Origin of the sequence: Streptomyces sp. XM4193, from assembly GCF_023072595.1 — a bacterium.
GTDB lineage: Bacteria > Actinomycetota > Actinomycetes > Streptomycetales > Streptomycetaceae > Streptomyces.
In genome coordinates this window covers 688,939-746,609 of the sequence record NZ_JALLGK010000001.1, presented here as the reverse complement: position 1 = coordinate 746,609, position 57,671 = coordinate 688,939, and the positions used below count along the sequence as shown (strand labels likewise).

The window sequence follows — 57,671 nt, the reverse complement described above, 5'->3', positions numbered from 1 at the left end:
GGTCCGCGTGGCGGCTTCACACCGTCACGAGTTCGGATCCCGCCGCCACAGCCTCGCCGTGCTGTTGACAGTAGCCCCGCCCGCACGCGCGGCCGGACCTCAGCCGGCGTCCCGCCACGGCGCCCTACTCGCCGGGCTCGGCGACGGTGAGGACCTGGCCGACCGTGGAAAGAACGGTCTGCCCGAGGTCGGTCGGGGCGATCAGGATGCCGAAGAGCAGGGCCGCGAACACCACCCCGTACTGGTCGGCCTTCTTGCGCGGCGCCACCCTTCGGCGAAGCAGGATGACGAGGACGACGGCCAACAGGACGGCCAGGTTGAGGTTCAGGGTCATCGAACGGTCCTCCATCGGACGGCGGAGAGCAACGCGACCACAGGCCAGGAGAGTTGACTCGCGCACCGACCACAGCCCCGGCCGATCACCGGCGGCCGGCCGACCGCACGACGGGTGGCGCCGCCGGGCGCGGAGGCGTTCGTACGGTGTTCCATCCCTCAAGTCCCCCTCGAATTCCGACAGTTGCCACAGAGCACGACCACCCCGCATGAGAGCACACGACGCCGACAGTCGGTGATCAGTCGATCACCGAAAGCACTGGTTCCGGCCATTCCCCGCTCTGTCGGCGGCTCCGGCAGACCGGCCCGGTCGGCAACTTCCGGGCCCACCGGTCCAGTTCCAGCCGTTCTCCCGAACCGTCAACCCGCCGTACGACAGCCGGAACGGCGCGCCCACGGTCAGCCGAGGCGTACGACGGAATGCGCGTTCCGCAGCACCTACGCCACCGGGCCAGGTGGGGTTGTCGGGGCGGGTGGGGTGAGGAGGTCGGCGAGGAGGGCGCCGGCGCGGAGGAGGGTGAGGGAGCGGTGGGCGATGGCGTCCAGTCGGGCGTCGAGTGCGGCGAGCGGGTCGCGCACGTCGTGGAGGTCGCGAATCGCGGTGAGGGCGCGGCGTACGTCCGGGACGCGGTAGCCAGCGGCGCGCAGGGCCGCGGTGATACGGGCCTCCCGGATCGCGGGCAGGTGGTAGCGGCGGACGCTGCCGGCACGGGTGGCGATCCGTTGCGGCGCCACCAGTCCGGCCGACTCCCAGAAGCGGAGTGTGGACGGCCTGACTCCGAGCGCCTGCGACAGCTCCGTGATGGTCATGGAGTCGTCCCCGCCGTCAGCGGAGTCGTCCGCAGGGTCGGTGTCGTGCATGGGGTCGTCCGCAGGGTCGGTGCCGTGCATGGGGTCGTCCGCGGGGCCGGTGTGGTGCGTGGGGCCGGTGTCGTGCGCTGGTTCGGCGTTGATGGTCTCCAGGGCGCGGCGGGCCGCGAGAGCCTGCTCGCGTTCCTCGTTGAGCCCGGCGTGGAAGGCGCAGATCAACGCGGCGCCCCGGTCGTGGGGCAGGTCGCGGAGCCGGCGCATCGCCGTTCGGGCCGCGACGGGGCCGACCGCCAGGGCGAGCGCACGGTACGCGTGGAGGGTTTGGAGGTGTACGGCGGCGAAGTGCCGGTAGCCGTTCTCCGCGCGGGGCGCGGCGGGGAGAACGCCGCACGCCTCCAGGTTTCGCACCTGCTGCACCGAGTAGCCGGAGGCGGCGGCCACGGCCGACGTGTTCATCCACTTCTCCGGCGCGGCCGACTCCGCGTCCGATCGGTTCATCCCAACCCTCCACCGGCACTTCAAGCACACGCTTGAACCATGAGCATGGACCGAATCCTCGAAAGTGTCCGCACGTTTCCCGGAGTTCTGGAGCTCGCCCCCGTGGCGGGCGACGGGTATCCCGAGATCGCAGTGGGCGACCACTTCTTCTACTGGGCGCCGGACGGCCGCGTCCCACAGCGCGAACAGCCGTACGCGACCGTCGTCACCAAGAACCTTCCCGGTGACACCACCAACGACCTCGACCGCGCCGACCGGCGACGGCTGAACATCCGCGTCGGCGCCGAGCTGTTCACCGAGCTGACCGGCGAGAGCCCGCGCACCGACGCGGCGCCCGCGCACTTCACCGCCACCGATGTCGTCTTCGCACACCCGGTGTACCGGGCGCAGGGGTGGGTGTCGATCGTCAATCCCGGGGCGCGCACGTACGAGTCGGCGCTGGCCCTGCTGCGCACGGCGCACGATGCCGCGCGGCGTCGGGCGGAACGCAGGGGAACGGGCCGGTAGTTCGCACGACGACGCGGGCCAGGCGTACGCGTACGGGCCCGCACGCGTACGGTCGCACGCGGGCGCGTCCCGCCGCCGCTCACCGGTCGCGAGTTCAGACGCTTTCGCTGCGGCGCGTGTGGTCACGGTGGGCGTCGCGGTCGAAGATGCCGAGGATCTCGCACGGTTGCCCACCCTCGGCTCCGATGGCATGCGGCAGCATGGTGGCGAACTCGGCGGCCTGGTTGGTCTCGACCCGAAGGCGCCGGTTCCCCAGCAGCAGTACGGCGGTGCCGGAGAGGACGACCAGCCACTCCCGTCCGGGGTGGGCGTACATGCGCGCCGGGTTCTCGGCGGGCGGCTCGGTCAGTCGGCGGCGCACCACGGTGACGCCGGGGTCGCTGCGCACCGGCCAGAGCATCGCCCCGTGCGCGGCGTCGACGACGGGGCTGATGACCACGTCGTCCGAGGCGCTCTCGACGAGTTGGTCCAGGGTGGTGTCCAGCGCGCGGGCCAGGGTGACCAGGCTGTCCAACGCCAGCCGCCGACCGCCGTTCTCGATGCGGCTGAGGGTGGACTGGCTCAGGTGGGCTCGTCGTGCCAGTTCCTCCAGCGACCAGCCCCGTGCCAGCCGCAGGGCACGGACCCGTTTGCGTACGAGGCCGTCGAGATCGCCGTCTTCTTGCGTCATACGCAAAATGTTATGCGTGCATCGCAAACCTGCCTAGCGTGCAAGAAGAAGAGGGATGCCGAGCAGGCGGTGACGGCGACGACGCGAGACGGACCGCACCGCACCACCCGACCGGCTCCCGCACCCGCAGCGACCCGCACCGATCGGCCACCGGTCCGAGATCCCGCACCCGGCCGCCGGAGCCACTCCGCAGGAGGCGAAGCAGATGAGCAGCACAGACACCGGGAACAACACCGGCACCGCGAAACACCCCGGCACCGATCGTGCCGCCGCCTTGGACGACACGGGCGACCCGATCGACCCGAGCGGCGCGTTCGACCCGAGCGACGCGTTCGACCCGAGCGACGCAGCCGACCCGGGAAACGCAGCCGACCCGGGCGACGCGATCCCGGACGGAACGCTCGACGCGGTGGTGATCGGCGGCGGTGCCGCGGGGCTGAACGGCGCGCTGATGCTCGCCCGTTCGCGCCGCTCGGTTCTCGTACTGGACAGCGGTGCTCCGCGCAACGCTCCCGCGGCAGGCGTCCACGGGCTCTTCGCGCTGGACGGCACACCACCGGCCGAACTCCTGCGCCGCGGCAGGGCTGAGGTGCGTCGGTACGGCGGGTTGGTGGCACACGGCACCGTCGTCTCCGCCGTACCGGTGGGACCTGCAGCGGCGGAGCGGGCCACCGCCGCAACACCACGTTCGGAGGTGCTTCCGGCGGACGATCCGCTGTTCACCGTGACGCTGGCCGACGGTCGCGCCCTCACCGCGCGCCGTCTGCTCGTGGCCACCGGCGTACGGGACGGGTTGCCGGAGATCCCGGGCCTGGCGGAGCACTGGGGGCGCGGGGTGGTGCACTGCCCCTACTGCCACGGCTGGGAGGTGCGGGACGCGCCCATCGGCATCCTCGCCGTCGGCCCCGCCTCGGCCCACCACGCGCTGCTGTTCCGCCAACTGACCGACGATCTCGTCTACTTCACCCGCGGCACCGAGCTGGACGAGGACACCCGCGCACGCTTCGCCGCCCGCGGCATCCGCATCGTCGACACCCCGGTGACCGAGGTCGTACGCGCCGCGGACGGCAGCGCCGGGTCCGGCAGGACCGCGGACGGCAGTGACGCGGGCAGTGGCGAACCGGCCGACAGCCGCGCGGACGGCAGCGGCGCGGGCAGCGGTGTCGCCGGAGTGCGGTTGGCCGGCGGTGAGTTCGCGGCCCGGCGGGTGCTGGCTGTCGCGAGCACGATGGTCGCCCGGACCGACGGGCTGGACGCGCTCGGTCTCCCGATGGAGGAGCTGCCGGGCGGGATGGGCCGCAGGGTCGTCACCGGGCTCGCCGGTACGACCGGGGTGCCGGGCGTGTGGGCGGCGGGGAACGTCGCCGACCCCACCGCCCAGGTCGGCCAGTCCGCCGCCGCGGGGGCTCTGGCCGGCGCCCACATCAACGCCCACCTCGCCACCGCCGAGACCGAGGCCGCGTTCGTCCGGTCGGTCACCGCCCCGACCGGCTGAGGAGGTCGGCCACCCGCCGCACCGGGCCGGAACGGCCACCGCCGGGCCGACGGCCGACAGCCCCGGCCCGGCGGACGGGAACGTCGGAAGAAGAGGCGGCGGGCGGGAACCGGCCTGCGACGGACGACAGGCTGCCGGCCGAGGGCAACCGGACGCCGGGCTCGGGGCCCGGCGCCCGGCCGGGGCCGGAGCGTCGGGGCGCACGCCGTGCGTGGCGCGGCTGCGTCAACTGCCCTGCGGAGCCGCGGGAACGGTGGGCGTGCCGGCGAACAGGTCGAAGTACATGCCGAGGGCCATGAAGAGCCCGAGCGCACCGAGAACGACGCCGGCCAGCGCGACGGACTTGACCCACGAGCGGGTGTCGGCGCGCGAGGCGATCGCGGCCAGGAGCACTCCGCCGAGGATCACCGCGAGCAGCGCGAAGACGCCGTTGACGAGAGCGGCCAGATGCCAGGGCGAGCTGTACAGGACGTCGATCTGCTGTTCCGCGCTGCCCTGGCCGCCGCTCTCGATCTGGCCCACCAGCTCCTCGCGGGATCGGAGCATCTCGCTGACCGGGCTGCCCACCAGTGCGGTCAGGCCGAGTCCGGCGCTGACGACGGCGGCAGCACCGGAGCCGAAGCCGGCGCTCGGGGCGCCGGACCGGTCCACGGCGTCGTCGGAGTCGTGCTCCTCGCCGTCGGAGTCGTGCTCCTCGTCGTCGGAGTCGTCGGACGCGTCGTCCTCGGGCCGGTCGTCGGAGTCGTCACGCGTCTCGGAGTCGTGCGCCCGGGAGGTCGCGGACCCGCTGCCTTCCGGCTGCGCGTCGGTCTCCGCGTCGGTGCGCGAGGTACGGGTGGCGGTGGCGGCAGCCGCGGTGGCACCCCCCGCGCCGGCGGACTTCTTGTCGACGTCGACGCTCTTCGCACCGGTGTCGGTGCCGTCGACGGGCTCGGTGGGCTCGGTGGGCTCGGTCGCCCTGGCCTCGTCGAGCTTGGCGTCCGCGGCCTTGGCATCGGCGACCGGGTCGGTGGCTGCCTGCTCCCCGTCGGCGGCCTTCGGGTCGTGGGTGTCGCGGTTCTTCGCGTTGTCGGTAGCCATACGGCGCCACCCTACGGCCCGTACCTAAGGCGGCCGTAAGCCCCGGCGCGCCCCGGGACCCGGGGGCGGATCGCCGGCTGCCCGGCCGCGGGGTCAGCGCCCCAGCTGCTTCTGCTCCTTGGTCAGGTACAGGCCCTGCTCGACCTGCTGCTCGGGCGCTCCCATCGCGCGCTGCCACCAGCGCCGGGGCTTGGCCTGGTGGGCGCGCGGCCGGTAGACCGCCCACACGGAGCCCATGAACGCGTAGCCGCTGATGTTGACGACGGGGGCGTACGGATCGTCGATGCGCGGACGGTCCCCGTCCAAGTCGTACGAGCCCATGATCGCCGTACCGTCGATCCGGACGACCACGTCGTCCGGGAGCACCACCTCCACCGAACCGCAGTAGGTGTCCGCCTTGATGGTCGTCTCCCGGGAGAGGAAACGCGCCTCGCGCAGATCGAGGGTGACCGAGCCGCAGAAGCTGGTCGCGGGGTAGCGGGCGGGTACGACCCAGTTGCCGCTGCGCACCACCGAGGACATCGAGGTGTTCGCGTGCAGGCTGGTCGGTCGGGCGGTGACCAGGCGCTCGGCGCCGTGCGGCGGTCGGTTCGGGTCCGGCGGGCCGAAACCCGGCCGGGGGCCGGCGGGCGGACCGAAACCGGCGGCCGGCACCGGCCCCGAGGACGGCGGCCCGAACCCGGCGTGCGGGGAGGGGAGATCGGCGAGCAACGGCTCCAGCTCGCCCTGCGTCTTGGCGGCGAACAGCACGTCCAGACGATCCGCGTGCTCGTCCGGCGTCAGCCGCCCCTCGGCGACGGCGGCGCCCAACTCCGTGGCGATGGCGTCCCGTTCGGCGTCCGAAAGCCGCACATGGCTCAGCTCGGGCGGAAACCTTCCCCCCACGGGGTGGTGGTTCCGCGACCCGTCCGGCGCACTGCCTGCGCTGTACTCACCCATGCTCGGATTATCTTCCCGAAGAAGCGCCGGGCACACCAGGGTTGTCCCTGAGATCGACCCTGAACGTGCCTGACCCCGTCCCGGAGGCCGCCCCTCGACGGGCTCGTGAACCGCCAACCGGCCTGTCCCGCACGGCTCGTACGGCTCATACGGGACCGACATCGCCCCCGGACAACGGGCCGCCGCCACCCGCACACCCCGACGCGCGCACCGCGCCCGCAGCCGACGGGTCCCGACACACGACGACCCCGGTGCACGACGCGACCCGGACGCACGACGGCCCGCTCACGCACGACGACCTCGGACGCACGACCACCCCGGACGCACGACGGCCCCCGGACGCACGACGGGGCGCCACCCGGCGAGTCTCCTCGCCGGGTGGCGCCTCACCCCGCCTGCTGTTCGCCGGGGAACCGGGTGCGCCAGGGGGCGGTGCGCCCCGGTTCCGGGCCCCTGCGGGCCGCGGCGGCGCGATCAGGAGTGGCGGCCCTTGCCGCCCTTGCCCTCGCCCGGCATCTCCTTCCCGTCCTTGCGCCCGGGGTCGTACTCCACCTGCTCCTTGCGGACGTCGGCGGAGATCTCCTGCTGCTCGGTGACCTTCTCCGTCTCCAGACGGACCCGTTCGACGGCGACGGCCTCCTTGCGCACGGTCGGACGCTCCTCGTGGAGCGTGACCTCCAGTTCCTCCTCCTCGATGCGCCCCACGCCCCGACCGCGGTCGGACTCGGAGATGGGCTCGCGGACGAGCCGTACCTCCTCGTGGCTGACCGGGATGGTGGTCGTCACGTGTTCGGTGACGATGTACTTCCTCAGTCGGGCCCGTCCGATCTCGCGTTCCTCGGTGTTGGTGCTGACGCGAAGCTGCTCCTCGGAGAGGGTCATGTAGCCGTCGCCCATGCCGGCCCGGGTGTCCTCGGACGAAGGACCGCGGAGGTCGGCGTCGGTGGCGTCCATGCGGGACTGGCCGGCCATGGTGGTGTCGTCCGCCATGCCCTTCCGGTCGCCCCTGCCGGACCTGGTGCCCATGCCGCCGGCCGCGGCGGCCGTACCGGTACCGGCCATGCCGGCGTTGCGACCGTCCATGTCGCCGCGCCCACCGGTCCCTTCGGCGTTCCGGCCGCCGGAGGCCGTCAGGCCGTAGTGCCGGTAGAGCTCTCCCTCCTGGGAGGGGTCCAGGTGCTGGTCCGCGTCCATGCGCGGAGCCTCCTTCACCCGCTCGCTGTCGTAGGGGATGTGCAGGTCCGCACCCTCACGACGAGCACCGGCCAGCGGGATGAAGCTTTCCTTCGTGCCGAAGAGCCCGGTCTTGACCGTCACCCATGCGGGTTCGTCCGATACGTCGTCGATGTAGACCTGCGCGACGGAGCCGAGCTTCGAGCCGTCGGTCGCGTACACGTTCAGCCCGCTGATCTCGTCAGAAGTCAGCCGGCCTGCGCTGTCATCGGAAGCCATAGATGTGCCCTCCACGTCACGCGCGCCGCGGGGAACCTTCCCCGACGAAGAGACACGCCACTTCCCATTGCGCACCGTGACATCCAAACCCGCAAACCGGGAGGAATCACCCGGCTGCTGTCACAGCGGGTGACGCGACGGCAGAGCGGATGCGGGTACTACGCCGAAACAGGCCTGTGCGCTGGCGATACGCGCCGGCGCCGGCAGCCGGCAGCACGCGGCGGTCCGTCCGCGACGAGTCCGGGCAACGTGCCGGCGAACCCGCGCGCCGGGCCGTCCGGGCCGCCGTACGCGCAGACGTACGCGCAGACGTACGCGCAGACGTACGCGCCGGGCCGGTACCCGCGAGCCCGTGCGCGCGTACGGGGCTGGGCCCGCACCCGCGCGGCGACGGCGGGGGCGACGCACGTCCGCCCCGGCGGGTCCGCGGGGCACGGTGCGGACACGGTGCCGAGACCCGCCGGGGCGGTGCGCGACGGGCTGCGCGCGACGGGGCAGCGGGGACGGTCGCCGCGGGGCGGGCTGCGGACGTACCGCGGCGTGTTCGTCGGCCGCGGTGGTTCGGGCGCGGTGGAGTCGCGCGCTCGTGGGTGCGCGCGGCGGGCTGCGGCGCGGTGGGTTCAGGCGCGCTGCGCCGTGGAGATGCCGGCGGCCCGCCGGGTGCCGGAACCGACCGTGCTGCGCGGGCCGGCGGCCGGTCGCGCCTGGTTCGCCGGTGCGGCGGAGTCGGCCCTGCCCTTGGACGAGGAGCGCGAGGAGCCGCGGAGGGAGGCGCCGGCGGGCGGCAGTGCGAGTCGGCAGACCTTCTTCCAGACCGAACCGAGCTGCTTGGGGAACGAGCCCGTGGTGTAGGGCAGTCCGTACTTCTCGCAGACGGCGCGGACCTTCGGGGCGATCTCCTGGTAGCGGTTGCTCGGCAGGTCCGGGAAGAGGTGGTGCTCGATCTGGTGGGAGAGGTTGCCGGTCATCAGGTGCAGGGCGGGGCTGCCGCTGATGTTGGCCGAGCCGAGCATCTGCCGCAGGTACCACTGTCCACGGGTCTCGCCCTCGATGGAGTGCTTCGTAAAGGTCTCGACGCCCTCGGGGAAGTGCCCGCACATGATCACCGAGTGGGTCCACACATTGCGGACGAGGTTGGCGGTCAGGTTCGCGGTGAGCGTGGTGCGCGCGTTGCGGCCGGAGAGCACCGGGTGGACCACGTAGTCCTTGGTGGCCTGGCGGCGGATCTTGTGCAGGACCGACTTGGCCTTGGCCCGGAACTCGGCCTTCTCGGTGCGGCCGGCGAGGTAGCGGCCGATCTCCAGGTCGTAGGCGGCGATCGAGTACTCGAAGACCATCGCGTTGAGCACGTTCCAGACCGGCTGGCCGAGGTGGAAGGTGCTCCACTTCTGGTCCTCGTCGACGCGCATGATGCCGTAGCCGAGGTCGTTGTCGCGGCCGATGACGTTGGTGTACGTGTGGTGCAGCTCGTTGTGGGAGTGCTTCCACAGGTCGGCGGGCGAGGCGTTGTCCCACTCCCAGGTGGTGGAGTGGATCGCGGGGTCGCGCATCCAGTCCCACTGCCCGTGCATGATGTTGTGGCCGATCTCCATGTTCTCCAGGATCTTGGCCACGGACAGGCCGGCCGTACCGATCCACCACACCGAGCGGCGTCCGCTGAACAGCAGCAGCCCGCGGCTTGCCACCTCCAGGGCGCGCTGGGCGGCGATCACCTTCCGGATGTACGCGGCGTCGCGCTCGCCCCGGGTGGCGAGCACCTCCGCGCGGATGGCGTCGAGTTCGACGCCGAGCTGCTCGATGTCCTCGTCGGTCAGGTGGGCGACGGGGTTGTGCTCTTTGTTCTGCAGGGCGGTCATGGTGTGGGCCTCACGGTGTCGGCGGGCGGTGGGCTGGGAGGTACGGGGCGCGGTGGCCGCGCACCGGCTCGGCTGCTGCGGCTGCGGGCGCGCGCACGGGAGATCGGGACGCGTACGGGTGCGGCGCGGTCAACGGTCCAGCTCGCAGGCGCCGGCCGCGGCCGACACACACGTCTGCACCAGTACGTCGTCGCCGGGGACGGCGGTCACGACGCTGCCGTCGCGCAGATCACGGACGCTGCCCTGGCGCAGCGGGGTGACGCAGCCGTAGCAGATGCCCATGCGGCAGCCGGAGGGCATCAACACCCCTGCCTCCTCGCCGACTTCGAGCAGCGGGGTGTTGCCGGGCGCCTCCGCGTCCACCCCGGAGCGGGTGAAGCTCACGGTGCCGCCCTCGCCCGTGGTCAGGACCGTGGGGCGGAAGCGCTCGGTGTGCAGCCGGTCGGTCGCGCCCCTGCTCTCCCAGAGCTCGGCGGCGGTGTCCAGCAGTCCGGTCGGTCCGCAGGCCCAGGTCTCCCGCTCGTCGAGGTCGGGCACGAGCGCGAGCAGGTCGTCGGCGGTGAGCATGCCCTCGGTGTCGGTGTGCCGCTCCAGCAGCCGGATACGGCCGTCCGCGGCCATCCGGCGCAGCTCCGGGCCGAAGATCACCTCGTCCCGGGTGGGCGCGGAGTGCACCACGACGGCGTCGCGCAGCGCGTGGCCGTGGTTGCGGAGCATGCCCATCACCGGGGTGACGCCGCTGCCCGCGGTGAGGAAGAGAGATCTGGCCGGCAGCGGGTCGGGGAGGACGAAGTCGCCGCAGGGCTGGTCGAGTTGGACGATCGCGCCGGGCTGGGTCCGATGCACCAGATGGTTGCTGACGACACCGTCCGGCATCGCCTTGACGGTGATGGTGAAGGGCGCGGGCCCGCGGCGGGCGTCGTGCGGCGCGGCGAGGGAGGTGAGCGAGTACGCACGCCACAGCCGTACGCCCTCGACGTCGATCCCCAGTCGGACGTACTGGCCCGGGGTGTGGCCGCGCCAGTCGCGTCCGGGCCGGATCAGCAGCGAGGCGGAGTCCGCGGTCTCCTTGCGGACGTCCAGGACGCGCCCGCGCAGCCGGGCGCCCGCGCGCAGCGGGTTGACCAGGTCCAGGTAGTCGTCCGGGAGCAGCGGGGTCGTCACCGTCTCGGCGAGCGACAGGGCGCGGCCCCTGAGCCAGCCGGCCACAGCGGCGGGGCTCTGCCCCCGGCTCGGGGAACGTCCTTCGGTACGTGACATGCCTCCAGGTTCATGCACCCTGGGGCGTAAAGTCCTGTCTCTGGTACGTGAATCGATGACATCATTTTGTGGCACGCGAACAATCCGGGGGAGCGCATGGCGGCAGCAGACGGCTTCGACGGCACACCGGAGCAGTACGACGCCGCGTCGGCGGACGCACCCGTCCCCCTGCCCGCACCGGCCCCCTTCCCCGTGGAGGAGGCGGACGGCCCGCCGGCCGCGGCGCTCGGCGACGAGGGGCTGCGACTCAGCCCCGAGCTGACCGAGGTGCTCCGCGCCCACCTGCCCGAGGTCTCGCGCCGGGCGGTCGACGCGATCATCGTCGGCGTGCCCGGCTACGCCAACGACCTCAGCGGCAAGATGGGCGCGAACATCGACAACGCCGTGCGCCTCGCCCTCGGCGCCTTCCTCGACCTCGCCTCGCAGCCGCTCAGCGGCGATCCGGCCACCCCGCTGAGCCCGGTGGTCGACGCCGCGTACGGGCTGGGGCGCGGCGAGGCCCGCAGCGGTCGAAGCATGGAGGCGCTGCTCGCCGCCTACCGGGTGGGCGCCCGCGTCTCCTGGCGCGAACTGTCCAGCGCCGCGGTGGCCGGGGGAATCCCGGCGCCGATGCTGGCGCGCTTCGCGGAGCTGGTCTTCGCCTACATCGACGAGCTGTCGGCGGCGAGCATGGCCGGGCACGCGGCGCAGTTGGCACAGCTCGGCCGGGCCCGGCAGCGTTCGCGCGAACTGCTGGCCTCCGCCCTGCTGACCGGGGCGACGCAGCAGCAGCTGCTGTCCGCCGCGGAGTCCGCCGCCTGGGATCCGCCGCGCACCCTGACCGCCGTCCTCCTCCCCCGCGCCCAGGCGTCGGGGGCGCTGACCGCACTGGACGCCCGTACGCTCTCGGCCGCCGACGACATCGCGGAGTTGGCCGCCGACGGGCTGGCCGTACTGCTCGTCCCGGACGCGGAGGGGGCCGGACGGCGCGCACTGCTGCGCGCGCTGGGCAACTGCGACGCGGTGGCCGGCCCCGCCAGGGAGTGGACCCGCGCCGCGGCCTCCTACGAACGGGCCCGGCGCGTACGGCAGTTGACGCCGCCCCCGGAGACGTCGGACCGCAAGGCGCCCGCACCGGACCGCAGCACCCCGGTGGACAGCGAGGACCATCTGGCCGAGCTGGTGCTCAACGCCGACCCCGAGGCGCTGCACGATCTGCGCAGCCGCACCCTGGCGCCGCTGGCCGCGCTGCGTCCGGCCGCGGCCGACCGGCTGCACGAGACCCTGCGGGCCTGGTTGCTGCACCAGGGCCGGCGGGAGGAGATCGCCGCGGCCCTGTGCGTGCATCCGCAGACGGTGCGCTACCGGATGGGCCAGCTGCGGGAGTTGTACGGGGACGCGCTCGGCGACCCGAACAGACTGCTGGAGCTCACGCTGACCGTGGGCGGGCGCCACCACGGTCCACTGCCCTGGCACACCACCCCACCGGGCGACTGACTCCGCCCCCACACCGGAGCGGGGCGCGCGAACAGCGGGCGCCGGACGGGGAGTTGAGCGCACCGACGGACTCGGGCGGACGCGGGGCGGCGGGCGCGGAGCCGCGATGCGCGGCGGCGGGCGCGGGCGCCGGATGCGGGGCGGCCGAGGGCGGCGGAGGCCGGGCTACCGCGGGCACGCCGACGGCCCTGGTGTCCGGGGGTGTTCACCAGGGCCGCGGGCGGTGTGCGCAGGTGCGCCGCGTGGGGGTACGGCACACCTGCCGTACTGGCATGCCCCTGCGCCGAGTGGTGCGGGGGCGGCGGGAGTTCGAAGCTCCCCGGGCGGAACGGGCCCGGCGCGGGTCACGCGCCGGACCGTGCGTCCGCTGTCAGATGTTCTGGCCCTTGCCGCGCAGCCAGGAGAGCGGGTCGACCGCGTCGCCGCCGCCGGGCCTCACCTCCATGTGGAGGTGCGGGCCGGAGGAGTTGCCGGTCGAGCCGACCCGGCCGATGGTGTCGCCGGTGGTGACCTGGCCGCTGGTCTTGGTCATCGAGGAGAGGTGGCAGTACCAGATCTCGGTGCCGTCGTCGAGCTCCAGCACGATGCGGTAGCCGTACGAACCGGCCCAGCCCGCTTCCTTGATGGTGCCCGTGTGGACGGCCTTGACCGGGGTGCCGCTGGGGGCGGCGAAGTCCTGGCCGGTGTGGTTGCTGGACCACATCGAGCCGGAGTCGCCGAACCCGGAGGTCAGCTGGAAGCCCGCGAGCGGCAGGGTGTAGCTGGCGGCGAGCTTGCGCAGCCGCTCCTCCTCCGCCTTGCGCTTGCGCTCCTCCTCGGCCTTGCGCTTGCGCTCGGCCTCGGCCTTGCGTTCCGCGTCGGCGGCCTTGGACGCCTTCTCCGCGGCGGCGGAGGCGGCGGCGTTCGCGGCCTCCTCGCGCACCTGCGCGTCGGCGGCGGCCTGCTGCTGGTCGGCCTGCTGGAGGATGCGGGCGCGCAGTGCCTCGCCCGCGTCCGTCTGACCGGCGGCGCTGTCCTCGCTGCTGAGGCCGGCCTGGGTCAGCGGGGCGGCGAGCGTCTCGGTGTCGGGCTCCTTGTCGGCGACCATGCCGCCGATCCCGGGCAACTCGGAGGCGTCCGGGAGCTTCTCAGCGAGAGACCCCAGGTCCGGTACGGACACTGGGGCCTTGGGCTTGTCCTGGGCGGTGGCCATACCGCCCGCGCCGATGGCGGCGACCATGCCGACGCCGAGAACGGCGCCGCTGCGGCCCATTCCGCCGCGCTGCTTGGCGACGCGGTGCCGACCGCGCACGGGGCGTATGGACTCGGCGGTGGGGTTCCACTCGTCCCACGAGTCACCGGCTTCGGGGCCGAAGGCTTCGTACTGCTGGGCGGCGGTACGCGATGCCTCGGGGGCAGACCTGCTGGACGCCACTTGGGCGCTCTCCTTTCCTTCCTTCTCGCCTACCGGGTTAGCTGACGGGTTCGGAGCAGGAAGGTCTCCTACGGGCGGCTTCCGCCTGGAAGCTGCCCGATTCACCCCAAGTAGGTGGTTCCCCGGTTCCCTTGTGTGTGTCGGTGGTGCTTGTGACGGTGTGACACACGGCCGGGATTCGGCCAAGGCGCACGGCGCCGCCTGGGTGACGGCAGTGGTGACCGCGCTGCGTTATCGAACGTTAATAGCTCCGGGCCGCGGATTCCAAGCCCTGCCGGGAACAACACCCGTACTGGTGCCGGACTTTAGATATGCGACCGGGAGCATTCGGGCATTTGACTGAGTAAAAGTTTGTTGGTACATGCGTTGATCTTGATCAAGCCGTGACGCACGACCGGATCGACCGCTACGGAAAGTGACGACTGGCGGCGCCGAAACGCCCAACTCCCCTGCTTTCAGCGGCGGATGATGCCCTGTGAGGTCGCGGCGGCGACCGCGGAGGTGCGCGAGTCCACACCCAACTTGGTGTAGATATGTGCCAGATGCGACTTCACGGTCGCCTGGCTGAGAAAGAGGCGTTTGCTGATCTGCTCGTTGGACAGCCCCTCGGCGACCAGGCTCAGCACCTCGGTCTCCCGCCGGGACAGCGCGGCTTCCCGCTGCCTCATCCGGCCGACCAGCCGGGAGGCCACCGCGGGCGCCAGCGCGGTGCGGCCCGCAGCCGCCGAGCGCACCGCCGCCGCCAGCTCCTCGGGCGGGGCGTCCTTGAGGAGGTAGCCGGTCGCGCCGGCCTCGATCGCGTTCAGGATGTCGGCGTCCGTGTCGTACGTGGTGAGCACCAGTACGCGCGGGCCGCCGGGCACCGAGACGATCCGTTCGGTGGCCTCCGGGCCGAGCATCCGATCGCCGAACTGCAGGTCCATCAGCACGACATCGGGCACCAGCTCGCCGGCCAGCCGTACGGCCTCCTCGGCGGAGGGCGCCTCCGCGACCACCCGGAAGTCCGGCTCCGTCTCCAGCACCGCCCGCAGCCCGGCCCGTACGACCGGGTGGTCGTCGGCCAGCAGCAGCCGTACGGGCGGCGCCTCGGCCCCCGCCGCACGGCCGGTCGTCCGCTCATCCATCCGAGGCCTCCCCCTCCTGCGGCTCCCGCCGCTCACGTCGCACCCGTTCCGCGCGGCGCCGCTGTCCCCGTTCCGCCCGGTGCGCCCCCTGCTGTCCGGCGAACTCCCGGCCCTCGGACGCCGGGCCCTGAGGTGCGTCCGGAGCCGGCGCGGCCGACGTCGGCCTCTCCCGTGCCGGCTCCTCCGGCGTCGCGGGTCGGGGGGCGAGGGCGGGCAGGGTTGCGGCGACGGCCGTGCCGGCTCCGGGAGCGGACTCGACCACCAGCTCGCCGCCGGACGCCCGTGCCCTGGCACGCATCGCCGCGAGGCCGAACCCGCCGCCGTCCGGCGAGGTGCCGGGCCGGGGCAGTGCGTCGGGACGGAAGCCGCGGCCGTCGTCCACCACGTCGAGCACCACCTCGGGGCGGTCCGGGTCGGGCATCCAGCTGAGCGTCATCCGCACCTGCCGCGCCTTTGCGTGCCGCAGCGCGTTGCCGAGCGCGGACTGGGCGATGCGCAGCACGGCCGCCTCCGACGCGGTGGCCAGCGGCAGCGGCGTGCCCGAGGTGGAGAAGCCCACGGCCGGCTCGCCGGTGGCGTCGGCGCGTGCGCACAGCCGCTCCAGCGCGGCGGTCAGCGAGCTGCCCTCCAGATCGGGCGGGCTCAGCTCGTGCACGAAGCGGCGGGCCTCGGTGAGGTTCTGCACCGCGGTGACGCGGGCGTGCTGTACGTGGCCCGCGGCGGCACCGGGGTCGGCGGGCAGCGCGCGCTCGGCGGCCCGCAGCAACAGCTGGATGCTGGACAGGCCCTGGGCGAGCGTGTCGTGGATCTCCCGGGCCAGCCGCTCGCGCTCGGCGGCCACACCCGCGGCCCGTTCCGCCGCCGCCAACTCCCCGCGGGTGGCGGTGAGTTCCTCGATCAGACGCTGCCGTTGCTCGCTCTCGCGGTGCAGCGCCCGGTAGCCGAACACGAAGGCGACGGCGACGGCCGCGCCGAGCACCGGGCCCACGACCGTTCCCACGCTCAGGGTGTGGGTGTGCCAGCCGAATCCGGCGACGGCGGCGGCCGTGGTCGCGGCGACGGCCGGCAGGGCGAACCTCGGCGCGAGCAGATGCAGTTGGAGGAAGAACAGCGGAAAGGCCAGCCACACGCCGTCCTGGGCGAAGGCCAGCAGCACGAGCCAGGCGGCCGTCACCGCCGCGGGCCACCACAGGACCGCGGCCCGCGAACCGCCGCGGCGCCCCGCGAGCGGACCGAGTGCGTAGAGCCCGCCGGTCGTGACCGCCGCCAGCACCACCAGCCAGGGGTCCGCCCGGGTCGACGAGGTGTCGGTGAGCGCCCGTGCGGCGGTGAGGGCCAGGAGCAGCGCGACCAGCAGATGCAGGCAGCCGCGCAGCGCTCGCGGTACGGGCGCGCGGCGCGCCGGCCCGGGGGCCGCGGCGGGGGCTGGGGTGGGGTGCTGAGCGTTCACGGAACGTCCAGCGTAGAGCGGGGTCCCGGGCCGCGCATCGATCGAAAGGTGTAACGGCTCGTGGTCCCTCCGGTCGGCCGAGCTGCGCCTTTCGGCCCCGGCGCCCTGCACCTTCGCGCGCCCCGGGACCGTACCGCCGCCCGATGCCCGGGAGGGCCCGGGAGGCCGAGGGTGGGCACGTCGACATCCGGTGCGCCGGGGAAGGAGGAGACGTGTTCGTCGCCAGGAGGGACCTGCTGCACGCCAGGGGGCGCTTCGCGCTCATGGGCAGCGTCATCGTGCTGATCGCGCTGCTGGTCGGGCTGCTGTCCGGGCTGACCGCCGGCCTCGGGCGGGAGAACACCTCCGCCGTCACCGGGCTGTCCGCGGACCGGATCAGTTTCGCGGCCCCCGCCGACGGCGAAAACCTCTCCTTCACCGACTCGACGGTTCCCGAAAGCACGTGGCGCTCCTGGGCGGAGGTCGCCGGCGTGGAGAGTGCGGAGCCGCTCGGGGTGGCGATGACCAGGGCGCGGTCCGGCGATACGGCCCGTTCGCTGGCGGCCTTCGGGGTGAACGAGGGCTCCTCGCTCGCTCCCCCGGGACGGCTGGACGAGGGGCACGCGGTCCTCTCCGTCCGCGCCGCCGAGGAGCTGGGCGGGCTGCGGGAGGGGGACACCTTCTCGCTGGGCGAGCGCGAGCTGCGCGTCGGCGCGGTGGAGGGGGACGCGATGTACAGCCACACCCCGGTGGTGTGGACCCCGCTGCCGGTGTGGCAGAGCCTGGGCGGTCCGCCCGCCGCGGGCGACGGCGCGTCGCGGGAGGCGCACGCCGGTGTGGTGGCGCTGCGCGGCGGGGACGACGCCGCCGTACGGGACGCAGACCGGCGGGTGGGCACCCGCACGGTGCCGCTGGAGGACTCCCTGGAGGCGATCGGCTCCTACCGGGCGGAGAACAGTTCGCTCCAGCTGATGCGCGGCTTCCTCTTCGCCATCTCCGCGCTGGTCATCGGCGCGTTCTTCACCGTCTGGACCATCCAGCGCAGCGCGGACGTGGCTGTGCTGAAGGCGCTCGGGGCGTCCACCGCGTACGTGCTGCGCGACGCGCTCGGACAGGCGGCGCTGCTGCTGGTGGGCGGCGTGGGCCTGGGCACCGGGCTGGCGGCGCTGGCCGGCGCGGCGGTGGAGGGCAGCGTTCCGTTCGTCCTCGACCCGGCGACCGTCCTGGTGCCCTCGACCGTGATGACCGTACTGGGGCTGCTGGGTGCGGCGTTGGCGATCCGCCGCGTCGTCTCCGTGGACCCGCTGATCGCTCTGGGGAGCGCCCGATGAGCCTGGAACTGAACGACGTCACGCTGACCTACCCGGACGGCGCGGGCCAGCTGACCGCGCTGGACTCGGTGGACCTGCGCGTCCCGGCGGGGCGGATCACCGCGGTCGTGGGACCGTCCGGATCGGGGAAGTCCAGTCTGCTGGCCGTCGCCGCGACCCTCGTCGCCCCGGACAGCGGACGGGTGCGGGTCGCGGGCGCGGACACCACCGGGTGGAGCCGCCGTGCGCTCGCCGAGCTGCGCCGCACACGCATCGGCATCGTCTTCCAACAGCCCAATCTGCTGCCGGCGTTGACCGTCGACGAGCAGTTGCGGGTGATGGCGCACCTGAACGGCGGCACCGGACGCGGGGTGCGGGAGCGCGCGTCGGAGCTGCTGGAGGCGGTGGGCCTCACCGCGCAGGCGGACCGCAGACCGCACCAGTTGTCCGGCGGTCAGCGTCAACGGGTCAACATCGCCCGGGCGTTGATGAACGCGCCGGACGTGCTGCTGGTCGACGAGCCGACCAGCGCGCTGGACCACGAACGCGGCGCGGCGGTCGTCGCACTGCTGACCCGGCTCACCCGCGAGCGCGGTACGGCGACGGTGCTCGTCACCCACGACCGGTCCCAACTCGCCGATGCGGACGAGGTGGTGGAGGTGCGCGACGGCCGTCTCTCGACGACCCGCGCGGCCGGACTCGAGGCCGACGTCGAGGCCGACGTCGAGGCCGGGACAGCGGCCGGGGCCGGGACATCGGCCGGGGCCGGTCCAGCGGCGCGGTAGCCGCCGCTCCGGCCGGGACGCGCGAAGCTCAGCCCCGCGGCCGGGCGTCCGCCCCGGAACGTCCCGGTGCACCGGTGATCGCGCCGTCGCCCGTCCCGGCGCCGTCGCCCGTCCCGGCGCCGTCGCCCGCGCCCGTCCCGGTGCCGTGCCAGGAGCGCCAGAGCGAGGCGTACTTGCCTTCGGCGGCCAACAGCGCCCGGTGAGCGCCCAGTTCGACGACCTCGCCCGCCTCCATCACCGCCACCCGGTCCGCGTCGTGCGCGGTCTGGAGGCGGTGCGCGATCGCGATGACGGTACGGCCGGTCAGCACCGCCGCGAAGGAACGCTCGGTCTGACGGGCGGTGGTCGGGTCCAGCATGGCCGTCGCCTCGTCCAGGATGACGGTGTGCGGATCGGCCAACACCACGCGGGCCAGGGCGAGTTGCTGCGCCTGCGCCGCGTCGGGCAGCATCCCGCCGGGGCCGAGCGCGGTGTCCAGGCCGTCCGCGAGCTCCTCGGCCCAGCCCGCGTCCACCGCGCGCAGCGCCCTCAGCAGCGCCGTGTCGTCCGCGTCGGGAGCGGCGAGCGCGAGGTTGAAGCGCAGGGTCTCCCGGAAGACGTGGTACTCCTGGGTGACCAGGACGATGCGCCGCCGCCGTTCGGCCGGTTCCAGCTCCGTCACCGGTACGCCGCCGATCGTCACCGAGCCCGCCTCCGGTTCGGCGAGTCCGGCCAGCAGCCGCGCCAGGGTGGACTTGCCGGAGCCGGAGGGGCCGACGACGGCGAGCCGTTCGCCCGGCCGCACGGTCAGCTCCACCCCGCGCAGCACCTCGCGCCCCGGGTGGTAGGCGAACCGCAGTCCGCGGACCTCCAGCAGATCCGAGTCCGGCAGCCGCGACCGCCCGCTCTCCGCCGCGTTGGCGCCCGACTCCCCTCCCCCGTCCGGGAGTTGCTCGACGCCCTTGATGCGCGCCAGCGAGGCCGAGCCGCTCTGCATCGACTCCAGCTGCATCAGGATCGTGTCGAGCGGTTCGACCACGCGCACCGCGTACAGGCAGGCGGCGACGACCGCGCCGAGGCTCGTCCAGCCGTCCAGCACCAGTGCGCCGCCGACCAGCAGCATCGCCGCCATCGGCACGGCGTGCGCGAGGTCGGCGACCGGGAAGAAGACGGAGCGCAGATTGAGCGTGTGGGTGCGCGCCCGGTACGCCTCCCGCACACAGTCGTCGCTGTCCTGCCGGCGCCGGGCGCCCAGGTCCAGCGCCTCGGCCGTACGGGCGCCCTCCGCGGTGGCCGCCAGGCTCTCGGCGACCTCGGAGTTGGCCGCGCCCTCGGCGAGGTAGGCGGCCCGGGCGCGGCGCAGGTACCAGCGGGTGACCGCGACGACCAGCGGCAGGCCGAGTGCTCCGCAGAGCCCCAGCAGCGGGTGCAGGAAGAAGAGCAGTACGAACAGGACGGTCACCTCGGTCACGGCGAGGAAGACCTCGGGCAGCGCGTCCCGCAGCGTCTGGCCGACCTGGGCCACGTCGGTGGTGCTGCGGGTGGTCAGGTCGCCGGTGCCCGCGCGCTCGACCACGGGCGCCGGCAGCCGCAGAGTGCGGTCGACGAACTCCTCGCGCAGCCGGGCGACGGTGCGCTCGCCGAACCGGTAGCCGGAGCGGAACGCCCAGCGGGTGAGCAGGAGTTGGGCGAGCGCGCAGCCGAGCAGCGCCAGCGCCAGCCGGTCCACGGTGGTGGTGCCGCCGCCGGAGTCGACGGTGTCGATCAGCGTGCCGAGCAGCATGGGCAGCGCCAGCCCGGCTCCGGCCGCGAGCGCGTTGAACACGAGTACGGCGGCGACGGCGCGGCGGTCGCCGCGCACCAGCGCGCGCAGTGCGGCGCGCACTGCCGCGCGGTCGGCGACCGGCAGCCGGTCCAGCCGGTTTCTGGTCGGAGAACTCAACTGCCCGCCCCTTCCATCTCGTTGCCGTCGCTGCCGCCGCTGCCGTCGCTGCCGCCGAACGGGCCGCGCTCGCCCGGGAGTTGCCGCTCGCCGGAGGGTCGCGGTTCCTCGTCCGGCCCCCGTTCGCCGCCCGATCCCCGTTCCTCGTCCGGCCCCCGTTCGCCGAACTGCACCCGTCCGCCCGGCGGTTGACGTTCGCCGGGCTGCGCCGCACCGGCCCGGGTCCCGCCGCCGGGCTGGGCCTTCCGTCCGCCGGAAGTGTCCTCGTCGGCGGTGCCGCGCAGGACCAGCGCACGGTAGTCGGCGCGGCGCGCCAGCAGTTCGGCGTGGGTGCCGGTGTCCGCGAGCCGGCCGTCCCGGTCGAGCAGGCAGACCAGGTCGGTGCGGTCGAGCAGCAGCGGCGAGGTGGTGACGACCACGGTGGTCCGGCCCTCGCGTGCGGTGCGCAGCCCGGAGGCGACCAGCGCCTCGGTGTGCGCGTCGACCGCCGAGGTCGGCTCGACCAGGAGAAGCACCTCCGGGTCGGCCAGCAGAGCGCGGACGAGCCGCAGCCGCTGCCGCTGACCGCCGGAGAGGTTGCGTCCCTGCGGCTCGACCCGTGAGTCCAGCCCGTCGGGCATGGACTCCACCACGTCCTCGGCGGCAGCCGCGCGGAGCGCCGCCCGCACCGCGCGGTCGTCCGGTGCGCCGCGCTGCCGTCGGTCGAACCGCGGCCCGGGGCTGACGGTCTCGCGCAGCGAACCGGCGAAGAGCTGCGCCTCGTTCTGCGCGACCAGCACCTGTGCGCGGACGTCGGCCAGCGGCAGCGCGGTCAGCGGTACGCCTCCCCAGGTCACCGAGGTGTCGCCGTACCGGCCCAGCCGCTCCGTCGCCCGTTCGCCCACCGCGGGCCGGGCGGCGACGAGGCCGACGAAGCTGCCGTGGGGCACCGTGAGCCCGGACTGCGGATCGTGCAGCTCGGGCCGCAGGCTCCGCGGCGGCACCGCTTCGCTGCCCTCGTCCTGCGGCGGTCGGGCCCGCAGGATGCGTACGACACGGCCGGCCGAGACCAGCGCACGGACCAGCTGGTCCGTGCCCTCGACGAGGAAGAAGACCGGCACGATGAGCAGCGCCATGTACCCGTAGACCGCGATGAGTTCGCCGAGCGTGATCTCGCCCGCGACGGCCTGGCGCGCGGCGAACCAGGTGACCACCGCGAGGAAGACGCTCGGCAGCGCGATCATCAGCGCGGCGATCCAGCTGTTGACCGCCCCCACCCGGTACCCCTCGCCGAGCAGTCGGCGCGAGGCGGTGCGGTAGCGCTCGGCGAACAGCTCCCGCCCGCCGATGCCCGCCAGGACCCGCAGCCCGGCCGCGAGGTCCACCGCACGCCCGGTCAACGCGCCCTGCTGCTCCCGGTACTCGGCCTCGGCCCGTTGCAGCCGGCCCAGCAGCGAGCCGGTGGACAGCGCGATCACGGGCACGCCGAGCAGTACGAGCGCCGCGAGCGAGGGCGAGATGCGCAGCAGCAGCACCGTCACGACGCCGTAGGCGAACACCGCGCCGACGCCGGGCCCGGCGAGGGTGAGCGCGTGGCCCATGCGCTGCACGTCGGAACCGCTGACCGTGACCAGATCGCCGGTGCTGGACTGGCGCGCGAAGGAGGAGCCGAGCCGCAGCACACGGCGGGTGAGCAGCTCGACCGTGTGGAAGCCGGCGTACATCCGCGCGAACGTCATGGTGCGGTGCCGCGCGATGCCCAGCGCCGCGCTGACCGCCCCGCTCAGCAGCAGAGCCGCCGACCACCGCACGACGGCGCCGAAGTCGTCCTCGCGCAGCCCGTCGTCGACGCCTCGGGCGACGAGGTAGGGCGGCAGCATCAGCGTGGTCATCCAGGCGCTGCTGAGCACGGCCGCCCACAGCACCCGCGGCCACTGCCGACGCACCAGCCACCCCAGATAGCGGGCGGGTCGCAGCACCGCGGGCTCGGGGGTCCCGTCGGGCAGCGGTCGCCAGCGCTTGCCGATCCGGTCCGGTCGGGGCCAGGAGGCGGCAGGGCGGTCGTCAGCCATCAGCGGGTGGGGTTCCGTTCCGGGCGGCGGGGGTGCGCAGGCGTGTGCGCTGCGCGGACGCCTGCGGAGGAGGGGTTCGGCCCGAGGGTAGCGAGCGACCGACGCGGCACGACACCGATTATCCGCGCGCCGCACCTCCGCCGGGCCGCTTCCGCCCGCGTTGCCGGGCCGCTTCCGCCTGCGTTGCCGGTCGCTCGTGGATCCGTCGGCGTTGCGATGCATAACCCGGCGCGGGCTCGGGCAGGACCGGCAGTTCAAGGGATTTCGCGGCGCTCCGCCGCGGGCGGTCCCTCATACAGAACATGCCGGTCGGCCCGGTGCCCGGCACGATGGAGTGAGTGCCGGCAGCCGCGGCACGCGTCGCGGAGCAGCGGCGGGCCCGAAAGCCGCAGTGAGTTCCGCGGACCGCACGGCGGCTCCGGCCGTACCGCACCGGCGCCGGACGCACAGAACCGGTCACGGAGCCGGCCGCAGAACCGGCCCGGCAAGCCGGTCACACGGAGTCGGCCCGCACGGGGCCGGTCACACACAGAGAGCCGGACGCCGGCGCACCGGACCGGCGCCGCACGGGCGACGGCGGACGAGGCCACGGGCCCCCGCCGCCGCGAGTGACATCGCACCGCCCGCCCACCGCGAGGACGCGGAGGCGGGGGTGGGAAAGGAGCACACACATGCGCATCGCATTCCTGGTGGCGAACGAGGGTGTGGAACAGGTCGAGCTGACCGAGCCCTGGCAGGCCGTGCGCGACGCGGGCGGCGAAGCCGTCCTGGTCGCGCCGCAGGCGGGCGAGGTCCAGGCGTTCCACCATCTGACCGCCGCCGACACCTTTCCGGTCGACCTCACCGTCGACCGGGCCTCGGTGACCGAGTTCGACGGGCTGGTACTGCCCGGCGGGGTCGCGAACCCGGACGCACTGCGCCTGGACGGCGAGGCGGTCGCCTTCGTCAAGGCGTTCCGCGACCTCGGGAAACCGATCGCGGCGATCTGCCACGCGCCGTGGACGCTGATCGAGGCGGACGTCGTGCGCGCCCGCACCCTCACCTCCTGGCCCAGTCTCCAAACCGACATCCGCAACGCGGGCGGCACCTGGGTCGACGAGGAGGTCAAGGTCTGCACCGACGGCCCCAATCCGCTGGTGACCAGCCGCAAACCGGACGATCTGCCCGCGTTCAACGCGGCGGCGCTCCAGGAGTTCAGCGCCCAGGCGGGTGCGGCGGCGTAACGAGCAGACGCCCGCGGGGCGTACGCCGGCAGGCCGGGCAGCCGCCCGAGGCCGGTCGCCGCCGCCGCGGGCGCCGCCGTCCGAGGGCGGGACACCGACGTCGAGCAACGGTCTGGAGTGACCAGACGATGAACTACAGCACACGACCCCGAGCCGCCGGCACCGACACCGCGGACGCCCCCGCAGGAGCGCCCGCCGACGCCCCGGAACTCGATCTCCACGAACTGGCCCAGCAGTTGCGCGTCGATTCGGTGCGCGCCGCGGACGCGGCCGGCTCCGGCCATCCGACGTCCTCGATGTCCGCGGCCGAGCTGATGGCCGTGCTCATCGCCCGGCAGCTGCGGTACGACTTCAGCGAGCCGCGGCATCCGGGCAACGACCACCTCGTCCTCTCCAAGGGACACGCCTCGCCGCTGCTGTACGCCGCGTACAAGGCGGTGGGCGCCGTCACCGACGAGGAGCTGCTGACCTTCCGCAAACGGCACAGCAGGCTGGAGGGCCACCCGACGCCGCGGCTGCCGTGGGTGGACGTGGCCACCGGCTCGCTCGGCCAGGGGCTGCCGATCGCGGTGGGCATGGCGCTGGCCGAGGCGCGGCTGGCCGAACAGCCGTACCGCACCTGGGTGTTGTGCGGCGACAGCGAAATGGCCGAGGGCTCGGTGACCGAGGCACTGGAACAGGCCGGGTACGACCGCCTGGACCGGCTGACCCTGATCGTCGACGTCAACCGGCTCGGGCAGCGCGGCCCGACCCGCCACGGCTGGGACCTGGACGCCTACGCGCGCCGGATCGAGGCCCACGACTGGCACACGGTGCAGGTCGACGGCCACGACCCGGACGCCGTGGACGCCGCGTACCGCGAGGCCGTCGCCGTCACCGACCGGCCGACGGCGATCCTGGCCCGCACCGTCAAGGGCCAGGGCGTGGCCGCGGTCGCCGACCGGGAGGGCAAGCACGGCAAACCGCTGCCGGACGCGCAGTCCGCGGTCGCCGAACTCGGCGGACGACGGAACCTGCGCGTCCCGGTGCGCGCCCCCGACGCCCCGCCCGCCCCGACAGCCCCGCCCGTCCCGGCGGCTGCCACAGCCCCCGCCGACGCCGAACCGGACGGCTCCGCGCCGCGGTTGCCGGTCTACGAGCGCGGCGCACGGGTCGCCACCAGGGACGCGTTCGGCGAGGCGCTGGTCGCCGTCGGCGGGGCGCACCCCGAAGTGGTGGTGCTCGACGGGGAGGTCGGCGACTCGACCCGCACCCGTGCCTTCGCCGAGGCGCACCCCGAGCGGTTCTTCGAGTGCTACATCGCCGAACAGCAGCTGGTCGCCGCCGCGGTGGGGATGCAGACGCGCGGCTGGGTGCCGTACGCCTCCTCCTTCGGCGCGTTCCTGGAGCGCGGCTACGAGTTCGTGCGGATGGCCGCGGTCAGCCGGGCGCGGATCAACCTGGTCGGTTCGCACGCCGGTGTGGCGATCGGCGAGGACGGCCCGTCCCAGATGGCACTGGAGGATCTGGCCGCCTTCCGGGCCGTGCACGGCTCCACCGTGCTCCACCCGTGCGACGCGCACCAGACGGCCCGCCTCGTCGCCACCATGGCCGAGAGCGACTGGCTCGGCGGCGTGCGCTATCTGCGCACCCTCCGCGGCGCGACACCGGTGATCTACGACCCGCAGGAGCGTTTCCCGATCGGCGGCAGCAAGGTGCTGCGCTCCAGCGACATCGACGAGGTGACACTGGTCGCCGCCGGGGTCACCGTGCCGGAGGCGCTGCTGGCCGCCGAGGCGCTCGCCGCGGACGGCATCGCCGCCCGGGTCGTCGACCTGTACTCGGTCAAACCGGTCGACACGGCCACGCTCCACGAGGCCGCCGCACGCACCGGACGGCTGCTGACCGTCGAGGACCACCACCCCGAAGGCGGCCTGGGAGACGCGGTGTTGGACGCCTTCACCGACGGCCGCCACGCCCCGCCCCGGCTCCGCCGGCTCGCCGTCCGCGAGCTGCCGGGCTCGGCGACACCCGACGAGCAGTTGCACGACGCGGGCATCGACGCGGAGGCGATCGCCCGCGCCGCAAGGGAGTTGATCGCCTCCGACTGACGCCACGGACCACCGCCGCGTCGCGCCCTCGGCCGACCTTCTAAGCACTTCTCACGACCGAGACAAACGGAGGAGACCATGGAACTCGCCTTCCTCAACCCCGTACTTCACCGTCCCGGCCCCTGGGCGTCCGCGTACGTCGCCGGCGCCGGAGCCGGACCCGACTCCGCCGACCAGCAGGAGCTGGCCGCCCGCGAGGTCAGGCACCAGCTGTCCCGCCAAGGCGCCGACGAGCGCACTCAGGAGGCCGTCTACGAGGAGCTGCGCACTCCGGTCCCGGAGGAGGAGGGCCGCGCCGTGTTCGCCGCGGACGGCGAAGTGCGCCTCGCCACCCCGCTGCGGGCCGCGCCGCCGCTTCCCGAGGCCCGGTGGAGCCCGCTGCCGCACCTCTCACCGCTGGTGGAGCACCTCGGCGAGGAGCGGCGCTGTCTGGTCGCCTACGTCGACCGGGAGGGCGCGGACTTCGAACTGCGCAGCGCCGAGGGCGCCGAGGAGCTGGGCCAGGCGCAGGGCCAGGACTGGCCGCTGAGCCGCACCTCCAGCGGCGACCCGTCCGAGAGCCACTTCCAGGAGGCGGTGGAGAACACCTGGGAGCAGAACGCCGCCACCGTCGCCGACCGGCTCACCAGGGTCGCGGCCCGCACGCACCCGGACGCGGTGCTGCTCGTCGGGGAGAGCCGCCAGCGCGCCGCCGTACTGGACAAACTCCCGGTCGCCCTGCGGCCGTTGACCACCCAGACCGACCGCGGCGGACGTGCCGCCGGGTCCGGCACCGACCTGCTGGAGGAGGAGATCGCCGAACTGCTCGCCGAGCAGGAGCACCGCCACGGGGCACGGGTGCTGGAACGTTTCCGGGTCGGCCGCGCCCGGGACGCCAACACGGCCGAGGCCGCCGTCGAGGACGTCGCCTCGCTGCTGGAGGCGGCCCGCGAACACCGCATCGAGACGCTGCTGCTGCGGCCGGGCGGCCCGGACACCAACACCGAGGTGTGGGTCGGCGAGGAGCCCGACCAGATCGCCCTTCGGCGCTCGGAGACCAAGTACCTCGGCGACCCCGAGCCCAGCCCGGCGCGGGCCGACGACGCGCTGCTGCGCGCCGTCGCCGCCACCGGCGGAACGGCGGTCGTGGTGGACGAGCCGCGGCCCGACTCCGAGGTCTCGCCCGAGGGCGAACCGGTCGCCCAGGCCGTGGACGAGGAGATGCCGGTCGGCGGTATCGGCGCCGTACTGCGCTGGTCCCAACCGGAGCCGGCCGCCGGCTGAGGCACACCTGCCCCTCCGGGCACCTCCCCCTCCGGGCACCTCCCCGAGGGCGGCGCCGGGACCGACCCTCCGTCGGCCCCGGCGCCGTCGCGTGCCGTCCGCGTGCCGTCCGCCGCCGCCCTCTGCCGTCCTGCGCCGTCCTGTGCCGGGCCGGTGGGGCTCCCCGGTCCGGGCGGGTCGCAGCCGGGAGTCGCCAACCGGGCGCGGATTGTTACGAGTTGGCGGTACCCAGCCGCTGCCGCGCGTTGCACTCTGGTCACGCGGGGCGAACACCCCCGCACGCACACCCCGGACATTCCCCGTGGAGAGGCGGCCCGCGTGCTCTATGTCTGCTCACTGATCAGCGAAAGATCGCAGGTCATACCGAACGGCGGCGGCTACCACCTGCTGCGCTTCCCCTACGGCGAGTACGAGTCGTACGACGTGTGGAACATGCACCCCGCGCAACAGCCCGACGGCAAGGTCTCCTCACACCCCGACCAGCGGTCCGGGCTGATCTGGCCCAAGGTGGGCGGCTGGGCCACCCTGACGGCGAACATCCACTGGGAGGCGGGCAACTACTCGGAGCTGCGCGACCAGTTCGTGCGCGATCCGCTCGGCATCAACGGCAAGTCCGACTCCACCGCCACCGACCACCGCCGCCCCTCGCCCGGCATGCAGTGCTTCACCAAATCGCACCAGATCTTCGTCCACCCGCACACCCCGCTGGGGCTCAGGGTCGGCCACACGGCGAGCAGTTCGAGGCGGGTGGTGCACGCCCAGTTCAAGGTCGCCATCCACGACGACGTCGCCGCTCCCTGACCCTCGCCGGGACCGTACGCGCCGCCCCGCCCCGGCAGACCCTAGGCTGGTCCGTCGTGCGCACGGCGGACCGGCCGGTGCGGGAGCACGGCGGGCAGCGCGGCGACGGAGGGGGCGGGAGCAGGTGGGTTCGAGCGACCCGGTGGCCGGGATACGGGTCCCCGTCGGCGAGGGCGCGGAGCGCTGGACCAGCAGAAGCGGCTTGCGCCGGGTCCTCCTCGTCGTCCACAACGTCACCTCGGCCGGACGGCTGCTGGACGTGCTGCCGCTGTTCCACGACGACTTCCGGGTCCAGCTGCTCGTGACCTCGACGGGCTCCTCACCGTTCCAGGCGGGCGTCACCGAGCTGCTGGCGGATCTCGGCCTGCCGGTGCTGCCCTGGGAGCAGGCCCTGCGCACCGAGGTGGACCTGGCGATATCCGCCAGCTTCGGCGGTCAACTCCCCCTGATCAAGGGCAAATTGGCTGTTCTGTCGCACGGCGTTGGATACACTAAGAAACTGCCGACTGCCGACTGCCGACTGCCGACTGCCGACAGCCGACCGTCCGGCGAGTCCGGCGAGTCCGGCGAGTCCGGCGAGGAGCCGACGTTCGGGCTCTCGCCGGAGTGGCTGCTCGCCGACGGACGGCCCTACGTCGACGCCCTTGTCCTCTCCCACCCCGAGCAGCGGGAGCGGCTGCGGCGCGACTGCCCGCAGGCGCTGCCGTCCGCCGTCCTCGCGGGCGACCCCTGCTTCGACCGGATGCTCGCCGCCGCTCCCCACCGTGACCGCTTCCGCCGGGCCCTCGGAGTGCGGAGCGGTCAGCGGCTGGTCGTCCTCAACTCCACCTGGAACCCTGAGGGCCTCTTCGGCGACGGCGGCGGACAGGACGTACTGCCCGGCCTGCTGCCCCGAATGGCCGCCGAACTCCCCGCCGACGACTACCGGTTGGCGGCCGTACTGCATCCGAACATCTGGTACGGCCACGGGCCGGGGCAGATACGCGCCTGGCTGGACCGCGCGCGACGCGGCGGGCTCGCTCTGATCGACCCGGTGCGCCACTGGCGGCAGGCGCTGCTCGCGGCCGATCTGGTGGTGTCGGACTTCGGTGCGGTGTCGTACTACGCGGCCGCGCTCGGCACGCCCGTACTGGTTGCGGCGACGTCGCAGGACCGGCTGGCCGACGGGACGCCGCTCGCCGACTTCCACCGCACGGCGCCCGCGCTCCGTCCGGCGGACCCGCTGCGCGAGCAGCTGGAGCGGGCTGTCCGCGAGCACCGCCCCCGCCCGGAGGCGGCGGAGTTCACCAGCAGCGAGCCGCTGAGGTCGGCGTCCCTGCTGCGCAGCAGCTTCTACGCGCTGATGGGGCTCGACGAACCCGCCGCGCCCGCGCTGCTGGAGCCGCTGCCGCTGCCGCCGTACCAGCCGCCGCGGCGCACGGCCGTCTCGGAGGTGAGTGCCCGGGTGCGCGTACGCGCCGGGGAGATCCGGCTGGAACGCACCTCCGGCACCTCCCGCGGTCCCGGCCCGGACGGAGCCACGGTCCATCTCGCCGTGCACGAGGAGACACGCGACCCCGGCGAACTGGAGGCGGCACAGGTGATCCTCCGCGAGGCGGAGGCCGACGACCCGCGACTGGGCGGCGCCGCGCGGTGGACCTCGGAGGTGCTGCGCCGCCATCCGCACTGCGAGCTCGCGGTCTGCGTCACCGGTCCGCACCACTGCACCGTGCGCACTCGCGGGGGCCGTCTCCTCGTGCTGGCGCCGCTGCCCGGCGCGGACGCCGAACCCGCCGCGTACGCGTCCGCGCTGTACGCCTGGCTGGCCGCGGGCGGCGCCCTTCCGGCGGCGGGCAGGACCCTGCGGCTGCGGACGGCGGACGGCCCGCAGCCCTTCTCGGTACGTCCGGCGCCGGAGGCCGCGCCCGCGAACGCCCCTGTGTAGCAGGCCGGTTCGGCCCGCGCGCCGCTCGCGTGCGCCGCCTCACCACACGGCACCCAGAACTGGCGAGCCAGAACCCGCGGGTCCGGCCGGCGGGCTCAGTCGGCGGAGGGCCGCGCCGGCTCCGGCGGCTCGCAGTTGCGCCGCAGGACGGCCAGGTACTCCAGATGCGGTGCCGCGTGCTCCTCGGCGAGCAGCCCGCGCGCCTCGTCGACGGCGGTGCGTGCGCGGTCGCGGTCGCCGGTGGCGAGCAGTGTCGCGGCGAGGTCGGTCAGCACCCGCGCACGGTTGTACGCCTCCGCGCCCTGTCCGTTCGGCGCGAAGAAGGCCAGCGCCCGCTCCAGTCGCGCACGCGCCTCGACCGGTCGGCCCATGCCGTGCAGCGCCCGGCCGCGGTGCCGGTCGAGCAGCGCGAGCGCTCTGGGCACATCGGCCCGGCTCGGGTCCCCGGCCGGGATGCGCGCGTACAACTCGGCGGCCCGCTCCAGGTGTTCGCCCGCCTCGCCGAAGCGCCAGGCGTAGAGCCGCAGGAGCCCGCGCAGCTCCCAGCAGGAGGCCTCGCCGAGCAGATGTCCGGCCGCGCGTTCGTCCGCGGCGGCCCGGCCCACCGACTCGTCCGCCTCCTGCCACTGCTTCAACTCGCCGTGTGCGTGCGCGACCTGGAAGTGCAGACCGGCGCTGGTGCGGGTGCCGGGGCGGACCTCGTCGGCGCGGCGGGCGGCGAACACCAGGGCGGGCAGCACCTCGTCCCAGCGGCCGGCCTTGAGCTGCAACGGCCACAGCGTGCGTGCCAGCGCCAGTGAGAGCTCCGGCCGCCCGTACTCGTCGGCGAGGACGATCGCACGCACGATGCCGTCCAAGTCGGCCAGCAGCGCCGCCATTCCGGCGGCCGTGTCCGCGTACGGGTTCTCGCCGGTCGTCGGATGCTCCACCCGCCAGCTCGCCGGCAGCGCCGCGTCGGCGGCCCAACGCGCCCGTACGAGCAGTCGGTCGAGCATCCGCAGCACCGCGGTCGAGCAGGCGGCGGCGCCGTCCTCGACGGCCGCGACGCGCGCCAGCACGGCACGGGCCTCGGAGTTCATCCGGTAGCGGTCCTCGGGCAGCCGCACCAGCAGCTGCGCCGTCTCCGCCCCGGCGAGCGCGGCGGCGGCCTCCTCGGTGGAGACGCCCGCCGCACCGGCGGCGAGCCCGGCGTCGATCGAGGGCCAGTCGGCGAGCGCCACCAAGCGGCACAACCGGACGGTCTCCGGCGGAAGTTGGGCGCAGGCGCGCAGCGCGGCGAGCTGGACCGGGTTCTCCGGGGCGGCCGAAGCACTCGGCCCGGACGGCGGATCGGCCGTCGGCGCGGCGCCCGTCAGCAACCGGGCCTTCTCCGCGGTCAGCGCATGGGCGTTCCCCGCGCACCGCGCCAGCAGCGCGGGCACCTCGGCCCGGTGCCGGGCGAGGACGCCCCGTGCGTCCTTGCGCAGGAAGCGCCTGGCGTCGCGGTCGCGCAGCGGCGGCACACCGATGCGTCGGCACGGCAGCGCGAAGGGCGGTCCGGAGCGCACGACCACCAGGAAGGGCTCCGGGGCCGCCGGCACCAGCGAGCGCACCTGTGCGGCCGAGGAGACGTGGTCGACCACCACCAACACCCGTTTGCCGGCGATCAGTTGCTGGTAGCGGTCCGCCCGCCCCTGCTCGGTGGCGGGCAGCTCGCCGGCCGGTACGCCCATGGCCTCCAGGACCCGCCGCAGCACGACCGAGGGCAGCGGACCGTGTTCGCCGCCCGCGCCGCGCAGATCGACGTAGACCTGACCGTCGGGAAACCGCCGACGGCCGTGCAGCGCGCCCCAGTGCAGCACGGCCGCGCTGGTGCCCACACCGGGCGGGCCGTCGAGCTGGGCGACCCGGGGCCGGCCGCGGGCGGGCCGGCTCGCCTCGCGGCTCAGCCGGGCGAGCACCGCACGGCGGTCGGTGAACCAGGGAGTGGAGGGCGGCAGCGGCCGGAGCGGGCGCAGCACCGCGTCGTCGGCGGGCAGACTCCGCAGAAAGGCGGCCCACCGCGCGCTGTCCCCGGGGTCCTCGCCGATCCGGGCGTGGAGCAGACGCGCCAGCTCCCGGCGTGCGTCGTCGTCAGCCGGAAGCGGTACCTCGCGACCGAGCGTACGGCGTATCCGCGCTCCGACCTCGTCGGCCAGCCATGCGCTGACACCGCCGCTCACACCGTTGCCCACCGTGGCGAGCACGGCGCTGACCGCTCCCACCGTGACGACCTCGATCAAGGCGAGCCCCTCCCCTGGTCCGACCTCCCCGGACCCTATCCGCCGACTCCCGGGGAGAAACCGTGGTCCGTACATCCGGGAGTCGCACCGCGACCCAATCCACGAACACTCTTGTCTGTACAACTGCCGCGCGGTACCGTCCAGTTGGCTGCGAAATCACTCCCATTGCAGGTCAGAAGCCCGGTGACATAAGTCAACGCTCCTGTTTTTCCGGGCTTGTTGACTTCCTGTCTCTGCTCGCCTGCGCCAGGCTTCAAGCCGCGACGACGAGCGAACGAGCCGACAACCCCCCACCGAGGAGCTCAAGTTGAGCGTTCACCGCCCCAGCCGCAGAGGTCTGCTGAAGGCCGCCGGAGGACTCACCGCAGGACTGGCCGTCACCGCCGGCGGACTGATCACCGCCGGTTCGGCGAGCGCCGGCGAGGAGCGGAAGGGCTCCTCGGCGAAGCAGCGGTCCACGGTCGCCGACGCGGCCGGACTGAAGGTCATCGAGGCCAACGAAGACGACTCGCACATGTGGTTCTACCGCTTCGAGACCGACGCGATCGGCTGGAACCCCTACGTCAACGTCCTGGTCCCGGACGGCTACCGCGACAACGGCCGCAGGTACCCGGTGCTCTACCTCTTCCACGGCGGCGGCGTGGGCCAGGACTTCATCTCCTGGGACCGGGCGGGCATCCGCGAGCTCGCGGCCCGCAAGGAGATCATCATCGTCATGCCGGACGGCGGCCCGGCCGGCTGGTACTGCAACCCGGTCCACAGCAACGCGGGGCCGCGCAACTGGGAGACCTTCCACATGGCGCAGCTGCTGCCGTGGATCGACGCCAACTTCCGCACCCACGCGGAGTTCGACGGCCGCGCCGTCTCCGGGTTCTCGATGGGCGGCTTCGGCGCGCTCAAGTACGCCGCGAAGTACTACGGCCACTTCGCCTCGGTCAGCGCCCACTCCGGCCCGGCGAACCTGCGCGGCTCCGGCGACCTCGTCACCCACTGGGCGAACGCCAGCTCCGCCGCCGTGGAGCTGGCCGGCGGCACCGTCTACGGCGTGCCGTGGGACCAGGCCAGGGTGAGCGCCGACAACCCGATGGAGAACGTCGAGCGCTACCGCGGCAAGCGCGTCTTCATGATCGCGGGCGACAGCCCGGCGCCGTTCGACCCCTTCGACCAGATCACCGAACGCGCCGTGCTGACCACGCAGAACGACTTCAAGGGCGCGCTCGACGGCGCGGGCATCGCGCACGAGTCGCACGCGGTGGGCGGCGGCCACGTCATCCGGGGCGACTTCTTCGCCCGCGACCTCGACGGGATCATCGGGCGGCTGCGCAAGGCGGGCTGACGGAGAACCGGCGCCGGAAGGCCGCGGGACGGGCTCGCGGGCCCGTCCCGCGGCCGGTTCCGCACCGGCTGCGGCGGGCGTCCAACGGGCGCCCGCCGCGGCCCTGTTCGGCCTCCGGCCATGACCTACGCTGTCGGATGTCGTCGACACCGGGAGCACAGGACCATGCAGGGAAGCAGAGTCGCCGTCATCGGCGGCAGCATCGCGGGCTGCGCCGCGACGCTCGCAGCCGTACGGGCCGGCGCGGCGAGCGTCACCGTCTACGAGCGTGCCGGCGGTGAGCTGCGGGACCGCGGCGTCGGGATCTCCCTGCACGACGACCGCTACAGCGAGCTGCACGAGGCCGGGTACGTGACGCCCGAGATGCCGTACAAGCAGCTGGACCGCCGGGTGTGGACGGTGCGCGACGGCGACACCGGGCTCGGCCGCGGTCTGGCGACGCAGCCGTTCCCCTTCCGGGCGTACAACTGGGGTTCGCTCTGGCAGGAGTTGAGGCGCCGCGTGCCCGAGGGCGTCGACTACCGCAGCCGCGCCGCGGTCGCCGCGGTGAGCCAGGACGCGGACGGGGTGACCGTGCGTCTGGCCGGCGGCGGCGAGGAGCGGCACGACGCCGTGGTCGGCGCGGACGGCTACCGCTCGGTGGTGCGCGAGGCGATGTTCCCGCACCTCAGCCCGCTGTACGCCGGCTACGTCGGCTGGCGCGGCGCGGGCACCGACGCCGGCGGTGCCTGGCCGGACGACGGCGAGGCCCGCACCGTGGTCTTCCCCGGCGGCCACTGCGTCATCTACCGCATCCTCACCGCGGACGGCAGCTCGCGCGTCAACTGGGTCCTGTACACCGCGCCGCCCGAGGAGCTGGCCAAGGAGCTGAACCTCGACGAGCCGACCTCCCTGCCCCCCGGTCGCCTCAGCTCGCAACTCACCACCTATCTGCGGCAGTTGGTCGCCGAGCACTTCCCGCCGTACTGGGCCGAGAGCATTCTCGGCACTCCGCCCGACTCGACGATCCTCCAGCCCATCTACGATCTGGAGGTCCCCGGCTACGCGCAGGGCCGCCTCTGCCTGGCCGGCGACGCCGCCACCGTGGCCCGCCCGCACATCGGCGGCGGCAGCGTCAAGGCGCTCCAGGACGCGGCGGCGCTGGAGTCGTCCTGGCGCGAGGCGACCGACTGGGACGCCGCGATGGCCGCCTACGACCGCGGTCGCACCGAGATCGGCACGGCGATGGTCGCGCAGGCCCGCAGGCTCGGTCGCGCGCAGGTCGAGGAGACACCGGACTGGGCCGGGCTGGACGAGGAGCAGTTCCAGGGCTGGTGGCAGGAGCAGAACCGCACCCCGGACGGCCGGAGCGGCTTCGGCGGCCACGCGATGCGCCGCGGCTGACCCGGCGAGGGGCCCGGCCACCGGGCCCCGCACGCCTTGATCCGCCCGCCCGGCCCACGCACGCCCGGCCCACGCACGTCCGACTCCCGGCCGCCCGGCTCCCGCACGCCTGACTCCCGTCCGGGCCACGCACGTCCGGCTCGCGCTCCGACGCGCCTTGCTCCAACGAGCCCTGCGGCGCCGGGCGTTCAGCGGTGCGGATCGGACATACGGAGGTGTGCGTACGCCCGCGCCGGCCGTACGCCTCCCGCTCCGTGCGGCATGCGCACGCCCCGCACCGCGCCGCCTCACGCACGCGCCGCACCGCCTCTCGCACGCCCCGCACCGCCTCGCGCCCGCGGGCCGGGGGGGGCCGGGCGCGGGCCGGGCGCGGGCCCGGTCAGCCCAGGGCGAGGGCTTCGTGGAGCACCGAGGGGTCGGCGCGCACCTCGGAGCCCTCCAGCCGGGCGGTGAGGCGGCCCGAGGTGAGAACGGTGACGGTGTCGGCCCGCAGCGCGGCGACCGTCGGGCTCGGCGATACCAGCAGGATCGCCATGCCCTCGTCGGCCAGGGCGCCGATCAGGGAGTTGATCTGGTCGACCACCACCGGGGCGAGGCCCTCGGTGGGCTCGTCCAGCAGCAGCACCCGGGGCGAGCCGAGCAGCGCCCGGGCGAGGGCGAGCATCTGCTGTTCGCCGCCGGAGAGGTCGGCGCCGCGGTTTCCGCGCCGCTCGGCCAGGCGGGGCAGCAGTTCCAGGACCCTGTCCCGGTCCCACAGCGCCCGTCCGTCGCGGTCGCCGCGGGGTGGCGGCCGGTGGGAGAGCCGAAGGTGCTCGGCGACGGTCAGGCCGCCGAAGACCCGCCTGCCCTGCGGCACGAGCCCGACGCCCGCCCGGGCGATGCGGTGTGCCGGCCGGCCGGTCAACTCCACGCCGTCCAGGGTGACTTGACCGGTGCGCGGGGTGATCAGACCGGCGACGGTGTGGACCGCCGTGGTCTTGCCCGCCCCGTTGTGGCCGACCAGGGCGTGCACGGTCCCCTCCGGAACCGCGAGGTCCAGACCGTGCAGCACCGTACTGCCGTGGTATCCGGCGGTGAGTCCGTTGATCCGGAGCATGCGGCGGTTCACCTGCGCCCTTCGTCGGCGACGCGCTCGCCGCCGGTCTTCGTTTCCGGGCGGCCCGGGTCGACGTCGTCGGCGGTGGTGCCGAGGTAGGCGGTGCGTACGTCGGGGTGGCTCAGCACCTCGCGGGTCGGGCCGGAGCGCAGCATCGTCCCCTCGACCAGCACACTGACGGTGTCCACGAGTTGGGCGACCACGTCGATGTGGTGCTCGATCAGCACGAACGCCACGTCCTCGGGCAGCCGCCCGAGGACCTCCAGCAGCCGCTCGATGTCGCGGTCGGTCAGCCCGGCCGCGGGCTCGTCGAGCAGCAGCAGCCGGGGCCTGCCCGCGAGCGCCGCCGCCAGGTCGAGCATCCGCCGCTGACCGTGCGAGAGCGCGCCCGCGGGGCGGTGCGCCACGTCGGCGAGGCCGACCGCGTCCAGCTGCTCCAGCGCGGTGGCCCGCAGCCGTCGCAGCCGCTCCGCCCGCCGCCAGGCCGCGCGGCGTTCCGGATGGTGCCGCCAGCAGGCCAGCACCACGTTCTCCAGCGCCGACAACTCGCCGACGCCGATGGGGTGTTGGAAGCTGCGCCCGATGCCCAGACGGCTGCGTCTGGCGGGCGCGGTACGGGTCAGATCCTCGCCGTCCCAGCTGATGCGGCCCGCGGTCGGCCGGTCGGTGCCGGCCACGAGGTTGAGCAGCGTGGTCTTGCCCGCGCCGTTCGGCCCGATGAGCGCGTGGCGCGCGCCCGCGGGCAGCTCCAGGCTGACGCCGTTGACCGCCGTCAGGCTGCCGTACGAGCGGGTGAGCCGGTCCAGGGAGAGCAGCGGCCGTGTCGACGGGCTCATCTCACCGCCTCCGCCTTCGAGTTGAGGCCGTCGGCGCTTCCGCCGCCGGTGCGGTCGTCCCCGCCGGTACCGCCGTTCCCGCCGCCGGAGCCGCCGCCCTCGGCACCGCTCGCGCCGCCCGGACCGCCGTCCGCGGTCTCGCGGGACGGACCGCGCAGCCCGGCGAGGCCGCGCGGCAGCAGGTACACGGTCAGCACGAACAGCACGCCGAGCAGCATCGGTCCGTAGCCGGGCCAGGAGGCGGCCACCCAGTCGCGGGTGAGCACGATCAGCGCGGCGCCGAAGAGCGCGCCCAGCACCGACACGGTGCCGCCGATCACCGCTGCCAGCAGGGCGAACGCGGCGATCTCGAAGCCGACGTCGGCCGGCGAGATGTACTGGCGCACATGCGCCATCAGCGAGCCGCCGACGCCCGCGAGGGCGCCCGCGCCGACGTACGCCAGCAGCAGGTACCGGTCGACGGGGTGGCCGGAGGCGCGCATCCGCTCCTCCGCGCCGTGCACGCCGATGAGCAGCCTGCCCGCGGGCGAGCGCAGCAGCAGCATGGTCGCGGCGACGGCGATGACGGCGACCACCAGCGCGTAGTGGTAGACCTCCATCTCCTCGATCAACTCCGCGCCGCCCGGGAGCAGTTGGGGGCCGGGGAAACCGACGAGGCCGTCGGTGCCGCCGGTGATCGACTTGAGCTGGTCGATGGCGACCACTGTCAGCTCACCGACGGCGAGCGTGATCATCAGCACCGTGGTGCCCCGGGCGCGGATCACCGCGGGCCCGGTCACCAGGCAGAACAGGCCCGCCGCGAAGGCCGCCACCACGATCTGCACCGGGCCGACGGTCCAGCCCGCGTCGGCGATCACCGCGGTGGTGTAGGCGCCCACCGCGAACGGTGCGGTCTGGCCGAGAGTGGGCAGACCGGCGTACCCGGTCACCACGGTCACGCTGACCGCCAGCAGTCCGAGCGCCAGCGCGTAGCCGACGAGGGACAGGGCGTACGCGTCGACGATCCAGGGCAGCGCGGCCAGCACCACGACCAGTGCGGCCAGTGGCAGCCCCTGCCGCAGCCCGCCGGGAACCGCCGCCGTGCTCGAACCGATCCGACGTCCGAGCTGCGCCAACGGTGCGGCGAACAGCCGCAGTTGCTCGCGCAGCCAGCCGATCGGGTCGGCGGCGCCGGTCTGGGCGCCCACCTGGGAACCGGCCGTCCCGGCGGCGGTGGCCCGCCGCGAGCGGACCACCAGCACCACGGCCATCGCTCCGAAGAGCAGATACGGCGCCCACCCGGGTACGAGCGAGACACCGAGCGTCTGCACCTGCCCGACGACGATCGCGGCGCCGGCGATCGCCCAGAGGTTGCGCAGTCCGCCGAGGACCACGACCACCAGCGACAGCATCAGCACCGTCTCGGCCGTACCGGGTCCGGGGCCGATGATCGGCGCCCCCAGCACCCCGGCGGCTCCGGCCAGCGCGCCCGCCGCGGCGAGCACTCCGGTGTGCACCAGCCGGGGGTTGACCCCGGTCGCGGCGAGCATCTCGGAGTCGTCGGCCGACGCGCGGATCGCCGCACCGGCACGGGTGCGGGTGAGCACCCAGGTGCCGACGGCGGCCAGCGCGACGGCCATCACGATGAAGCACAGCCGGTAGGCCGGGTAGCGGTGGCCGAGCAGCACGACCGAGGAGTCCAGCGCCTCGGGCACCCGGACCGGCACCTGGTCGGCGCCGAAGATCTCGATCAGCAGCGTGCCGCCGATCAGGGACAGTCCGAACGTCAGCAGCGCCTGCGCCAGATGGCCGCGGTGCGCCAGTGGCGCCGTGGCCACCGACAGCAGTACGCCTGCCGCGCAGGCCACCGCCGTACCGACCAGCAGGCCGAGCAGCAGCCCGCCCCACGTGCCGTCGCTCAGCTCGGCGCCGGTGTAGGCGCCGGCCGCGTACAGGGTGCCGTGAGCGAGGTTCAGCACCCCCGCCGTACCGAAGGCGAGGCTGAGCCCCGCGGCTACGACGAAGAGCAGCAGCCCGTAGGCCACTCCGTCGAGCGCGGGGACGAACTGCCCGTCGAGCAGGCCCACTTCACTCCCCGAGAGTGGCGAGTTCCTGCATGACCACGTTGGCGAGCGCGTCGCCGTCCTCGCGGACCTGACGCAGGTACCACTTCTGCACGGGGGCGTGCAGCTTCTCGCCGAACTCCCAGGGACCGCGCGGGCTGTCGATCTTGCCCAGGGCCGCGATGGCCTTGTTGATGGCCTCCGGGTTCACCTCGCCGTCCTTGGCGGCGTCGGCGATCGCCCGGTCCAGCACGAGGGCGGCGTCGTAGGAGGCCAGCGCGTACGTGGTGGGCTGGGTGTCGTGCTCGGCGGTCCAGGCGGCGGCGAACTTCCGGTTGGCCGCGTTGTCCAGGTCGGCCGCGTAGTTGAGCACCGAGTAGATGTCCTTGGCGGCCTTGCCCTGCGCCGGGAGCGTGCTGCCCTCGGTGAGGAACCCGGCCGCGTACAGCGGGATGTCGGCGATGTCGGACTGGGCGTACTGCTTCACGAAGTCGATCGCCGCCTTGCCGGCGTAGAAGCAGTACACCGCCTTGGCGTCGGTCGCCGCGATCTTGGCGAAGTACGGCGTGAAGTTGGTGGTCGCCGGGAACGGCGTCCAGAGCGTCTTGCCGTCCGGGTTGGCGAGCACCCCGTCGACCTCGGCGAACGTGTCGGTGAAGCCGCGGAGTTCGTCGTGGCCACCCTGGTAGTCCGGGCCGATCGCGAAGACCGGTCCGTCCACCTCCTTCTTGATGTACTCCGCGATGGCGATGCCGGGCTCGTCGGAGAGGTAGCTGGTGTGCCAGACCCGCTCCACGTCCTTGACCTCAGGACGCGCGTTGGAGCCGACCAGCGGGATCTTGTGCTTGTTGATCAGCGGCAGCACGGCGTTGACGGAGCCGCCGCCCACGATGCCGGTGAGGACGTCGACCTTGTCCTTCTTGATCAGCTTGTTCGCGGCCGGCAGCGCGGTGGGTGGGCCGTCGCCCTCGTCCGCGATGATCAGCTCGATCTCGTGCCCGCCCAACTTGCCGTCGTTGAGGTCGAGGTAGAGCTGGAAGCCGTCCCGCATGTCCGTGCCCACCTCCTTGTAGGTGCCGGAGAGCGAGACGAGAAGGCCGATCTTCAGCTTCTTGCCGTCCCCGTCGGAGGCAGCGCTCCCGCCGCACGCGCTGAGCGCGGGCACCGCGAGGGCCGCGATACCGGTGGCGGCGGCGGCTCTGATGGCCTGGCGTCGGGAGAGGGGCAGCTGTGCGGACATGGGGACATCCCGGGGGTGTTGGGCGGTTTTTCGCCTTGGCGTGCCTGTGCGGTTGGAGCGGAGGGGGGTGGTGGTGCGGTTGTGACGCGCGCGGTGCTGATGCGGGGGTGGTGCGCGCTGGGGGGGTGGGTCAGTGCTGCGCGGCGCGCAGATCGCGGTTGTCGGGGGTCAGCGCGTCGCCCACCTGGTTGATGAGCTCGGACATCATGTAGCTGACCTCTCCGATGTCGGCATCTCTGGTGGTCATGACCAGCAGAGACGCCCCGCTGGAGACAGCCATGGAGAACATGTAGCCACCGTCCATGGCCGTGAGACTGTGCTCCACCGGATCGGTGTTCGTCAACTGTGCTGCTCCGGAGAGCAGGTTGACGACACCCGAAGCGATGGCGGCGAGCCGGTCCGCGTCATCGCGCTCCACCCCGGTGTAGGCCAGCGCCAGACCGTCCACCGAGATCGCGACGACCGTCGTGACCTCGGGGATACGGCTGGCGAAGCCGCTCAGCAGCCAACTCAGGTCGGAGGAGGTGGTGTTCACGAGGAGCTCCGTTGGGTGTGTGGGTCGTCGTTGCCCGGTGTGCCGGGCTGTGCCTTGGCGGGGTTCGCGGAATCGCCCGCGCTGCTGCGGCGGTTGGCGCTTCGGCTGATGCCCTTGGTGTAGGCGGCGAAGACGTCCGAGACCTGCCGCGAGTCGCGCTTCTTGGGCGCCTTCCCGGCACCGGACGCGGTCCCCGACCGGCCCGACGGCCCGTTGGCCGCGCCGTTGCTCAGTGGCTGGTGGGTCTGGTGCGTGGTCGCGCCCTTGCGACGCAGCGGCAGACCGGAGGACGTGGTGCCGGAGGGCTCCGCGGAGGGCGGGGGTGTGGCGGCGGGCTCGCCGGCAGCCGCCCAGGACGGCGCGGGGCGCTGTCCCGCGTCACCGCTGTCCCCGAAGCCGCGCTCGCGACCGGCGCCGCCGTCCCGGCCGACACCGTTGTCCCGACCGTCGCCGCCGTCCCGGCCGGCGCTGTTGTCGCGGCCGGCGGGGCCGCCGGGCTCCGGGTTCAGACCGCGGGGCGGGTCGAAGGCGCGACCGCGACCACGACCGCGCACCGGCGGATCGAAGACGCTGCCCCGCTCCTCGTCGGCGTCCCGGTCCTCCGCACGCGGTGCTCCCGCGGGCGAATCGTGGCGCACCGGTTCCTCGGCGCGCTCCCGGCGCACGTCCCGCACCGGGCCGGCGTCGTGCACGGGGCCGGCGTTGCGTGCCGGACCCGCGTCGCGCGCCGCTGCCGGACCGCGTCCGTTGCCCGGCTGCGGGCGCTCGGGCGCTCCGCCGGCCGGGCCGCCCTGGGGCGCTCCGGCGGCGCGCAGCGCCTCCATGTCGGACCCGTCCAGGCCCTCGGCGCCCTCCTCGACGAGCACGCCCGCGGGCAGTGTCACCTCGACGATGGTGCCGGGACCCGAGGACTCCCGCAGCTCCACGGCGATGCCGTGCCGGGCCGCGAGCCTGGCGACCACGTGCACGCCCATGAACTGGATCGCGCCCACGTCGCCGCGCGGGTCGGAGAGGTCGGCGTTCAGTTCGACGCGCCGTTCCTCCGTCAGCCCCACACCCTCGTCCACGACCTGCACCACGGCACGGTCGGCCAGACGCCAGGCGGCGACGCCGACCCTGGACTCCGGCGGCGAGAACTTCAGGGCGTTGTCGAGGAGTTCGGCCAGCATGTGCGCAAGGTCGTGGACGACCCGGGCGGCGACGACGATCGTGCCGTCCACCGAACCGGGCGTCACCCGCTTGAAGTTCTCGACCTGCTGCGCGGCGGCGACCAGCACCGTGGGCAGTGCGACGTTCTCGGTACGCACCCGGCCCTGGCCCGAACCACCCATCACCAGAAGGTTGTTGGTGTTGCGCTCCATTCGGATCGCCAGGTGGTCCAGGGCGAACAGGACCTGCATGCGCTCCGGGTCGGACTCGTCGCGCTGGACGGTGTCCAGCTCGGACACCATGACGCTGGTGAGCCGGGAGCCGCGGCGGGCCGCGCCGATCAGGGTCTCGGCGAACTCCGCGCGGGCGTGCGCCTGTTCGGCGGCGAGCCGCACGGCCTCGTAGTGGACCGCGTTGAACGCCTCGCCCACCTCGCCGATCTCGTCGTGCGTGGTGGTCTCCACCAGGCTGCTGGACTCCTTGGCGATCTCCTCGGGAGTCGCGCGGGTGGCAGCGCCGGGACGGGACAACTCGCGCATCATGCGCGGGAGATGGGTGTTCGACACATCGTGCGCCGCGTTCCGCAGCTCGCGCAGACGACGGATCATCACGCGGCCGAGGCGGTGCGCGAAGATCACGGTGCCGATCAGGGCGAGCACGACCAGTACGGCTTCGGCGATGGCCAGCCACAGCAGCGACTGGCGCTCCTCGTCCACGGTCTTGCGGATCGAGTCGTCGATGCCGCGCTCGACCGAACGCATCAGCTGCGCACGGTCGGTGGTCGCCGCGTACCAGTCCTTGGAGGTCTCCTCGAGCCTCACATTGGACGGCGCACGTCCGACCGCGTCCTCCAGCCGCTGCGCCTCGGCGGCCTTCGAACCCGACAGGGTCCGCTCCAGCGAGGAGCGCCACTCCGGCAGGCCGAGGGCGAAGAGCTCCTCGGTCGTCTCGGTGTAGCCCAGCCGGGTGCCCTCGAAGGTGCGCTTGGAGGCGTCGGTGAAACCGCCGGCGTCCAGTGCACGCAACACGGTGACCTGCTGCTGTCCGAGGTGCTCCGAGGCCGCGGACATCGCGGCGGCGGCACGGATGCGGTCGGCGATGTCGGAGTCCACGCCGTCGGCCTGGGCGATGCCGTCGCGGTAGCCGACCAGGTCGGCGATGACGATGCGGTACCCGAAGGCGAGGGTGGAGAAGGTGGTGCTGCCCGAGCGCACCTGGGCGCGCAGCGAGGGGAGTTGCTTGAGTGCGTTCCCGACGCGTTCGACGGCGCCGTCCGCGTTGGCCGGCAGAGCGGTCAGCCGCTCACGCTCGTCGGCGAAACGTTCGGCGCTCCTGTCGGTGGCGTCGGAAGTCTTCTTGAAGTCGGCAGTCAGGCTCTTGTCGGCCACCAGGGCGGTGGCCGCGGCGCGTTCCCGCTGTAGGTGATGGGCCAGATCGGCGGCAGCGGAAGCTGCTTCGACCATCACAGTGAGACGGTGCGCCTGCAGCGCCTGTTGCGCGGCGGGGGCCAGGGCGAGGGCCGAGAAAGTGAGGGCGACCGCGAGCGGCACCGTCACGAGCAGGATGAGTCGGCGGTTGATTTTCATCATCGCACGCGACTCCGACCAGCACCTGAAGGGCGAAGCGAGGGCAAGGTGAACCTACGGGGGTGAGGGGCGTGGAGGTGACCAGACAACTCAGCCCGATACCAGGTGAGTTCGCAGCCACTAGGCACGTTAACGCTCAACTTCGTTCACTCAGCGAGCATTCACGAGCATGAAGTATTCGATCTCACACTCCGTAGCAGCTTGCCGGAGTCCCGGCGGCGCAGGACCCGGGCCCCGCCGACGCGGCGAACACGCTTCGTACTTCCTTGTGTGAACAGGGCATTCCACAGCTGACACACACGCCCCCCAGGCACCTCACGCACCGTCACATACGTCCTTTTCGCGCCTTCAAGCTCACAAACAGTGAAGGAAATTGATGACACATGTCACACCGGTGCGCCCGTGACGGCCCGTCGAAGGGCGGGGTGCCGGGCAGGTGCAGTGGACAAGGGAACGCGCAGCGCTAACCCGGCACTGCGCACAGTGAGTTGACGCGCACCGGGATCGAACATTCGTGCACCTGTCTGTGCTGGTGAGGGCCGCATCGCTCAACATCGCACAGTGCGATGGCCCCACCTGTGCGTGCGGCCCGCCGCCCGCCACCGGCGCGCGCCCCGCCACCGGCGCGCGCCCGGCCGCCGGCGCGCGTCCGGTGGTGCGCAACCCGGACACCGTCGGCGCGTCCCACCGCCGTCCCGGGCGCCCCCGCACCGGCGCACACCGACCCGCGCCGGCCCGCACCGGCCCGTACGTACGGGGACGTCCGGGTGTCCGTGTCCGTACGGGCCGGCGGGCGCCTGCGGCGCGGTCAGCCGCGCGCGGCCTCGTCGGTCCAGCCGAGTCCGGCGTCCGCCAGGCGTGCCAACGCCTCGGTGAGCACGCCCTGCTGGGGCCCGAGGAAGAGCCGTACGAACCCCTGCGGGTCGCGGGCCCGCTCACCCGGTGTGCTCATGTGCGCCTCGCCGACCAGCACACCGGTGCGGCGCAGGCAGAACTCCCGGAAGCTCTCCCCCGGTTCCTGCTCCGCACCCCGCCCCGTGCCCGGTCGACCGCTGGGGGCGGCGTCCGTCCCGGCGGTCGCGCGCTCCGCACGCCGGGGCGGTGTGCGCATCAGCAGGTACGCGCCGCAGCTGCCCGCGTGGAACGCCTCGTCCGGGTAACCGAGGTCGCCGACCAGGCGTTTGGCGATCTCCTGCCGCTTCTGCGCGTAGTCCGCCCGCTGCGCCGCGAGGAAGGTCTCGCTCTCCTCGTCCGCGAGCCAGGCCGCCATGGCCGCCTGGAGCGGCACCGAGGAGACGTACCCGTGCTGCGGAAGCAGCCGTCCGAGCAGCGCCTCCAGCACCCGCGGCGGAGCGGTCAGCGCGCCGATGCCCCAGCCGTTGCAGTGGAACTGCTTGCCCAGCGAGCGCACCGCCAGCCACGAGCGGCCCGGCGCCGGGTCGGCCGCCGGACCGTACTCCTCCAGCAGAACGCGCAGTGCGCTGGTGGGCGGGGTGTGCGGATCGTGCACGGCGTAGTAGGCGTCGTCGACCAGCACCGCCGCGCCCGTCTCGGCTGCGGCCCGCACCATCCGCCGCACGGTCCGCTCGTCCCAGTCGGCGCCGGTCGGGTTGTGCTGGGCGTTGAGCACCAGCAGCAGCGGACCCGTCGTCTCGCCGCGGGAGCGGCGCAGCAGCTCCTCGACCTCAGCCGCACGCGGCTGGTACGCGTCCTCGGGGCGGACGGCGAAGTGCCGCATCCCGTAACCGAGCGCGGTGAAGACGCCCGCGTAGTCCCACCCCGGCGAGGAGCAGACCACCAGCGGCCGGGCGCCGGTGTCGGCCGTCTCCTCCCGCAGCAGGCGGCCGTAGTGGAACATCGCGCTGCGGGTGCTGCTCTGCGACACCGCCACCTCGTAGTCGACACCGAGTTCCGCGACCCCGGCCAGCCGGTGGGAGTCGGTGACGTAGCCGCGCAGCACCTCGCGCAGCGCGGGCAGCCCGTAGGGCGTGAGTATGTAGCCATGGCCGTGCAGCGGCACCGATTCCCGCAGCGCACGCACCAGACCGGGCGCGACCTCGCTCCAGGTCTCACCGAGGCTGAGGTAGAGCACCTTGTCGAGGTCTCCGCCCAGCTGTTCGTAGCGGCGCAGCAGGGATACGTCGTGGTACGGGTTGGCGAGCGAACTCTCGCCGGCGATCTCGTGCAGAGAATGCATTCTTGGGTTCACCTGTCAGTCAACTGCCTTGGGGGATGGGCATGTTGAGCACTCGACGAGCGTCGGCACACAGCGTTGTGGCGCGGGACGCGTTCTCTCGCATCCCGCGGCTGCCGACGGCGGCACGAACCCGGTGGCGCCGGCGCCGGCCGGTTCCCGGTACGGCCGCCGGGAGGGCCGATGGTGCCCTCGTCACCCGCGTCGCAGCCCGCACGCTACAACTCGCCCCCGAAGCCCGAGATGGCGCCCTGTGCACCCAATTCCCTTCTCACACAACGGTGTTGTACGCATCTACAGCCTCACCACATCTCCACCGCCCCGAGCCCACACTCGCCCGCGCCGGACGCGCGACCGTCCCGCCCCGCCCTGTGCCCGCCCCGTGCCCGCGCTGTTGTCCGTCCCCCGCACCCGCTCCGTGCGCGGCACCCGCCCGCCCCGTGCGCAGCACCTGCGCGAACACCGTCACCACCAACCGCACCACGGACGAACGGGCAACAGCGCGGGCCCGAACTCCCCCACTTCACAGAAGAGTTCGGGCCCGCTTCGTTCAACGCACCGTGGTGTGCGGGTGGTTCAGTGCCGCTCCTCCTCCGGACGCAGCGGCAGCTCCGTGCAGGGCGCCGGCGAGTCGCCGAACAGCACCGCGCGCAGCACCTCGGGCGCGAACAGCGTTCCCGGCGGAGCCTTCAGCGAGGACACCGCACGGAAGGCCGTACCCACCACCGGGTCGTGTGCGGTCCGCTCCACCACTCGCGCCAGATAGCGCCCCAGCACGCGGTCGGCACGGCTGACACCCACCGCGTTGCCCCGCGCTCCCGGCAGTTCCTTGTCCGCTCCGGTCGCGATGTCCCACGCCTGCCGCGAGGCGGCGAGCAGCGCCCGCTGCACCCGCGCACCGCTCGGCGTGCGCCGTGGATCGGCCAGCGAGTCCCGCAGCGCCACCGCCGCCAGTGCCGCGACGGCCATGCCCTGCCCGTAGACCGGGTTGAAGGCGCACAGTGCGTCGCCCGTGGCCAGGAAGCCCGCGGTCCGACGGTCGGTACGGTCGTAGCGGCGCCGTACGTTGCCCGTCGCACGGAAGGCGTGGATCGCACCCTCCTGCTGCGCACCGGCGAGCCAGTCGTGCAGCACCGGATGCGGCAGCCGCGCGGTGAAGGCGCGGAACTCCTCGGGATCCGTGGGCGGTTCGGTACCGCGCAGCCCGATGAGCGTGACCAGGCTCCGGCCGCCCTCGATCGGCAGCACCGAGGCGCCGCGCACGTTGTTCCCGTCCGGAACGAAGTAGAAGCCGGCCGTGCTCAGCCCCTCCGTCGCGCCCTCCGGCCCGTCTCCGGAAGGGGGGACGAAGGTTCCGGTGGCGTACGCCAGTCCGGTCTCGATCCGCTCCTCGGGCACCGCGGCGGCGCCGAGCGCCTCCAGCCAGGACGGCGCCCGCGTGCTGCGGCCGGACGCATCGACCACCAGACTCGCCGCAAGCCTCCGCGTCCCCCCGCGCTCGGCACCGTGCTCGGCACCGCGTCCCGCGCCGCGTTCGCGCACCTCGACCCCGGTCACCCGCCGCGCGTCGCCGGTCAACTCCACCACCTCGGTGCCCTCCAGCACCGAGATCCGCGGGTCCTCCAGCACCCGACGACGCACCAGCCACTCCACCAACGGCCGCGAACCGCTCATCAGATGGACCGTCGCCGCCGTGCGCCGATGGAAGGTGCCGCCCTGCCAGTGCACGGTGTCCGAGGGCATCCCGACCCGCGGCGCACCGTGCGCCACCAGCTCCTCGACGATGCCGGGCAGCAGATCCTCCAACGCGTCCGCACCGCCCTCCATCAGCACGTGCACATGCCTGCTCTGCGGTACGCCCGCCCGGGCCCGGGGCCCGTCCGGCAGCCGGTCGCGTTCCACCACCGTCACCCGCTCCGCGTGCTCCGCGAGCACCCGCGCGGCCAACAACCCGGCCAGGCTGCCCCCGACCACCACCACATGCCGTCCCCGGACCGTCCGGTCCTCCGGCACACCCGACTCCGTCATCCGCGTCTCACCCCTGCACCCGTTGCGTCTGCGACCTTCCGGGCAGCAGCGCCGTGCTCCGCCACGGAAAGCAGACACCTCGTCAACTCCCGTGCACAGAACGGCATTCGACACCGCCGCCCCCGCGATGATCCGTCATCCCACCCACCCCTCGCACACCCCTCCCCACATCCGGGTCCCGACGACCCCGGCGGGCTCAACCGAGAACGAGGTCGTCGCTCCCCCGCCACAGGCAGGGCGAACCGAATCGCCCCAGCACCAGCGGCAGTTCGGGGCGGGGGCGTCCGAGCCACGCGACGTCCAGCTGGCGGTGCAGCAGCGCGGAGTCCACGGTGTGGCCGTGGCGGTACGGACGCACCCAGCGCAAGCCCTCCGCAGGCCCGCAGGTCTCCGAGGGCCCGGTGGACTCCGAGGGCTCGGTGGGCAGGGTCAGGTGCGCGGGAGCGCCCACGCACAGGCCATACGGGGAAAGCCAGTTGCGCACGGTGCCGGGCTCGACCAGCCAGAGCACACGGCCCGCTGCCGCGTCGTGGAGAACGGGCCCGCATCCGCCTCGCTGAACGGCGTCCATGCTGCGCAGCACCGCGGCGGCAGGCGCACCCGCGGCGGTGAACACCACGTCCCACCGAACTCCGAGCGGCAGCCGGACGGTGGCGCCGGCCTGCGTCCAGGCCCGTACCGCGGTGGCGAGACGTGCGTCGAGATCGTCGGCCGACCGGCTCACGGGCGGCCGACCGGGTACGTGCGGTACGGCAGGACCAGGGTCTCCCGATACGTGCGGTGCGCGGGATTCCGGCCGGAGTGCGTCAACGCCCAGCCGGCAGCGGCGTTCCGGTCCTCGGTGTCGCCGCTGACGGCGCCGCACACCGTGCACCGCATCGCGAAGAGCGGCTGTACGCCGTCGGATTCGGCGTCGGTGTTCGTGTCGGCGTTCGTGTCGGCGTCGGTGTTCGTGTCGGGTTCGGTGTCGGGGGTGATCGTCCACCGGAGGTGGCGGAGCACGGCGCGGCTCACCGGGGGCCGACCTGCCGTTGCAGGGCGGCGTGCAGCAACTCGGCGTCCGTCAGCGCCCGCGTACCGCCGTCGGGCGGCAACACCCAGCGCAGGCCAGGTCGTTCGGTGCGGTGCACCGGCGGAACCGCCAGCCAGGTGGCTGCCCCCAGCACCTGCACAGCAGGCCCGAACCGCCAACCGCCGCCCGCCCCGGACGCGATGAGCCAGTACCAGACGCAGGAGTACCCGTCTTCGAGCACAGCCCCGCTGCGCTCGCCGAGCGCGGGCAGCACCGCTCTGGAGACCCAGGCGGACACCCGGACCGCATCCCAGGCCACCCCGGCCTGCATGAGACAGATGTCAGGCCCCGGCGGCGGGGTGAACGCGACGCTTTGCGCGGCAGTTTCGGTCATAACTCAATGCTGTTCCTTGACTACAGACAGCGCACCGACACTGCGAGACGTCTGCCGACATCTTGGTGCCGCCAGACGTCGGTAGCTGTCATTCTGCTGAGATGGTGAACGAACGTCTTCGTCGCGCGATGCACCGCGCCGGGCACGATGTGGGAACTCTCGCTACGGCGGCAGAGGTCTCGACCAAGAGCGTGGAGCGCTGGCTTGGAGGCGCAGTGCCCTACCCACGCACCCGATACCGCGTCGCTGCGGCTTTACAGGTGGACGAGTCGTACCTGTGGCCCTCGGAGTCCAACCTGGCGTCCCTAACCGGTGCAGAGCTGGTCGCAACCTATCCACGCAGAGGCGATGTGCCTCGCGATCTGTGGATCGAACTTCTTCGAGGCGCCGAACGGAACGTCGACCTCCTCGCGTTCGCTGGGCTGTTCCTCACCGAAGAGCACCCTGATTGGCTACCCATGCTCGCAGCCAAGGCTCGAGCTGGAACTCGGGTTCGGCTGCTCATCGGTGACCCCGACGGCGCCCAACTCGCCGCGCGGGACGAGGAATACCGCATCGGCGGTGGGGTCGCGGGTCGGGTCGCTGCTGTCCTTGCTTACTACGGTGAGCGCATGCCCGAGCAGGTGGAGATTCGTCTGCACGACACCCCGCTGTACAACTCGATCTACCGCTTCGACGACGACATGGTCGTCAACGTCCATGCCTACGGAGTCCTGGCCGCGTTCACCCCGACCATGCACATCCGCCGAATCGACGGCGCCTACTTCAACACCTACTCCGAGAGCTACGAACGGGTATGGGCATCCGCTAGATCAGCAGACGACGTCTTCGGGAGGACCAATGGGCCAGGCGACCCGCAGGATTGACCACTGGCAGGACCCGGATGCCCCCAAGCCGACCAGCCGGAAGACCAGCGCCAGCACCTTCGTGCAGGACGTAGAGGGACGCGTTCTTCTGCTGAAGCGCGTCGACAACGACCTGTGGACCATCCCCACTGGAGGCGTGAAGAAGGGCGAGACCGTCGGCGAGGGTGGCGTCCGCGAGTGCCGCGAAGAGACAGGGCTCGACGTCGAAGTGATTGGACTCGTGGGGGTGTTCAGCACTCCGGATCACGTCATCGTGTACATGCACGGCGACAAGGTGGACGAGGTCCGGCAGCCCATCAACATCTGTCTGCGCGCCCGAGTCGTGGGCGGGCAGATCACACCGGAGCCCGACGAGGCGGCCGAGGTTCGGTGGGTGGCGCCCGAAGAGCTGGGCAGCTATCCGATCCACCCCGCACTGATGGCGCGAATCCGCCATGGGCTGAGCGGCGCAGCCCCCTATGTCTCCTAACTACTGCGAACGACAAAGAGCCCCCACCGCTCTGAGGCGATGGGAGCTCTGTTCCCTACCTGGTGGTTACGCCCTGGCCTGCGCTCGCACCACCGTCACCGGTGGCAGTGCATCCATGACACGAAAGTGAAGCTGCGTGACGGAACCACCGCGTTGACCTCGGACACGCACACGGGGCTGTTCCAGGAGTACGAAGAGTCCCTGGCAGAACGACCGGCAGGAGCCGTGCAGCCGTGCCGAGGCCGAGACGTGGGACCACTGGCTACGCAACGGCTCCGCCGACAGGCAATTTGGCTGGTAAGTCCACCCCGGTCGATGCGACCGGGGTGGACGACTCCCAGACGGGAGCGCGGTAGGCCGTGTGGGACTCGAACCCACAACCAATGGATTAAAAGTCCACTGCTCTGCCAATTGAGCTAACGGCCCGCCCGAGAAGCATAACCGGCCGGGCGCTCCACGTTCGAAGGCATTGCCGCAGGAGGCAGGCGTGGAACGAGCGGTACGCCGCCCGCCGCCCGACGGAGCCCCGTCGCCGCCCCGTGCGAACCGCACCGGCACCCCGCCCCGTACCGCACCACCCCGCGCACCACCGGGCGCGCCGCCGCGCCGGGTGACGGCGCGCACCCCGTCGCCCACACCGCCCCGCGCGCCTACCCGCACGCCCCGCCCGCGCACGCGACCGCGCCCCTCGTCCGGCACGTCACACACAACGAAAACGGCCCCCTCTCCCGAAGGAGAGAGGGCCGTCTCACAGCTCCTCGGCAGCCTCAACAGGCCGCCGCCGCAGGGGTTTCGCGCACCCGGCGAGGCCCGGCGCGGTCGGCCCGCGGAACGTCAGCCGTTGCGCTTCCAGCGCGGCTTGTCGCTGCGACGGTCGCCGGCGCCGTCGAAGGAACGCTCGTGGTGACGCGCTCCGGCGGCGGGGGCGCCGCCGCGGTGGTCGTCCCGACGGCCGTACGGGCGACGGTCGTCACGGCGCTCGCCGCGGTTGAACGGACGGTCGGCCCGGTCGCGGTCGCGACGGAAGCCCTCGCGTCCGCCGCGGAACTCGCGGTCGCCGCCGCCCTCACGGCGGAAACCGCCGCGCTGCTCGCCGCCGCGCTGCTCGCCGCCGCGGAACTCGCCGCCCTCGCGGCGTTCCCGGCGCTCGCCGCCGCGGAAGCCGCCACGGTCGCCACCGCGGTCGCCGCCACGGAACTCGCGGTCGCCGTCACGGCGTTCGTACGAGCCGCGGTTGCCCCCGCGGTCACGGTCGCCGCCGCGGAAGCCGCCACGGTCTCCGCCGCGGTCGTCCCGGCGGAACCCGCCGCGGTCGCCACCGCGGTCGTCGCGACGGAACGGACGGTTGCCACCGCCGCTGCCGCCGCCGTCACGCTTGCGCTCCTCGGCGCGGCGCTCCTTCTCCACCCGGGCGGCCTCCTTGGCCTCGCGGATGGCGGCCTCGGCCTCCTCCTGCGCGGCGGCCTCGGCACGCTCCTCGGCGGCGTGTGCGATCGCCTCGTCCGGGTCCTCGCCGCGCTCGCGCGCAGCTCGGCCGATCAACTGGTCGGCCTCGTTGCGCAGTTCGTCGGCGCGGCGACGGGTCCGCTCCAGCTTCCTGGTCAGCGCGGACACCTCGCGCTCGGCCTGACGGGCGGTACCGGCCGCCGCCTCGGCCTGCACCTCGGTGAGCGAACGCGCACCGGTGATCTTGACGACGTCGTCCTCGAAGAGGTCTCCGCGGCCGATGATGTGACGCCCGGCGTCCACACCGGCGTCCTCCATCAGCCGGAAGATCTGCCGGCGCTGGTGCGGCAGCGCGAGCGAGACTACGGTGCCGGACTGCCCCGCACGCGCCGTACGGCCCGAACGGTGCAGATAGTCCTTGTGGTCGCCGGCCGGGTCGACGTTCAGCACCAGGTCGATGCCGTCGACGTGGATGCCGCGCGCCGCGACGTCGGTGGCGACCAGCGCGTTGACGTGGCCGTCCTTGAAGTCCGCCAGCGTCCGGGTGCGCGCGCCCTGCGTCATGCCGCCGTGCAGCGCGTCGGCCTTCACACCGGCCTCGCGCAGCTGCTCGGCGACGCGGTCGGCGCCCAGCTGGGTCCGGACGAAGACGATGGTGCGGCCGTCGCGCGCGGCGATGGCGTTGGTGACCGGCGCCTTGTCCCGCGGCTTCACGATCAGGATGTGGTGGCTCATGGTGCTGACCGCACCCTGCGCCGCGTCCACCTCGTGGCTGACGGGGTCGACCAGGTAGCGCTTGACGAGGGTGTCGATCTCGTTCTCCAGCGTCGCGGAGAACAGCATCCGCTGGCCGCCGGCCGGAACCAGGTCGAGCAGCTCGGTGACCTCGGGCAGGAAGCCCAGGTCGGCCATCTGGTCGGCCTCGTCGAGAACGGCCACCTCGACGTCGTCCAGCGAGCAGGCGCGGCGGTTGATGAGGTCGCGCAGCCGGCCCGGGGTGGCGACGAGAACGTCGACCCCCCGCTCCAGCGCGGAGATCTGGTTGCCCATCGAGGTGCCGCCGCAGACGACCTTCAGCTTCAGGCCGAGCACGTCGCCGTAGGGCTGGAGCGCGTCGGAGACCTGCATGGCAAGCTCACGGGTGGGCGTGAGGATGACGGCACGCGGCCGGTTGCGGGCGGTCCTGCCGCCGGAGAGCCGGGACAGGGCCGGCAGCCCGAAGCTCAGGGTCTTGCCGGAGCCGGTACGGCCGCGGCCGAGGATGTCCTTGCCGGCCAGCGCGTCCGGAATGGTGGCGGCCTGGATGGGGAACGGGGTGGTCACACCGTTCTGCGCGAGCTTGCGCACGATGGACTCGGGCAGACCGAGGTCGCCGAAGGTGGGCTCGTCGACGGGAGCGGCTTCGGTTGCGGCCTCGGTGTCGAGCAGCTGCTCGTCCTCGGGCAGGACGGAATCAGCGGTGAAAACAGACATGCGTAATGCGAACCTTCCGGAGATCGGGCACGCGCCACAGACTTCCGTGTTCGCACACGACCGCCTCGATGCGGTCAGCCACGGCCAAGCAGTAGGAACGCGCCACACGGCACGCCAGAATTGGGGCGGCCGGGCAAATGGGATCAAACGATCTGCCAGCATACGCACCCCCCGACAGCCCATGCAAACACGGGGTCCGCTCAGGGCCGTCGGTGTGCGCAACGCCACTCCGTCCACCGACATCCCCCGCACCCCGCGAGCCCTCACCCGTCCCGCGCGCCCCACCCGCCCGCGCACGTCCCGCACGCGTCCCGCGGGCCTCGTCAGGCCGCACACCGTCGGCGAACGCCGCACCGCCCACGGCCGGTTCACCTCGACCGCGACCCGCCGCGACCCCACCCCTCACCGCCTCGCACAGGTGTCGCCTCGCACAGGAGCTGACTCGCACAGGTGCCGCCTCGCACGCCGGACGCCGCGGCGGGCGGCTCAGCCGTAGCCCAGCTCGTGCAGACGTTCGTCGTCGATCCCGAAATGATGTGCGATCTCGTGCACCACGGTGATCTCGATCTCCTCGACGACCATCTCCCGCCCCCCGTCCTCCCGTTCGCACATCCGGAGCGTGGGGCCCATGTAGATGGAGATGCGGTCCGGCAGCACTCCGGCGTACCACTCGCCGCGCTCGGTGAGCGGAGTGCCCTCGTACAGGCCCAGCAGTTCGGGATCGGCCGGATCGGGCTCGTCCTCCACGAAGACGGCCACGTTGTCCATCAACCGCGTCAGCTCGGGCGGCACATGGTCCAGCGCCTCGGCGACGAGCTGCTCGAATTCCTCGCGCGTGATCTCCAGCACTAGGCCATTGTCGGGTACGGCACACCCGGCCCGCATAGCCGGGGCGCGGTCTGGGCATATCGGACGGCATGGCCCGTGCACCGCTTCGGCAGTCCCGTGCCAACCGCTTCTCGGCACTGCGCCGGGCTGCCGGCTCGGCCCTCGCCGCATTCCGCCGCGAACGCGCTCGCGACACCCCGACACCCGTCGAGCTCGCGCCCGCCCCGCGCCCCTGGCTCCGCGCCCTCGCACTGATCGGCGTCACCGTGCTCGGCGCGTGGCTCGGCCTGCTCACCGTGGGCAACGTGCACAAGCCGGTCGGCCCGATGGACACCACCATGACGCTGCGGCCTTCGGTCTCCGGCGGCACCAAGATCAACATCGCTCCGCTGGGCGCCCTCGCGCTGGAGAGCCACCACGCCCCGCTGCGTCTGGACGTGGACGTCACCCGGCTCGACCCGGACAAGGCCGAGCGGCTGGTCGCCGACCCGAGCCAGTTCAGCGGCCTCCAGGACGAGGTGTCACGCGACGTGCAGTCCGGCACCCGCGATCTCGCGCTGCGTTCGGCCGCCGCCGTGGTCTGCGGGGCGACCGCGCTCGGGCTCGTCGTCTACCGCCGGCCGCGCCGCGCGCTGCTCGCAGGCGGGCTCGCGCTCTCGCTGCTCGCCGCCTCCGGCGCCGCCGCCGCGGTCACCTGGAACCCGAAGGCGGTGCTGGAGCCGAAGTTCTCCGGCCTGCTCGCCGGCGCCCCCAGCCTGGTCGGCGACGCACGCAACATCGTCACCGACTTCGACACCTACCAGCAGGAGTTGGCCCGCCTGGTCACCAACGTCACCAAGCTCTACGAGGCCGCCTCCACCCTGCCCACCTACCAGCCCGACCCCAACACCACCCGCGTACTGCACGTGTCCGACATCCACCTCAACCCCGCCGCCTGGCGCATCATCGAGTCGCTGGTGGAGCAGTACGAGATCGACGCCGTCATCGACACCGGCGACACCATGGACCACGGCACCGCCGCCGAGAACGCCTTCCTCGACGCGGCGAGCGACCTCGGCGCCCCCTTCGTCTGGGTCCGCGGCAACCACGACTCGGCCGTCACACAGGACTACTTGGAGAAGCGCGACAACGTGTACGTGCTCGACGACGGCAAGCCGGTCGACGTCGCCGGGCTGCGCATCGCCGGCATCGGTGACCCCACCTTCACCCCGGACCGTTCCGCCGAGGCCGGCGGCGACGAGGAGCAGGAAGCTGCGGGCCGCAGACTCGCCGCCGCGCTGCGGACGTCGAAGGTCCGCGGCAAGCCCGTCGACATCGCCGCCGCCCACAACCCCGTACTGGCCGAACAGACCGACGGCGAGGTGCCGCTCGTCCTCGCCGGCCACACGCACAACCGCAGCCAGCGCACCCTGGACGGCGGCACCCGGCTCATGATCGAGGGTTCGACCGGAGGCAGCGGGCTGCGCGCGGTCGAGCAGGACGAGCCGGACAACGTCTCCGCCTCGGTCCTCTACCTCGACCAGGAGACCAGGACCCTCCAGGCGTGGGACGAGATCACCCTCGGCGGTCTCGGCCTGACCACCGCGGAGGTCAGCCGCCGCCTCCCGCCCGGCACCGAGCCGGGCGCCTCCCCGTCGCCCTCCCCCAGCACCACACCCTCCGACAGCTCCGCCCCGGACTCCGGCTCCGACTCGGACTCCGACTCCGACTCCGACTCGCGCTCCGGGTCCGGGACTTCGGACTCCGGGTCCGCCGCTTCGGACTCCGGTTCGAGGGAGCCGGGCCGGTCCGGCTCCGACGCCCGTCCACCGGCAGACCAGGACCGCAGGTCACCGCGGCCCGAGGAGTGACCGCCGCGCCACTGGCACGGGCCGGGCGGGGGCCGGTCCTCCCGCCCGCCAATCCGTTTTGGCGAACCGCAGGGCTATCCCATATGCTTCTCACGTCCCCGACGCGCCGGTACAAGCGCGCAGGCGGGCCATCAGCCCTCATCGTCTAGTGGCCCAGGACGCCGCCCTTTCAAGGCGGTAGCACGGGTTCGAATCCCGTTGGGGGCACGCATCACCTGTGCGAGACTGTTGACGCACAAGCTTGGTCCTGTGGAGCAGTTTGGAGTGCTCGCCACCCTGTCAAGGTGGAGGCCGCGGGTTCAAATCCCGTCAGGACCGCTGCAGATCACCCCGGTGAACTGCGTGGCTGGGTAGCTCAGTTGGTACGAGCGATCGCCTGAAAAGCGATAGGTCGCCGGTTCGATCCCGGCCCCAGCCACCACATTGAAGAAATCCCGGACGGCGTGCCGTCCGGGATTTTTGTGGCGTTCCACAGGGCATGAAGAGCTCGGTTTGAGGTGCTGACGTGCCAGCACCGAACCGCCAGGATCGTCGGCCGCCGGCTCTCCTCGCTCCCGCGCGGATCCCCTGCTGCCCCGAGCAGCGGTACACGTACTCCCGACGTGATGTCCTCGCACGGCCGGTCGTGGGCGATGGACTGCCTACATATGGCGGCGCGTTCACTGCCGGGGGAGGACGGCGGCTGCGCGAGCAGGAGCCGACCGACCGTGCCTTCGTCCACGCCGGATCGGCCTGGTCGCACGGCCCCGGCCCGTAGGAGGTTTCCCCGATGGTCCGGCACCGGGAGCTCGTACGATGGCGGTACATCGTGACCAGGAGGATGGACAGGGAAGATGCCACGAGCACGCCGAGCCGGGCACACTCCGTGGTGAACCGGATCCCTTGAGTCCGTGCCGCGCCGAGGAGCGGGCCCTAGCGTGGGGCGGGTGAGCGAGTACCAGTACTACCAGTTCCTCGCGGTCGAGCGGCCGCTGAGCGAATGTCAGCAGGGCGAGCTACGGAAGCTCTCGACACGCGCGCAGATCACCTCGAACCGGATGACCAACCACTACGAGTGGGGCGATTTCAAAGGCGATCCGGTCGCGCTGGTCGAGCGGTACTTCGACGCACACCTGTACTTCGCCAACTGGGGCAGCCGTCGGCTGCTGCTCCGGGTCCCCAGCGCCCAAGTCCCCCTGAAGACGGTCCTCCCCTACTGCCGCCAGGATGTCCTCGCGGCGCATCGCCACGGTGCGTACACCGTCATCGACATGGTCAGCGAGGACGACGGGGCCGACGAGGACCAGTGGGTGCAGGAAGCCGAATGGGACGACGAGGAGGACGAAGGAGCTCTGGCCGAACTGATCGGCATCCGGGACGAACTGTGCCGCGGCGACCTGCGCTCCCTCGCCATCGCACGTCTGACCGACGGCGCCGCAGGGCCGGAACCGCGCGACAGTCCCGGCCGTGCGGACACTCTCCCTGGTCCTCTCTCCGCTTCTCAGCAGGCCCTGGCCGCGTTCCTCCGCGTCGCCGTCTGACCCAGGTCAGTCCAGTGCCGTCAGCCTGGACCGGGCCTGGGACAGATCGAATCCAGCCGGGTCGAAATCAGTGGCATCTCTCAGTCCCAGCCAACCGAGCAGGTGCTGGTGTTCGTCGTGGGACGGGTCGGCAAGGACACGTCGAAGATCCTCGTAGCCGGAGATCCCGCCGCTGCTTCAGCCGATCCCCCACCTTCCACCTATGTACGTTATCGTGTACATCATGAAGACCATGAGCGTTACCGAACTACGCGCCGGCATCGCCGACGCCCTCGATGCGGTCGAGAACGACGCCGAGGAACTGGTCATCACCCGGACCGGCCACGAGCCGATGGTCGTTGTCTCACTCGCCGAGTACGAGTCGCTGAAGGAGACCGACTACCTGCTACGGTCCCCCGCGATGGCCGAGCGTCTGC

The 57,671-nt window shown here is 73.1% G+C and carries 44 protein-coding genes, 4 tRNA genes, 1 pseudogene and 1 riboswitch (1 of these 50 running past the window's edge); of the genes and pseudogenes, 20 read left to right on the top strand and 29 right to left on the bottom strand.

Annotated elements, in window-relative coordinates:
* Positions 1-124: 124 nt before the first annotated feature.
* Positions 125-334 carry a hypothetical protein gene (locus MTQ01_RS03165; RefSeq protein WP_247486738.1) on the bottom strand — a complete coding sequence of 70 codons (210 nt, stop codon included), beginning with the start codon at positions 332-334 and terminating at the stop codon, positions 125-127.
* A gap of 437 nt (positions 335-771) precedes the next feature.
* Positions 772-1,641, bottom strand: a complete 870-nt coding sequence (locus MTQ01_RS03160; RefSeq protein WP_308294350.1) for a MerR family transcriptional regulator — start codon at positions 1,639-1,641, stop codon at positions 772-774.
* A 45-nt stretch (positions 1,642-1,686) separates the two neighbouring features.
* Between MTQ01_RS03160 and MTQ01_RS03155 the strand changes: the two genes are divergently transcribed.
* The gene (locus MTQ01_RS03155; RefSeq protein WP_247487694.1) at positions 1,687-2,148 is read left to right on the top strand and encodes a DUF6194 family protein; all 462 of its coding nucleotides are present in this window, start codon (positions 1,687-1,689) and stop codon (positions 2,146-2,148) included.
* Between the two features lie 94 nt (positions 2,149-2,242).
* On the opposite strand, the gene MTQ01_RS03150 is transcribed toward MTQ01_RS03155, so the two are convergent.
* Entirely contained in the window at positions 2,243-2,818 is a 576-nt protein-coding gene (locus MTQ01_RS03150) for a helix-turn-helix domain-containing protein (RefSeq protein WP_247486737.1), read from the bottom strand.
* Between the two features lie 205 nt (positions 2,819-3,023).
* Between MTQ01_RS03150 and MTQ01_RS03145 the strand changes: the two genes are divergently transcribed.
* Complete coding sequence (locus tag MTQ01_RS03145; protein WP_247486736.1) at positions 3,024-4,313, top strand: NAD(P)/FAD-dependent oxidoreductase; 1,290 nt, start codon at positions 3,024-3,026, stop codon at positions 4,311-4,313.
* Positions 4,314-4,538: 225 nt separating this feature from the next.
* Here MTQ01_RS03145 and MTQ01_RS03140 read toward each other — a convergent pair whose 3' ends face one another.
* The 5 genes and pseudogenes from MTQ01_RS03140 to MTQ01_RS03120 form a co-directional block, all read right to left on the bottom strand.
* A complete protein-coding gene (locus tag MTQ01_RS03140) occupies positions 4,539-5,393 on the bottom strand; it encodes a hypothetical protein (protein ID WP_247486735.1) in 855 nt (284 codons plus the stop codon).
* 93 nt (positions 5,394-5,486) lie between these two features.
* Positions 5,487-6,332: a DUF1707 domain-containing protein gene (locus MTQ01_RS03135; RefSeq protein ID WP_247486734.1), complete on the bottom strand. Its 846-nt coding sequence runs from the start codon at positions 6,330-6,332 to the stop codon at positions 5,487-5,489.
* Between the two features lie 474 nt (positions 6,333-6,806).
* Positions 6,807-7,784, bottom strand: coding sequence for a PRC and DUF2382 domain-containing protein (locus tag MTQ01_RS03130; RefSeq protein WP_247486733.1), 978 nt, complete (start codon positions 7,782-7,784; stop codon positions 6,807-6,809).
* Between the two features lie 782 nt (positions 7,785-8,566).
* Positions 8,567-9,640 (bottom strand): annotated as a pseudogene (locus tag MTQ01_RS03125) (fatty acid desaturase); the annotation flags it as partial.
* Positions 9,641-9,769: 129 nt separating this feature from the next.
* Complete coding sequence (locus tag MTQ01_RS03120) at positions 9,770-10,900, bottom strand: ferredoxin reductase (protein WP_247486732.1); 1,131 nt, start codon at positions 10,898-10,900, stop codon at positions 9,770-9,772.
* Positions 10,901-10,996: 96 nt separating this feature from the next.
* Between MTQ01_RS03120 and MTQ01_RS03115 the strand changes: the two genes are divergently transcribed.
* On the top strand, positions 10,997-12,376 hold the full coding sequence (locus MTQ01_RS03115) for a CdaR family transcriptional regulator (protein WP_247486731.1): 1,380 nt from the start codon (positions 10,997-10,999) through the stop codon (positions 12,374-12,376).
* Between the two features lie 370 nt (positions 12,377-12,746).
* Here MTQ01_RS03115 and MTQ01_RS03110 read toward each other — a convergent pair whose 3' ends face one another.
* From MTQ01_RS03110 to MTQ01_RS03100, 3 genes are all read right to left on the bottom strand, one after another.
* Positions 12,747-13,790, bottom strand: a complete 1,044-nt coding sequence (locus MTQ01_RS03110; protein ID WP_247486730.1) for a M23 family metallopeptidase — start codon at positions 13,788-13,790, stop codon at positions 12,747-12,749.
* 11 nt (positions 13,791-13,801) lie between these two features.
* Positions 13,802-13,946: riboswitch (cyclic di-AMP (ydaO/yuaA leader) on the bottom strand.
* Positions 13,947-14,245: 299 nt separating this feature from the next.
* Positions 14,246-14,914 carry a response regulator transcription factor gene (locus MTQ01_RS03105; protein WP_247486729.1) on the bottom strand — a complete coding sequence of 223 codons (669 nt, stop codon included), beginning with the start codon at positions 14,912-14,914 and terminating at the stop codon, positions 14,246-14,248.
* A complete protein-coding gene (locus tag MTQ01_RS03100) occupies positions 14,907-16,364 on the bottom strand; it encodes a sensor histidine kinase (protein ID WP_374207578.1) in 1,458 nt (485 codons plus the stop codon). Before MTQ01_RS03100 ends, MTQ01_RS03105 begins: the two co-directional genes overlap by 8 nt.
* 212 nt (positions 16,365-16,576) lie before the next feature.
* Here MTQ01_RS03100 and MTQ01_RS03095 point away from each other — a divergent pair, with 212 nt between their 5' ends.
* On the top strand, positions 16,577-17,674 hold the full coding sequence (locus tag MTQ01_RS03095; protein ID WP_247486728.1) for an ABC transporter permease: 1,098 nt from the start codon (positions 16,577-16,579) through the stop codon (positions 17,672-17,674).
* Positions 17,671-18,438 (top strand): ABC transporter ATP-binding protein, encoded by a 768-nt coding sequence (locus MTQ01_RS03090; protein WP_247486727.1) that lies wholly within the window; start codon positions 17,671-17,673, stop codon positions 18,436-18,438. The genes MTQ01_RS03095 and MTQ01_RS03090 overlap by 4 nt, the downstream gene beginning before the upstream one ends.
* A gap of 28 nt (positions 18,439-18,466) precedes the next feature.
* On the opposite strand, the gene MTQ01_RS03085 is transcribed toward MTQ01_RS03090, so the two are convergent.
* On the bottom strand, positions 18,467-20,359 hold the full coding sequence (locus MTQ01_RS03085; protein WP_247486726.1) for an ABC transporter ATP-binding protein: 1,893 nt from the start codon (positions 20,357-20,359) through the stop codon (positions 18,467-18,469).
* Entirely contained in the window at positions 20,356-22,410 is a 2,055-nt protein-coding gene (locus MTQ01_RS03080) for an ABC transporter ATP-binding protein (protein ID WP_247486725.1), read from the bottom strand. Before MTQ01_RS03080 ends, MTQ01_RS03085 begins: the two co-directional genes overlap by 4 nt.
* 671 nt (positions 22,411-23,081) lie before the next feature.
* Here MTQ01_RS03080 and MTQ01_RS03075 point away from each other — a divergent pair.
* The 5 genes from MTQ01_RS03075 (at position 23,082) to MTQ01_RS03055 (ending at position 29,711) form a co-directional block, all read left to right on the top strand.
* Positions 23,082-23,633, top strand: a complete 552-nt coding sequence (locus MTQ01_RS03075; RefSeq protein WP_247486724.1) for a type 1 glutamine amidotransferase domain-containing protein — start codon at positions 23,082-23,084, stop codon at positions 23,631-23,633.
* 128 nt (positions 23,634-23,761) lie between these two features.
* A complete protein-coding gene (locus MTQ01_RS03070; RefSeq protein ID WP_247486723.1) occupies positions 23,762-25,723 on the top strand; it encodes a transketolase in 1,962 nt (653 codons plus the stop codon).
* A 78-nt stretch (positions 25,724-25,801) separates the two neighbouring features.
* Entirely contained in the window at positions 25,802-26,986 is a 1,185-nt protein-coding gene (locus MTQ01_RS03065) for a Vms1/Ankzf1 family peptidyl-tRNA hydrolase (protein WP_247486722.1), read from the top strand.
* Between the two features lie 318 nt (positions 26,987-27,304).
* Positions 27,305-27,787 carry a hypothetical protein gene (locus MTQ01_RS03060; RefSeq protein WP_247486721.1) on the top strand — a complete coding sequence of 161 codons (483 nt, stop codon included), beginning with the start codon at positions 27,305-27,307 and terminating at the stop codon, positions 27,785-27,787.
* 124 nt (positions 27,788-27,911) lie between these two features.
* Positions 27,912-29,711 (top strand): hypothetical protein, encoded by a 1,800-nt coding sequence (locus tag MTQ01_RS03055; RefSeq protein ID WP_247486720.1) that lies wholly within the window; start codon positions 27,912-27,914, stop codon positions 29,709-29,711.
* A gap of 95 nt (positions 29,712-29,806) precedes the next feature.
* Here MTQ01_RS03055 and MTQ01_RS03050 read toward each other — a convergent pair whose 3' ends face one another.
* Positions 29,807-31,972 (bottom strand): tetratricopeptide repeat protein, encoded by a 2,166-nt coding sequence (locus MTQ01_RS03050; protein WP_247486719.1) that lies wholly within the window; start codon positions 31,970-31,972, stop codon positions 29,807-29,809.
* Between the two features lie 307 nt (positions 31,973-32,279).
* Between MTQ01_RS03050 and MTQ01_RS03045 the strand changes: the two genes are divergently transcribed.
* Positions 32,280-33,308: an alpha/beta hydrolase family protein gene (locus MTQ01_RS03045; RefSeq protein ID WP_247486718.1), complete on the top strand. Its 1,029-nt coding sequence runs from the start codon at positions 32,280-32,282 to the stop codon at positions 33,306-33,308.
* Positions 33,309-33,473: 165 nt separating this feature from the next.
* Complete coding sequence (locus MTQ01_RS03040; RefSeq protein ID WP_247486717.1) at positions 33,474-34,691, top strand: FAD-dependent monooxygenase; 1,218 nt, start codon at positions 33,474-33,476, stop codon at positions 34,689-34,691.
* A 379-nt stretch (positions 34,692-35,070) separates the two neighbouring features.
* Here MTQ01_RS03040 and MTQ01_RS03035 read toward each other — a convergent pair whose 3' ends face one another.
* From MTQ01_RS03035 to MTQ01_RS02985, 11 genes are all read right to left on the bottom strand, one after another.
* A complete protein-coding gene (locus MTQ01_RS03035; protein WP_247486716.1) occupies positions 35,071-35,787 on the bottom strand; it encodes an ABC transporter ATP-binding protein in 717 nt (238 codons plus the stop codon).
* Positions 35,788-35,795: 8 nt separating this feature from the next.
* On the bottom strand, positions 35,796-36,623 hold the full coding sequence (locus tag MTQ01_RS03030) for an ABC transporter ATP-binding protein (RefSeq protein WP_247486715.1): 828 nt from the start codon (positions 36,621-36,623) through the stop codon (positions 35,796-35,798).
* Positions 36,620-38,689: an ABC transporter permease gene (locus tag MTQ01_RS03025; protein ID WP_247486714.1), complete on the bottom strand. Its 2,070-nt coding sequence runs from the start codon at positions 38,687-38,689 to the stop codon at positions 36,620-36,622. The genes MTQ01_RS03030 and MTQ01_RS03025 overlap by 4 nt, the downstream gene beginning before the upstream one ends.
* Position 38,690: 1 nt before the next feature.
* Entirely contained in the window at positions 38,691-39,905 is a 1,215-nt protein-coding gene (locus tag MTQ01_RS03020; protein ID WP_247486713.1) for an ABC transporter substrate-binding protein, read from the bottom strand.
* Between the two features lie 130 nt (positions 39,906-40,035).
* Positions 40,036-40,440, bottom strand: coding sequence for a roadblock/LC7 domain-containing protein (locus MTQ01_RS03015; protein WP_247486712.1), 405 nt, complete (start codon positions 40,438-40,440; stop codon positions 40,036-40,038).
* Positions 40,437-43,178 (bottom strand): nitrate- and nitrite sensing domain-containing protein, encoded by a 2,742-nt coding sequence (locus MTQ01_RS03010; RefSeq protein WP_247486711.1) that lies wholly within the window; start codon positions 43,176-43,178, stop codon positions 40,437-40,439. The genes MTQ01_RS03015 and MTQ01_RS03010 overlap by 4 nt, the downstream gene beginning before the upstream one ends.
* Positions 43,179-43,983: 805 nt before the next feature.
* The gene (locus MTQ01_RS03005) at positions 43,984-45,372 is read right to left on the bottom strand and encodes a pyridoxal phosphate-dependent aminotransferase (RefSeq protein WP_247486710.1); all 1,389 of its coding nucleotides are present in this window, start codon (positions 45,370-45,372) and stop codon (positions 43,984-43,986) included.
* Between the two features lie 573 nt (positions 45,373-45,945).
* A complete protein-coding gene (locus MTQ01_RS03000) occupies positions 45,946-47,397 on the bottom strand; it encodes an NAD(P)/FAD-dependent oxidoreductase (RefSeq protein WP_247486709.1) in 1,452 nt (483 codons plus the stop codon).
* A gap of 196 nt (positions 47,398-47,593) precedes the next feature.
* On the bottom strand, positions 47,594-48,121 hold the full coding sequence (locus tag MTQ01_RS02995; protein WP_247486708.1) for a hypothetical protein: 528 nt from the start codon (positions 48,119-48,121) through the stop codon (positions 47,594-47,596).
* Positions 48,118-48,399 (bottom strand): hypothetical protein, encoded by a 282-nt coding sequence (locus MTQ01_RS02990; protein ID WP_247486707.1) that lies wholly within the window; start codon positions 48,397-48,399, stop codon positions 48,118-48,120. The genes MTQ01_RS02995 and MTQ01_RS02990 overlap by 4 nt, the downstream gene beginning before the upstream one ends.
* An 8-nt stretch (positions 48,400-48,407) precedes the next feature.
* Positions 48,408-48,803 (bottom strand): hypothetical protein, encoded by a 396-nt coding sequence (locus MTQ01_RS02985; RefSeq protein ID WP_247486706.1) that lies wholly within the window; start codon positions 48,801-48,803, stop codon positions 48,408-48,410.
* 101 nt (positions 48,804-48,904) lie between these two features.
* On the opposite strand from MTQ01_RS02985, the gene MTQ01_RS02980 reads away from it, so the two are divergent.
* Complete coding sequence (locus tag MTQ01_RS02980; protein ID WP_247486705.1) at positions 48,905-49,669, top strand: XRE family transcriptional regulator; 765 nt, start codon at positions 48,905-48,907, stop codon at positions 49,667-49,669.
* The gene (locus tag MTQ01_RS02975; RefSeq protein WP_247486704.1) at positions 49,644-50,138 is read left to right on the top strand and encodes an NUDIX domain-containing protein; all 495 of its coding nucleotides are present in this window, start codon (positions 49,644-49,646) and stop codon (positions 50,136-50,138) included. The genes MTQ01_RS02980 and MTQ01_RS02975 overlap by 26 nt, the downstream gene beginning before the upstream one ends.
* A 353-nt stretch (positions 50,139-50,491) precedes the next feature.
* Here MTQ01_RS02975 and MTQ01_RS02970 read toward each other — a convergent pair.
* The 3 genes from MTQ01_RS02970 to MTQ01_RS02960 all read right to left on the bottom strand — a co-directional run bounded on the left by MTQ01_RS02970 (position 50,492) and on the right by MTQ01_RS02960 (position 53,942).
* A tRNA-Lys gene (locus tag MTQ01_RS02970) sits at positions 50,492-50,564 on the bottom strand.
* A gap of 408 nt (positions 50,565-50,972) precedes the next feature.
* Positions 50,973-53,057 (bottom strand): DEAD/DEAH box helicase, encoded by a 2,085-nt coding sequence (locus MTQ01_RS02965; RefSeq protein WP_247486703.1) that lies wholly within the window; start codon positions 53,055-53,057, stop codon positions 50,973-50,975.
* Positions 53,058-53,543: 486 nt separating this feature from the next.
* Positions 53,544-53,942, bottom strand: coding sequence for a metallopeptidase family protein (locus tag MTQ01_RS02960; protein WP_211043725.1), 399 nt, complete (start codon positions 53,940-53,942; stop codon positions 53,544-53,546).
* Positions 53,943-53,974: 32 nt separating this feature from the next.
* Here MTQ01_RS02960 and MTQ01_RS02955 point away from each other — a divergent pair, with 32 nt between their 5' ends.
* From MTQ01_RS02955 to MTQ01_RS02935, 5 genes are all read left to right on the top strand, one after another.
* Positions 53,975-55,735, top strand: coding sequence for a metallophosphoesterase (locus MTQ01_RS02955; protein WP_247486702.1), 1,761 nt, complete (start codon positions 53,975-53,977; stop codon positions 55,733-55,735).
* 134 nt (positions 55,736-55,869) lie between these two features.
* Positions 55,870-55,942: transfer RNA gene (locus tag MTQ01_RS02950), tRNA-Glu, on the top strand.
* A 36-nt stretch (positions 55,943-55,978) separates the two neighbouring features.
* Positions 55,979-56,053, top strand: a tRNA-Asp gene (locus MTQ01_RS02945).
* 26 nt (positions 56,054-56,079) lie between these two features.
* Positions 56,080-56,156, top strand: a tRNA-Phe gene (locus MTQ01_RS02940).
* Between the two features lie 505 nt (positions 56,157-56,661).
* On the top strand, positions 56,662-57,255 hold the full coding sequence (locus MTQ01_RS02935) for a hypothetical protein (RefSeq protein WP_247486701.1): 594 nt from the start codon (positions 56,662-56,664) through the stop codon (positions 57,253-57,255).
* Positions 57,256-57,261: 6 nt separating this feature from the next.
* On the opposite strand, the gene MTQ01_RS02930 is transcribed toward MTQ01_RS02935, so the two are convergent.
* Positions 57,262-57,420: a plasmid pRiA4b ORF-3 family protein gene (locus MTQ01_RS02930; RefSeq protein WP_247487692.1), complete on the bottom strand. Its 159-nt coding sequence runs from the start codon at positions 57,418-57,420 to the stop codon at positions 57,262-57,264.
* A gap of 49 nt (positions 57,421-57,469) precedes the next feature.
* On the opposite strand from MTQ01_RS02930, the gene MTQ01_RS02925 reads away from it, so the two are divergent.
* On the top strand, positions 57,470-57,671 hold the 5' portion of the coding sequence (locus MTQ01_RS02925; RefSeq protein ID WP_374207632.1) for a type II toxin-antitoxin system Phd/YefM family antitoxin. The gene runs 89 nt beyond the window's last position; only the first 202 of its 291 coding nucleotides appear in the window; its start codon is at positions 57,470-57,472; its stop codon lies beyond the right edge, outside the window.

Excerpts from the sequence above, each read along its gene's own strand:
- MTQ01_RS03165 (WP_247486738.1), bottom strand. The coding sequence starts at position 334 with ATGACCCTGAACCTCAACCTGGCCGTCCTGTTGGCCGTCGTCCTCGTC.
- MTQ01_RS03160 (WP_308294350.1), bottom strand. The coding sequence starts at position 1,641 with ATGAACCGATCGGACGCGGAGTCGGCCGCGCCGGAGAAGTGGATGAAC.
- MTQ01_RS03155 (WP_247487694.1), top strand. The coding sequence starts at position 1,687 with ATGGACCGAATCCTCGAAAGTGTCCGCACGTTTCCCGGAGTTCTGGAG.
- MTQ01_RS03150 (WP_247486737.1), bottom strand. The coding sequence starts at position 2,818 with ATGACGCAAGAAGACGGCGATCTCGACGGCCTCGTACGCAAACGGGTC.
- MTQ01_RS03145 (WP_247486736.1), top strand. The coding sequence starts at position 3,024 with ATGAGCAGCACAGACACCGGGAACAACACCGGCACCGCGAAACACCCC.
- MTQ01_RS03140 (WP_247486735.1), bottom strand. The coding sequence starts at position 5,393 with ATGGCTACCGACAACGCGAAGAACCGCGACACCCACGACCCGAAGGCC.
- MTQ01_RS03135 (WP_247486734.1), bottom strand. The coding sequence starts at position 6,332 with ATGGGTGAGTACAGCGCAGGCAGTGCGCCGGACGGGTCGCGGAACCAC.
- MTQ01_RS03130 (WP_247486733.1), bottom strand. The coding sequence starts at position 7,784 with ATGGCTTCCGATGACAGCGCAGGCCGGCTGACTTCTGACGAGATCAGC.
- MTQ01_RS03120 (WP_247486732.1), bottom strand. The coding sequence starts at position 10,900 with ATGTCACGTACCGAAGGACGTTCCCCGAGCCGGGGGCAGAGCCCCGCC.
- MTQ01_RS03115 (WP_247486731.1), top strand. The coding sequence starts at position 10,997 with ATGGCGGCAGCAGACGGCTTCGACGGCACACCGGAGCAGTACGACGCC.
- MTQ01_RS03105 (WP_247486729.1), bottom strand. The coding sequence starts at position 14,914 with ATGGATGAGCGGACGACCGGCCGTGCGGCGGGGGCCGAGGCGCCGCCC.
- MTQ01_RS03090 (WP_247486727.1), top strand. The coding sequence starts at position 17,671 with ATGAGCCTGGAACTGAACGACGTCACGCTGACCTACCCGGACGGCGCG.
- MTQ01_RS03080 (WP_247486725.1), bottom strand. The coding sequence starts at position 22,410 with ATGGCTGACGACCGCCCTGCCGCCTCCTGGCCCCGACCGGACCGGATC.
- MTQ01_RS03075 (WP_247486724.1), top strand. The coding sequence starts at position 23,082 with ATGCGCATCGCATTCCTGGTGGCGAACGAGGGTGTGGAACAGGTCGAG.
- MTQ01_RS03070 (WP_247486723.1), top strand. The coding sequence starts at position 23,762 with ATGAACTACAGCACACGACCCCGAGCCGCCGGCACCGACACCGCGGAC.
- MTQ01_RS03065 (WP_247486722.1), top strand. The coding sequence starts at position 25,802 with ATGGAACTCGCCTTCCTCAACCCCGTACTTCACCGTCCCGGCCCCTGG.
- MTQ01_RS03040 (WP_247486717.1), top strand. The coding sequence starts at position 33,474 with ATGCAGGGAAGCAGAGTCGCCGTCATCGGCGGCAGCATCGCGGGCTGC.
- MTQ01_RS03035 (WP_247486716.1), bottom strand. The coding sequence starts at position 35,787 with ATGCTCCGGATCAACGGACTCACCGCCGGATACCACGGCAGTACGGTG.
- MTQ01_RS03030 (WP_247486715.1), bottom strand. The coding sequence starts at position 36,623 with ATGAGCCCGTCGACACGGCCGCTGCTCTCCCTGGACCGGCTCACCCGC.
- MTQ01_RS03020 (WP_247486713.1), bottom strand. The coding sequence starts at position 39,905 with ATGTCCGCACAGCTGCCCCTCTCCCGACGCCAGGCCATCAGAGCCGCC.
- MTQ01_RS03010 (WP_247486711.1), bottom strand. The coding sequence starts at position 43,178 with ATGATGAAAATCAACCGCCGACTCATCCTGCTCGTGACGGTGCCGCTC.
- MTQ01_RS03005 (WP_247486710.1), bottom strand. The coding sequence starts at position 45,372 with ATGCATTCTCTGCACGAGATCGCCGGCGAGAGTTCGCTCGCCAACCCG.
- MTQ01_RS03000 (WP_247486709.1), bottom strand. The coding sequence starts at position 47,397 with ATGACGGAGTCGGGTGTGCCGGAGGACCGGACGGTCCGGGGACGGCAT.
- MTQ01_RS02985 (WP_247486706.1), bottom strand. The coding sequence starts at position 48,803 with ATGACCGAAACTGCCGCGCAAAGCGTCGCGTTCACCCCGCCGCCGGGG.
- MTQ01_RS02980 (WP_247486705.1), top strand. The coding sequence starts at position 48,905 with ATGGTGAACGAACGTCTTCGTCGCGCGATGCACCGCGCCGGGCACGAT.
- MTQ01_RS02975 (WP_247486704.1), top strand. The coding sequence starts at position 49,644 with ATGGGCCAGGCGACCCGCAGGATTGACCACTGGCAGGACCCGGATGCC.
- MTQ01_RS02965 (WP_247486703.1), bottom strand. The coding sequence starts at position 53,057 with ATGTCTGTTTTCACCGCTGATTCCGTCCTGCCCGAGGACGAGCAGCTG.
- MTQ01_RS02960 (WP_211043725.1), bottom strand. The coding sequence starts at position 53,942 with ATGCGGGCCGGGTGTGCCGTACCCGACAATGGCCTAGTGCTGGAGATC.
- MTQ01_RS02955 (WP_247486702.1), top strand. The coding sequence starts at position 53,975 with ATGGCCCGTGCACCGCTTCGGCAGTCCCGTGCCAACCGCTTCTCGGCA.